Origin of the sequence: Acinetobacter minutum, assembly GCF_035916735.1 — a bacterium.
In the GTDB taxonomy this organism is placed as follows: domain Bacteria; phylum Pseudomonadota; class Gammaproteobacteria; order Pseudomonadales; family Moraxellaceae; genus Acinetobacter.
In genome coordinates this window covers 1-57,671 of the sequence record NZ_JAQIHG010000001.1, presented here as the reverse complement: position 1 = coordinate 57,671, position 57,671 = coordinate 1, and the positions used below count along the sequence as shown (strand labels likewise).

General features: G+C 43.7%; 54 protein-coding genes (1 of these 54 running past the window's edge). 29 read left to right on the top strand and 25 right to left on the bottom strand.

Annotation, left to right across the window (positions count from 1 at the left end; all coding sequences use genetic code 11):
- The 3 genes in view from pgi to galU are tightly spaced (at most 15 nt apart) and all read right to left on the bottom strand, a layout consistent with a single transcriptional unit that may run on beyond the window.
- On the bottom strand, positions 1-535 hold the start of the coding sequence (gene pgi, locus PAE54_RS00270) for a glucose-6-phosphate isomerase (protein WP_326517981.1). The gene continues 1,139 nt to the left of window position 1, outside the view; only the first 535 of its 1,674 coding nucleotides appear in the window; the start codon lies at positions 533-535; its stop codon lies off the left edge, out of view.
- Positions 532-1,794, bottom strand: a complete 1,263-nt coding sequence (locus PAE54_RS00265; protein WP_326517980.1) for a UDP binding domain-containing protein — start codon at positions 1,792-1,794, stop codon at positions 532-534. The genes pgi and PAE54_RS00265 overlap by 4 nt, the downstream gene beginning before the upstream one ends.
- A 15-nt stretch (positions 1,795-1,809) precedes the next feature.
- Entirely contained in the window at positions 1,810-2,685 is an 876-nt protein-coding gene (gene galU / locus PAE54_RS00260; protein ID WP_326518078.1) for a UTP--glucose-1-phosphate uridylyltransferase GalU, read from the bottom strand.
- Positions 2,686-2,875: 190 nt separating this feature from the next.
- On the opposite strand from galU, the gene PAE54_RS00255 reads away from it, so the two are divergent.
- From PAE54_RS00255 to PAE54_RS00240, 4 genes are read left to right on the top strand one after another with little or no spacing between them, the layout of a single operon-like run.
- Positions 2,876-3,517, top strand: coding sequence for a sugar transferase (locus PAE54_RS00255; protein ID WP_326517979.1), 642 nt, complete (start codon positions 2,876-2,878; stop codon positions 3,515-3,517).
- A 51-nt stretch (positions 3,518-3,568) separates the two neighbouring features.
- Positions 3,569-4,996 (top strand): mannose-1-phosphate guanylyltransferase/mannose-6-phosphate isomerase, encoded by a 1,428-nt coding sequence (locus tag PAE54_RS00250; RefSeq protein WP_326517978.1) that lies wholly within the window; start codon positions 3,569-3,571, stop codon positions 4,994-4,996.
- Between the two features lie 60 nt (positions 4,997-5,056).
- Positions 5,057-6,205 carry a glycosyltransferase family 4 protein gene (locus tag PAE54_RS00245; protein ID WP_326517977.1) on the top strand — a complete coding sequence of 383 codons (1,149 nt, stop codon included), beginning with the start codon at positions 5,057-5,059 and terminating at the stop codon, positions 6,203-6,205.
- 52 nt (positions 6,206-6,257) lie between these two features.
- The gene (locus PAE54_RS00240) at positions 6,258-7,253 is read left to right on the top strand and encodes a glycosyltransferase family 4 protein (RefSeq protein ID WP_326517976.1); all 996 of its coding nucleotides are present in this window, start codon (positions 6,258-6,260) and stop codon (positions 7,251-7,253) included.
- A gap of 93 nt (positions 7,254-7,346) precedes the next feature.
- Here PAE54_RS00240 and PAE54_RS00235 read toward each other — a convergent pair whose 3' ends face one another.
- The 16 genes from PAE54_RS00235 to tviB all read right to left on the bottom strand — a co-directional run bounded on the left by PAE54_RS00235 (position 7,347) and on the right by tviB (position 26,288).
- Positions 7,347-8,585 (bottom strand): hypothetical protein, encoded by a 1,239-nt coding sequence (locus PAE54_RS00235; RefSeq protein WP_326517975.1) that lies wholly within the window; start codon positions 8,583-8,585, stop codon positions 7,347-7,349.
- Positions 8,582-9,634: a glycosyltransferase gene (locus PAE54_RS00230; protein ID WP_326517974.1), complete on the bottom strand. Its 1,053-nt coding sequence runs from the start codon at positions 9,632-9,634 to the stop codon at positions 8,582-8,584. The genes PAE54_RS00235 and PAE54_RS00230 overlap by 4 nt, the downstream gene beginning before the upstream one ends.
- Positions 9,627-10,616 (bottom strand): glycosyltransferase family 2 protein, encoded by a 990-nt coding sequence (locus tag PAE54_RS00225; protein WP_326517973.1) that lies wholly within the window; start codon positions 10,614-10,616, stop codon positions 9,627-9,629. Before PAE54_RS00225 ends, PAE54_RS00230 begins: the two co-directional genes overlap by 8 nt.
- Positions 10,609-11,736: a polysaccharide pyruvyl transferase family protein gene (locus PAE54_RS00220; RefSeq protein ID WP_326517972.1), complete on the bottom strand. Its 1,128-nt coding sequence runs from the start codon at positions 11,734-11,736 to the stop codon at positions 10,609-10,611. The genes PAE54_RS00225 and PAE54_RS00220 overlap by 8 nt, the downstream gene beginning before the upstream one ends.
- On the bottom strand, positions 11,733-13,067 hold the full coding sequence (locus PAE54_RS00215; RefSeq protein ID WP_326517971.1) for a Coenzyme F420 hydrogenase/dehydrogenase, beta subunit C-terminal domain: 1,335 nt from the start codon (positions 13,065-13,067) through the stop codon (positions 11,733-11,735). Before PAE54_RS00215 ends, PAE54_RS00220 begins: the two co-directional genes overlap by 4 nt.
- A gap of 7 nt (positions 13,068-13,074) precedes the next feature.
- A complete protein-coding gene (locus PAE54_RS00210; protein ID WP_326517970.1) occupies positions 13,075-14,607 on the bottom strand; it encodes an MATE family efflux transporter in 1,533 nt (510 codons plus the stop codon).
- A 40-nt stretch (positions 14,608-14,647) separates the two neighbouring features.
- Entirely contained in the window at positions 14,648-16,495 is a 1,848-nt protein-coding gene (locus PAE54_RS00205; RefSeq protein ID WP_326517969.1) for a polysaccharide biosynthesis protein, read from the bottom strand.
- 63 nt (positions 16,496-16,558) lie between these two features.
- Positions 16,559-17,728: a DegT/DnrJ/EryC1/StrS family aminotransferase gene (locus PAE54_RS00200; protein WP_326517968.1), complete on the bottom strand. Its 1,170-nt coding sequence runs from the start codon at positions 17,726-17,728 to the stop codon at positions 16,559-16,561.
- A gap of 26 nt (positions 17,729-17,754) precedes the next feature.
- The gene (locus tag PAE54_RS00195) at positions 17,755-18,408 is read right to left on the bottom strand and encodes an acetyltransferase (protein WP_326517967.1); all 654 of its coding nucleotides are present in this window, start codon (positions 18,406-18,408) and stop codon (positions 17,755-17,757) included.
- Entirely contained in the window at positions 18,401-19,012 is a 612-nt protein-coding gene (locus tag PAE54_RS00190; RefSeq protein ID WP_326517966.1) for a sugar transferase, read from the bottom strand. Before PAE54_RS00190 ends, PAE54_RS00195 begins: the two co-directional genes overlap by 8 nt.
- 4 nt (positions 19,013-19,016) lie before the next feature.
- A complete protein-coding gene (locus PAE54_RS00185) occupies positions 19,017-20,156 on the bottom strand; it encodes a glycosyltransferase family 4 protein (RefSeq protein WP_326517965.1) in 1,140 nt (379 codons plus the stop codon).
- Positions 20,157-21,242 carry a glycosyltransferase gene (locus PAE54_RS00180; RefSeq protein ID WP_326517964.1) on the bottom strand — a complete coding sequence of 362 codons (1,086 nt, stop codon included), beginning with the start codon at positions 21,240-21,242 and terminating at the stop codon, positions 20,157-20,159.
- A gap of 77 nt (positions 21,243-21,319) precedes the next feature.
- Positions 21,320-22,417 carry a glycosyltransferase gene (locus PAE54_RS00175; RefSeq protein WP_326517963.1) on the bottom strand — a complete coding sequence of 366 codons (1,098 nt, stop codon included), beginning with the start codon at positions 22,415-22,417 and terminating at the stop codon, positions 21,320-21,322.
- On the bottom strand, positions 22,418-23,932 hold the full coding sequence (locus PAE54_RS00170; protein WP_326517962.1) for a lipopolysaccharide biosynthesis protein: 1,515 nt from the start codon (positions 23,930-23,932) through the stop codon (positions 22,418-22,420). It abuts the gene before it with no gap.
- Between the two features lie 7 nt (positions 23,933-23,939).
- Positions 23,940-24,971: an NAD-dependent epimerase/dehydratase family protein gene (locus PAE54_RS00165; RefSeq protein ID WP_326517961.1), complete on the bottom strand. Its 1,032-nt coding sequence runs from the start codon at positions 24,969-24,971 to the stop codon at positions 23,940-23,942.
- Positions 24,972-25,010: 39 nt separating this feature from the next.
- Positions 25,011-26,288: a Vi polysaccharide biosynthesis UDP-N-acetylglucosamine C-6 dehydrogenase TviB gene (tviB, locus tag PAE54_RS00160; RefSeq protein ID WP_326518077.1), complete on the bottom strand. Its 1,278-nt coding sequence runs from the start codon at positions 26,286-26,288 to the stop codon at positions 25,011-25,013.
- A 229-nt stretch (positions 26,289-26,517) separates the two neighbouring features.
- Between tviB and PAE54_RS00155 the strand changes: the two genes are divergently transcribed.
- From PAE54_RS00155 to bamJ (PAE54_RS00135), 5 genes are all read left to right on the top strand, one after another.
- A complete protein-coding gene (locus PAE54_RS00155; RefSeq protein ID WP_326517960.1) occupies positions 26,518-27,618 on the top strand; it encodes a polysaccharide biosynthesis/export family protein in 1,101 nt (366 codons plus the stop codon).
- Positions 27,619-28,047, top strand: a complete 429-nt coding sequence (locus tag PAE54_RS00150; RefSeq protein WP_326517959.1) for a low molecular weight protein-tyrosine-phosphatase — start codon at positions 27,619-27,621, stop codon at positions 28,045-28,047.
- Positions 28,048-28,064: 17 nt separating this feature from the next.
- A complete protein-coding gene (locus PAE54_RS00145) occupies positions 28,065-30,254 on the top strand; it encodes a polysaccharide biosynthesis tyrosine autokinase (RefSeq protein WP_326517958.1) in 2,190 nt (729 codons plus the stop codon).
- 178 nt (positions 30,255-30,432) lie between these two features.
- The gene (bamJ, locus tag PAE54_RS00140; RefSeq protein WP_326517957.1) at positions 30,433-31,140 is read left to right on the top strand and encodes a BamJ family beta-barrel-assembly machinery protein; all 708 of its coding nucleotides are present in this window, start codon (positions 30,433-30,435) and stop codon (positions 31,138-31,140) included.
- 47 nt (positions 31,141-31,187) lie between these two features.
- Positions 31,188-31,880: a BamJ family beta-barrel-assembly machinery protein gene (gene bamJ, locus PAE54_RS00135; RefSeq protein WP_326517956.1), complete on the top strand. Its 693-nt coding sequence runs from the start codon at positions 31,188-31,190 to the stop codon at positions 31,878-31,880.
- Between the two features lie 63 nt (positions 31,881-31,943).
- Here the strand turns inward: bamJ (PAE54_RS00135) and murJ are convergent, their stop codons facing one another.
- Together murJ and ampD are read right to left on the bottom strand one after the other, a co-directional pair.
- On the bottom strand, positions 31,944-33,494 hold the full coding sequence (gene murJ, locus PAE54_RS00130) for a murein biosynthesis integral membrane protein MurJ (protein ID WP_326517955.1): 1,551 nt from the start codon (positions 33,492-33,494) through the stop codon (positions 31,944-31,946).
- A 59-nt stretch (positions 33,495-33,553) separates the two neighbouring features.
- Entirely contained in the window at positions 33,554-34,135 is a 582-nt protein-coding gene (gene ampD / locus PAE54_RS00125; protein WP_326517954.1) for a 1,6-anhydro-N-acetylmuramyl-L-alanine amidase AmpD, read from the bottom strand.
- A gap of 168 nt (positions 34,136-34,303) precedes the next feature.
- Here ampD and nadC point away from each other — a divergent pair, with 168 nt between their 5' ends.
- Entirely contained in the window at positions 34,304-35,149 is an 846-nt protein-coding gene (gene nadC / locus PAE54_RS00120) for a carboxylating nicotinate-nucleotide diphosphorylase (protein ID WP_326517953.1), read from the top strand.
- 62 nt (positions 35,150-35,211) lie between these two features.
- Here nadC and rph read toward each other — a convergent pair whose 3' ends face one another.
- On the bottom strand, positions 35,212-35,928 hold the full coding sequence (rph, locus tag PAE54_RS00115) for a ribonuclease PH (protein WP_326517952.1): 717 nt from the start codon (positions 35,926-35,928) through the stop codon (positions 35,212-35,214).
- Positions 35,929-36,108: 180 nt separating this feature from the next.
- Here rph and PAE54_RS00110 point away from each other — a divergent pair, with 180 nt between their 5' ends.
- Entirely contained in the window at positions 36,109-36,762 is a 654-nt protein-coding gene (locus PAE54_RS00110; RefSeq protein WP_326517951.1) for a TetR family transcriptional regulator, read from the top strand.
- Between the two features lie 55 nt (positions 36,763-36,817).
- Here PAE54_RS00110 and PAE54_RS00105 read toward each other — a convergent pair whose 3' ends face one another.
- Complete coding sequence (locus PAE54_RS00105) at positions 36,818-37,435, bottom strand: thiol:disulfide interchange protein DsbA/DsbL (protein ID WP_273777819.1); 618 nt, start codon at positions 37,433-37,435, stop codon at positions 36,818-36,820.
- Positions 37,436-37,615: 180 nt separating this feature from the next.
- Here PAE54_RS00105 and ubiG point away from each other — a divergent pair, with 180 nt between their 5' ends.
- The 14 genes from ubiG to PAE54_RS00035 all read left to right on the top strand — a co-directional run bounded on the left by ubiG (position 37,616) and on the right by PAE54_RS00035 (position 50,480).
- Entirely contained in the window at positions 37,616-38,329 is a 714-nt protein-coding gene (gene ubiG, locus PAE54_RS00100; protein ID WP_273777822.1) for a bifunctional 2-polyprenyl-6-hydroxyphenol methylase/3-demethylubiquinol 3-O-methyltransferase UbiG, read from the top strand.
- Positions 38,330-39,034 carry an HAD family hydrolase gene (locus PAE54_RS00095; protein WP_273777823.1) on the top strand — a complete coding sequence of 235 codons (705 nt, stop codon included), beginning with the start codon at positions 38,330-38,332 and terminating at the stop codon, positions 39,032-39,034. It begins immediately after the preceding gene.
- Positions 39,035-39,054: 20 nt separating this feature from the next.
- Positions 39,055-39,801: a YciK family oxidoreductase gene (locus PAE54_RS00090; RefSeq protein ID WP_273777824.1), complete on the top strand. Its 747-nt coding sequence runs from the start codon at positions 39,055-39,057 to the stop codon at positions 39,799-39,801.
- Between the two features lie 163 nt (positions 39,802-39,964).
- Positions 39,965-40,120 carry a hypothetical protein gene (locus PAE54_RS00085; protein WP_273777826.1) on the top strand — a complete coding sequence of 52 codons (156 nt, stop codon included), beginning with the start codon at positions 39,965-39,967 and terminating at the stop codon, positions 40,118-40,120.
- Between the two features lie 262 nt (positions 40,121-40,382).
- Complete coding sequence (locus PAE54_RS00080; protein WP_326517950.1) at positions 40,383-40,769, top strand: RcnB family protein; 387 nt, start codon at positions 40,383-40,385, stop codon at positions 40,767-40,769.
- Positions 40,770-40,934: 165 nt separating this feature from the next.
- Positions 40,935-42,374, top strand: a complete 1,440-nt coding sequence (locus tag PAE54_RS00075) for a capsule assembly Wzi family protein (protein WP_326517949.1) — start codon at positions 40,935-40,937, stop codon at positions 42,372-42,374.
- Between the two features lie 238 nt (positions 42,375-42,612).
- Positions 42,613-42,948 (top strand): RcnB family protein, encoded by a 336-nt coding sequence (locus PAE54_RS00070; RefSeq protein ID WP_326517948.1) that lies wholly within the window; start codon positions 42,613-42,615, stop codon positions 42,946-42,948.
- Between the two features lie 132 nt (positions 42,949-43,080).
- Positions 43,081-44,433 carry an amino-acid N-acetyltransferase gene (argA, locus tag PAE54_RS00065; protein WP_326517947.1) on the top strand — a complete coding sequence of 451 codons (1,353 nt, stop codon included), beginning with the start codon at positions 43,081-43,083 and terminating at the stop codon, positions 44,431-44,433.
- Positions 44,434-44,764: 331 nt separating this feature from the next.
- Positions 44,765-45,739, top strand: a complete 975-nt coding sequence (locus PAE54_RS00060; protein ID WP_326517946.1) for a sulfonate ABC transporter substrate-binding protein — start codon at positions 44,765-44,767, stop codon at positions 45,737-45,739.
- A gap of 10 nt (positions 45,740-45,749) precedes the next feature.
- The gene (locus PAE54_RS00055) at positions 45,750-46,736 is read left to right on the top strand and encodes an aliphatic sulfonate ABC transporter substrate-binding protein (RefSeq protein ID WP_326517945.1); all 987 of its coding nucleotides are present in this window, start codon (positions 45,750-45,752) and stop codon (positions 46,734-46,736) included.
- Between the two features lie 46 nt (positions 46,737-46,782).
- Positions 46,783-47,958 carry an FMNH2-dependent alkanesulfonate monooxygenase gene (gene ssuD, locus PAE54_RS00050; protein ID WP_326517944.1) on the top strand — a complete coding sequence of 392 codons (1,176 nt, stop codon included), beginning with the start codon at positions 46,783-46,785 and terminating at the stop codon, positions 47,956-47,958.
- Positions 47,958-48,761 carry an aliphatic sulfonate ABC transporter permease SsuC gene (gene ssuC, locus PAE54_RS00045; RefSeq protein ID WP_273777835.1) on the top strand — a complete coding sequence of 268 codons (804 nt, stop codon included), beginning with the start codon at positions 47,958-47,960 and terminating at the stop codon, positions 48,759-48,761. The genes ssuD and ssuC overlap by 1 nt, the downstream gene beginning before the upstream one ends.
- A 16-nt stretch (positions 48,762-48,777) precedes the next feature.
- Positions 48,778-49,578 carry an ABC transporter ATP-binding protein gene (locus PAE54_RS00040; protein ID WP_326517943.1) on the top strand — a complete coding sequence of 267 codons (801 nt, stop codon included), beginning with the start codon at positions 48,778-48,780 and terminating at the stop codon, positions 49,576-49,578.
- A 290-nt stretch (positions 49,579-49,868) separates the two neighbouring features.
- Positions 49,869-50,480, top strand: a complete 612-nt coding sequence (locus PAE54_RS00035; protein ID WP_326517942.1) for a TetR/AcrR family transcriptional regulator — start codon at positions 49,869-49,871, stop codon at positions 50,478-50,480.
- Between the two features lie 154 nt (positions 50,481-50,634).
- Here the strand turns inward: PAE54_RS00035 and PAE54_RS00030 are convergent, their stop codons facing one another.
- Positions 50,635-51,198 carry a 5'-methylthioadenosine/S-adenosylhomocysteine nucleosidase family protein gene (locus tag PAE54_RS00030; RefSeq protein ID WP_326517941.1) on the bottom strand — a complete coding sequence of 188 codons (564 nt, stop codon included), beginning with the start codon at positions 51,196-51,198 and terminating at the stop codon, positions 50,635-50,637.
- 299 nt (positions 51,199-51,497) lie between these two features.
- On the opposite strand from PAE54_RS00030, the gene ribF reads away from it, so the two are divergent.
- The 4 genes from ribF to PAE54_RS00010 all read left to right on the top strand — a co-directional run bounded on the left by ribF (position 51,498) and on the right by PAE54_RS00010 (position 56,412).
- Positions 51,498-52,499: a riboflavin biosynthesis protein RibF gene (gene ribF / locus PAE54_RS00025; protein ID WP_326517940.1), complete on the top strand. Its 1,002-nt coding sequence runs from the start codon at positions 51,498-51,500 to the stop codon at positions 52,497-52,499.
- 61 nt (positions 52,500-52,560) lie between these two features.
- Positions 52,561-55,404, top strand: a complete 2,844-nt coding sequence (gene ileS, locus PAE54_RS00020) for an isoleucine--tRNA ligase (protein ID WP_326517939.1) — start codon at positions 52,561-52,563, stop codon at positions 55,402-55,404.
- The gene (gene lspA / locus PAE54_RS00015) at positions 55,397-55,933 is read left to right on the top strand and encodes a signal peptidase II (protein WP_273777842.1); all 537 of its coding nucleotides are present in this window, start codon (positions 55,397-55,399) and stop codon (positions 55,931-55,933) included. The genes ileS and lspA overlap by 8 nt, the downstream gene beginning before the upstream one ends.
- Positions 55,930-56,412: an FKBP-type peptidyl-prolyl cis-trans isomerase gene (locus PAE54_RS00010; protein WP_326517938.1), complete on the top strand. Its 483-nt coding sequence runs from the start codon at positions 55,930-55,932 to the stop codon at positions 56,410-56,412. The genes lspA and PAE54_RS00010 overlap by 4 nt, the downstream gene beginning before the upstream one ends.
- Before the next feature lie 57 nt (positions 56,413-56,469).
- Here the strand turns inward: PAE54_RS00010 and PAE54_RS00005 are convergent, their stop codons facing one another.
- Entirely contained in the window at positions 56,470-57,093 is a 624-nt protein-coding gene (locus PAE54_RS00005; RefSeq protein ID WP_326517937.1) for a class I SAM-dependent methyltransferase, read from the bottom strand.
- Between the last annotated feature and the right edge of the window lie 578 nt (positions 57,094-57,671).

The following is a 57,671-nucleotide window of genomic DNA, read 5'->3' as shown; positions in this document are numbered from 1 at the left end:
GAGCCGTTTGCACTTTAAAATCACCCAGTGCATAGCTGACCATATGTGGACCGAGATCGGATCCGCCTACGCCAATATTGACCACATCACGAATCACCTCACCGGTGGCACCACGGTATTGGCCTGCATGGATTTTTTCCACCAACTGGTACATGTGCTCTAATTGTTCATGCACCTGCTTGGCCAGTTCCGGATAACCCTGATCATGTTTCGGCAAACGCAAGGCCCAATGCATGGCCGCCCGCTGCTCGGTATAGTTAATCGGCTGCTCGGAAAATAATTTGCTGATCCAGTCGGGCAATTGCTGCTGCCTCGCCAGGGCAAACAGTTGTTGCAACACCTGATCATCCAGACGGTGTTTACTATAATCCAGCAATAACTGTTCAAACCGTACTGAATACTGTTCAAAACGGTTGGAATCTTGCGCAAACAATTCGGTTAAATGCTGCTGTTGCAAGCCTTGTGCGAACTGTTCAAGCTGTTGCCAGACCGTCCCGCACTTGGCCGAGTATGCAAACAATCCGACATGATTCATACGCGCCCTACCCCCTGATAAGCAAAGCCTTGTGCCTTGACATAAGCCGGCTCATAAATATTACGGCCATCCAGAATCAGCGGATGAACCATTAACTGTTTTAAACGTGCATAATCCGGACTATAGAATGCTTTCCATGCAGTTAACACACATAAAGCATCAGCCCCCTCAACCGCCTGATAAGCATCTTCACACAAGATCAGGTCTGAACGTTGGCCATATTGCATTGTAATACTCGCCAAGGCTTGCGGATCATGCAACTTCACTATGACTCCTTGAGCCCATAAGGCCTGGAGCAGGTGATGAATGGGTGAGTTGATGATACTGCTACTATTCGCCTTAAACGCAGCCCCCCAAATGGCTACCGTTTTGCCCGACAAATCACAGCAATAATAATTCCACAGCTTACGGAACAGGATTTCTTTTTGTTGTTCGTTAATCTGCCACACCTGTTGCAGTAAACGACTGCTGACACCGGTATGTGCGACCGTTTCCGACAGGGTTAAAATATCACGGGAAAAATTCTCGCCCCCGAAACCGGCACCGGGATGCAAATAACTGGCACCAATACGACTGTCTGCCCCTAGGCCCAAGCGCACATTCTCAATGTCAATTTTGAGTTTTTCGGCCACCAATGCCAAATCATTCATATAGCTGATGCGGGTCGCCAGCATGCCGGAAATGCTCAGTTTGGTAAATTCGGCATCCAGAATCGGCATCATCAGGTATTGATGCTGCAGGGGGAAAAATGGCCGTAACAGCTCACGTATTTGTGCACGGGCGAATTCATGCGTTTCATCCACACCAATCACCACCTGTTTGGCCCGGCTTACATTCTCCAGTGGATGACCTTCCTGGGTCATATCCGGCAAATAGACCCAGGCATCCTGATCCAGCAGCTGTGCCAACCGGGCGGTGCCATGCAAACCAAAGGTCGAACCATTAATCATCAGTTTAGGATGAATAATCGGTTGATGACGTAACTGCTGCGCCAGCTCAAGGGCCTGCGCCAATTTGGAAGGATTCAAGGCGAAAAAATACACCTCAACATCGCTAGGCAATTGCGAAAAGTCCAGCTGAACCACATGTCCTTGAGACTGCTGTTGGGTCAGCAGCGCCGACAACTGCGGATCGAGATTGAATGCCGCAACATCTTGCGCGTTCAACCCCCGACACCAGAAAACCTGATGCCCGGTTTCGGCCCAGAGTGCCGCCATCACCGTGGCCTGTAAGGTATCTCCCAATACGGCAATTTTCATGGTGTATCCTGATGGTTAGCGTGGCAGTTCTTGAATCAGTTGTTTGAATTGCTGACCCAGTTTTGGATGTTCAACGCCATAATGTAACACGGCCTTGAGATACCCGAGTTTGCTGCCGCAGTCAAAAGTCTGCCCGCTCATGCGGTAGGCTTCAACCGGATCGGTCCGCTGTAACAGGGCAATCGCATCGGTCAGCTGGATTTCATTCCCGGCACCTTTGGGGGTCTGCGCTAACAATTGCATGATTTTTGCAGGCAGCACGTAGCGCCCAACCACCGATAGATTCGATGGAGCCGTTCCTACCGCCGGTTTCTCGACAATACCCTGCATCAGCTGGCTTTCCCCCTCAGCCGGGATATCTGCCACATCGACAATGCCATATTGATCCACCAGATGATCCGGTACAGCTTCCACCATAATCTGGGCTGCGTGCGAAACTTGATAACGCTGGATCATCTGCGCCAGATCATTTTTGGCCTGTGGTGCTTTAACCAGAACATCCGGCAGCAATACCGCAAAATCATCATTACCAATAATGCTTTTGGCACATAGAACTGCATGTCCCAAACCGAGCGGTTGTGGTTGACGTACGCTAACAATGCTGACATGTGCAGGCACAATATCCTTAATCTCGGCCAGCAAATCGAACTTATTTTTCTGTTCTAAGGTGGTTTCCAGTTCAAAGTTACGGTCAAAATAGTTTTCAATCGCGGCTTTAGACGAATGGGTCACCAGAATAATCTGTTCAATACCCGCTTCTACGGCTTCACGAACCACATATTCAATGGCGGGACGATCTACGACGGTGACCATTTCTTTAGGAATGGATTTACTGGCAGGTAAAAAACGGGTACCGAGGCCTGCAACGGGAAGAATGGCTTTTTTGATCATCATCGATGCTAATTTTTGTGAAAATGAATATAAAAACTAAATTATATATCAATATTGGATAAAATATTAATCAATTAATAATTATGCAAAACTTTTAGTCAAACATAGAATCTGTTAACCTTTCGCTAGTTAGAGAATAACTTTCTGTAAGCTAAGATAATCCTTACTTAAGATTCAATATGAGGGAAAAATGAGCAATCACAACATTAAGATCAATAGGTTTTTTTCTAGAATAATAAAACGATTATTTGATATTTTTTTTGCAGTTTTTTTTATCACTATCCTGTCTCCTTTTATGTTGATTTTGTTCTTAATTATTAGATCAGACGGTGGATCTGCATTTTATGCACATGAACGCGTTGGACGGAATGGTAAAATTTTCAAATGCTTAAAATTTAGATCCATGGCTCAAAACTCCAAAGAGCTACTGGAAAAAATCTTACAGAATGATCCGGAAGCAAAGCAAGAATGGGAAACTTCCTATAAATTAAAAAATGATCCCAGGGTTACAAAAGTTGGAAAGTTTATTCGACAAACCAGTTTAGATGAATTACCTCAACTCTTTAATATTCTTAAAGGGGAGATGAGCGTAGTTGGACCGCGCCCTGTTACTTCAGAAGAACTCAGCAAATATAAGAAATCAATTCCCTATTATCTAATAAGTAAACCTGGATTAACAGGTCTTTGGCAAGTGAGTGGTCGAAGCGATGTGGATTATGACACACGTGTCTTATTAGATACCACTTATATTAAAAATTGGTCATTTTTAAAAGATATCATGATCGTAATTAAAACGGTAAAGGTCATTCTTACTAAAAATGGAGCCTATTAATTTCACCTATGAGATTATCATTAATTAACAATTTATAAAATGAGGCGGTCAATGGTTCCCGTAATTCTTTCTGGTGGTTCTGGCACGCGATTATGGCCTTTATCACGCTCAAGCTATCCCAAACAATTTCTAAGTATTACTGAAGATCAAACATTATTTCAACTTACACTTGAACGTATATATAAACTGAATCAATCCCTCAATAATTTTCAAAATCCAATTATTGTTACCAATGAAAATCATCGCTTTATCGTAGCAGAACAGCTTCGTCAGAAGAATATAAATGCTCAAATTTTGCTTGAACCTACAGCAAAAAATACTGCTCCAGCAATTGCAGCAGCAGCTGATTTAGCACTTTCCTATGGTGAAGATCCTGTCTTATTAATTCTGGCAGCCGATCATGTAATACATCAACAAGACGCTTTTAACCGATCTATTGAAATTGGTTTGGCTGCAGCTGAAGCCGGTCAACTGGTCACCTTTGGCGTTGTTCCTACTGCACCTGAAACGGGTTATGGCTATATTAAAGCAGTCGGTACTATCCAAAGAGATCAAGCTACCCAAGCGTACAACATCGAAAAATTTGTTGAAAAACCTGACTTAAATACGGCTCAATCCTATATTGATGAAGGTTCATACCTTTGGAATAGCGGAATGTTTATGTTTAAAGCTTCTGTTTATCTAGCCGAGCTTAAAAAATATCACCCAGCAATTGCTCAGCATGCTAAAGCTTCGGTAGTAAATAGCAAAAACGATTTAGATTTTATACGTTTAGATAAAGATAGTTTTGAGCAATCGCCTGAAGACTCGATTGACTATGCGGTTATGGAAAAGACCGACAAAGCCGTAGTGGTTCCACTATGTGCAGACTGGAATGATGTGGGTGCCTGGAAAAGTGTTTGGGAAATCAGTACCAAAGACGAACAGGGTAACGTCTTACGTGGTGACACGATTGTGGAGAGTACAACCAATACATTGGTCCATGCCGAGCATCGTTTAGTCAGCGTACTTGGGCTAGATGATGTAGTGGTCATTGAAACATCAGATGCTGTTTTGGTTGCCAACAAAAATAAAGTACAAGACATTAAAAAGATTGTGGAACAATTGAAAAAGACGCATCGTTCTGAGGTGGATCAGCATCGTAAAGTGTACCGCCCTTGGGGGAGCTACGATTCAATCAACAATGGCAGTCGCTATCAAGTAAAATGTATTGTAGTCAATCCAGGTCAAAAACTGTCTTTACAGATGCATCATCACCGTGCGGAACACTGGATTGTGGTCAACGGGACAGCCAAAGTTCGTAAAGGCGATGAAACGGTGCTGCTGACTGAAAACCAGTCGATTTATATTCCACTTGGCGAAACTCATGCTCTGGAAAACCCTGGTAAAGTTCCATTAGAACTCATTGAAGTGCAGTCAGGTTCTTACCTGGGTGAGGATGATATTGTTCGTTTTGAAGATGTCTACGGTCGCGTTTAATTTAATCTGCTGTGAGCAAGCTAGGCTTGCTCTATTTAAAGAATTGAGTATTTATATTATATGTCTAAGAGTATTGATACAGCTATAGTAGCTGACTGGCTTGTAACTTACGCTGGCGCTGAACGTGTATTATGTGAAATGCTAAAAACAACTCCAAAAGCAGATCTCTTCGCTATCATTGATTTCATGGATGATGTTTCAAGAGAACAGTATTTCCAAGGTAAAATAGCTCAGACAACATTTATTCAAAATCTCCCTTTATCCGAAAAAAAATATCGCAATTATCTACCACTTATGCCATTTGCAATCGAACAGTTAGATGTATCAAAATATGATGTTGTTATATCTAGTAGCCATGCTGTAGCGAAGGGTATTTTAACTGGCCCAGATCAATTACATATTAGCTATGTCCACTCACCAATCCGTTATGCTTGGGATTTACAGCATCAATATCTGAATGAATTAAAACTAAATAAAGGTCTGAAAAGCTTAATTATACGTTGGCTTTTACATAAAATTAGAATGTGGGATTATAGAACTTCTAATGGTGTAGACCATTTTATTGCGAATTCAAAATTTATTGCCAGAAGAATTAAAAAAGTATATGGTCGTGAAGCAGATGTAATTTATCCACCTGTAAATACTGATATGTTTCAACCTAAAGAAAATAAAGACAATTACTATGTCACAGCATCACGTATGGTGCCTTACAAAAAAATTGACTTAATTGTCGAATCTTTCAGTCATATGAAAGATAAAAAACTCGTTGTTATTGGTGATGGTCCCGATATGGAAAAAATAAAGGCCAAAGCGTCGAGCAATATTGAAATTTTAGGGTATCAAAGCAATGATGTGATGCAAGAATATATGCGTAATGCAAAAGCTTTTGTATTTGCTGCAGAAGAAGATTTTGGTATTACACCTGTTGAAGCTCAAGCATGTGGCACTCCTGTCATTGCTTTCGGTAAAGGTGGTGCCTTAGAAACAGTAATCGGAAATAATATGCAACAGCCAACTGGTGTATTCTTTGAGGAACAAAGTATTGAATCTCTTATAAAGGCTGTGAATTTATTTGAAAATAATCAACATATTTATTCACCTGAAAACTGCAGATTAAATGCAGTAAAATTTTCCACTGATAGATTCAATGAAGAGTTTTCAAAATATATTGAAGACAAGTGGAATTTATTTCAAATCTCTAAAAACTAGTTTAATATCTATCAATATTGTTGTACCTATCATCTTATATTCAAGGTTTATTATGAATAAACAAAATCGCAAAATAATTTTTGATACAAGATGGTTTGGTGAACATGGTATTGGCAGATTCTCTAAAGAAGTATATGATGAAAATATATTCAAACCAATTAAACTAAGAGGTAACCCTGTAAGTATATTTGATGTATTTAAACTAACATTGTATTTGTTATTTCACCGTGATTTTTTTTATTCTCCAGGGTTCAATGCACCTTTGTTTTTTCTAAATCGTACTGCAATTACTTTGCATGACTTAAATCATGTAGATCTAGATGCGAACAGTTCTTTTTTAAAAAGACTGTACTATAATTTAATTTTAAAACGCGCTTGTAGAAAATGTGCATTCATTGTCACTGTCTCAGAGTTTTCTAAAAACAGAATCATAGACTGGAGTGGTGTAAATTCAGATAAAATAAAGGTAATCTATAATGGAGTATCTGAAGCATTTCACCCAAATGTAAAAGCATATGAACCTGGCTTTCCATATATTTTTATTGTAGGTAACCGCAAACTTCATAAAAATGAAGATAGAGCCTTACGTGCATTTGCTCAAGCTAATATTGATAAAAAGATTAAATTACTACTTTCTGGCAATCCATCAGAACAACTTATAAACACAGCAAAAGAATGCAACATCGAAGACCATATTATATTTTTAGGTCGATTAAGTGAAGATCAATTAGCTAGCTTATATAAAGGAGCCATCTGTCTTCTATTCCCATCTCTTTACGAAGGTTTTGGTTTACCTGTAATTGAAGCCAATGCCTGTGGGATACCAGTTATCACATCAAATATTGGTGCATTAAAAGAAATAACTGAGGAAAATTTTAATACATTAGTTAATCCTAAATCTATAATAGAAATCAAAGAAGCTATTGAAAATTTAACAAATAAAAAATCTTTTAACAATAATGCATATATTAAAAATCATCTAAGGAACTTTAACTGGATTCTGGCAAAAAAACAAATAAAGGAACTTACATTATCAAAATTTAGATAATGTAAATATCCCCAACTACACAGAATATTTAACTATCTTTGTAAATTAAATTCAATACACTATCAAAATGGGATAGATAATGATTTATCATCCCTATAATTTATCCATGGAAAATGATTTCTCAACATAAAAACCATAAGCCACAATTAAAGAATACGTAAAATATAAGAAGTACAGGTATATTGGATTCAATGACATGCTTGCAATCCAATATGTAAGAATCAAAAAAAGTAAAATACTATTACGATACAAAATAGATTTTATGAGAAAATATATAGAGGAAATCAAATATCCAAACAACCCAACAACACCAGAAAATCCCATTATAGAGTATATATTAACTTCGGTTGCTTCAGAACCAATTCCTCCAAAACCAAATAGAAAATAAAGCGGATCGAATGTCAAAAATTTAATCATGTAGTCTACTTGATGCATTCTTATAAAATATGATGGATCATCTGAGATATTACCAAAAAATATCGCATTACCTTTTCTATAAACCAACTCGCCAATAATATCAAATTGAGTATAATTTATATATATATAATACAAAACCCCAAAAACAACAGAAAACAAAACCAAAGAAAATAATTTAAATACATGTTTCGATGAATAGAAATATATTAAAAATGTTAAAAACAATAAGGCAAATCCTGTCGTTGTATTTTGAAATAAAATAGTTAATACCAAAATAAAAAAAGCAAATGCTTTATTAATGTTAGAAATATTTGAATATTTTAAAATAATTAACGATAAGCTTAAAAAACAAACATCCAATGTAGGATAACCAATACTTATTCTACCATACCATTTATTACCTAAAATATCGTATAAATTAGGAAAGAGAAAAAATAAAGTAATAGTTAAAACACTATAAATCAAGCTGAATGTAACAATTGATTTCAAAATAATATTTAAAGAAAATTTTTTCTTTTCCTGAAAAAGATAAGTAGCTGTATAAATTAAACAAAGCATACTAAAAAATTTCATCCACCTACCAATACCCTCACCATATAAATAAAATAAAGGCTTAGCAGTATTAGCCCCCCTCATATCTTGAATATACATATGATCTGGATAAAAAAAGAAACTTATAATAAAAGTATAAACAGCAATAAACAAAAAATAACTATATATAATAATCATCTCTCTGCTATATTTAATTTTTTTTAAAAATATAATTAATAAAACTGGAAATAATATAAAAAAATCACGTAAAAAAGAAAATGGGAAATAATTTTGTGTAAACCCACCTCTAACACCATCAAATATTGCAAAAAATATTGAAATAACAAACATACACAATATTAATTTGAATAAATTTATTTTCATTTAATTTCCTTACCTAATATTTCTAAAAATGTGGTATTATCTGAAAATAATTTATTTTTATCTATATAATCTACCATACCATCAACATTACTAGCTATTATATTAATATTCAGTGCTAATGCTTCCAACATGACTAAAGGCACCCCTTCATATCGAGAAGGTATTACAATTAGATCTGCTTTATAAGCTTCATCCCAAGGCTCAGACATCCACCCCCAATAAACAGTTGTTAATTTTTTTATGTTGGAAGCTAGTATCTTAAATTCATCAAGATCAGGGCCATCACCAATAATATTCAACTCAATTTTTCTGATTAAATTTTCATCTAATCTTTTAAGTACCTCTAACAACCTATCATGACCTTTATGAGAGAAGTAGACTCTGCCAATGATGAAAATTTTAAAAATTGATTTATCTTTATCATAATCTTTAATCTTTAATTTAAAAACATCAAGATTTCTAACTTTATTTTTTATAATCTTAACATTTGCTTTGTCATTATATTTCTTAATATCTAGAGCAGCTTTATTATATATAGTTATATAGTTATTACACCATTGATAAGCAAGTGTACCTAAAAAATCTCTTAATGGTGCTAAAAATTTATTTCTAGTCTTTGCAGTGTGGGTATAAGGTATATAAGAAATAATTTTACAATTAATAATATTAGCTGCGTGAGAGTAAATACTACCTAGTTCTATATCACCTTGCACTAAAATAATAGTATCAAATTTTTTATCTATATCTTTTAAAAATTTAATAGCTTTATTTATCAAAAAATAATTAAAATAAGCATGGAATATCTCTAACTTTTGTGTGGAAAATGGAATATCAATGATATCCAAATTTAAATTTAAGAAAATATTTTCAAGACAATTTAGACTCCTATTATAACAGACAGTAACCTTTCCACCACAGCCAATAATATCCTTTATAATTTGAATTGCCATTAATTCATGACCACCAACAATAGTTGATGGAAACATAAATATTGTATTTTTATAAGATAGACTCTCTACAGAATTTTTACCAAAAGTTTCTTTAAACATAAAAAACCTTAAAACTATACCTTTTTTTCATATTTTTACCTAATTTCTGAATTAAATATAATATGAAAAATAGATTTTTACTTGCCAAAAAAAATAATATCTTATGCCTATAAGAAATTTCACTCTTAAGTACATCTAGAGTATTTAACGTATTATATCTCTTCCATAGCTTTGGATCATATAAGTTACCAATATTAATTAAATTAATTATCGAATAAAATCTGGAATATATAAAATATTGGGAAAAATTACTATAAATATAATTCAACTTTTCAACTTCAGATGAAACATACATCTGGTTATGAATTTTCTTAATTGAATTATAAGTTTTTACCAAGCCAGAATCATTTACTCTATAGTAATAAAGACTTTTATTTAAAAATGAAACTTTATTACAATTATTCAGATATCTTAGTGTAAATAAAAAATCCTCCCACATATTTATATCTTTTTCGAACGAAATTAAATTGGAAAAAATAACTTCTACTTTAAATAGCTTATTCCATAAAGCACCATTTATTTTATGCTTTAGTAGCCCAATAATTAATTCTTCTTTACTGCAGATATTATTATGACTATAATTCTCTATACTCCCATCATTAAAAATTTTTTTATAATCGCAGATAACTATATCTGAGTTATCTCTTAAGGCGATTGAATACATATCTTCTAGCATCGACGATTCTAGCCAATCATCACTATCAATTTGTAATAAATATTTCCCTTTAATATATTCGAGACCTTTTTTTCTTACAGCCCCAACACCATTATTTTCCTGCCTTACCAAAGTTAAACGATCATCATGCTTTGCATATTTTTCACATATATTGAAGCTATTATCAGTACTTCCATCATCAATAATGATAACTTCATAATCTTTAAAAGTTTGTGATTTTAATGACTTCAAACACATATGCAAATGTTTCTCGGCATTATATACAGGAATAATTACACTTATGGCTGGCATCAATACATCACTCATTATTACTTAAAGCTAAACGAAGAAATAATAAAGATCTCTCTCTTTCTATTTTCAATAAACTGTTTACTTTCTCAAAATCTATATTTTTATAAATTAATTCTTCAGTAACATCATCTAAAGAAGTCACTAATCTATTTTCTAAATTAAAAATTTTCAATAATGATAAAAATCTTGTCGATCCACGCTCATTATTTGCTATAGAAATAAAAGGCTTATTAAAAATTATTGCAAAAACTGTTCCGTGAAATGAATCAGTCACAATAAATTTTGAATCCCTGAATGAGGCTAACCAGTCTTCTATTTTAGGATAAATATAATCTTCCGGATTTTTTATAAAAAAATCCGTTTTATATATTTTTTTGGGTTGCATACTGAATGTATTTAATTTCAGTTCTTTTTTTAACCTACCTAATAAAAGCTCTTTATCTTTTGAATTATCTAGTATGTATGTAAAGATTCCTTTTTGTTTTTTTTCTATATCTTCAGTTAAATTTATATAATCATTCAAACTTAATAAAAGAGTTGGATCAAGAACATGTTCCACATCTAGATTCAATTTTTCTGAGCATAATTTTACTGCACTATCTTCTCTTACAGATATTGCCTTAAATTTTTTTAATAATTTTTTTATTTCAAATGTCTTTTCATCATTGAATTGCCAAGTATCGATACCAAAAGATGCAGCATAAGCAATTTTTAATGTTGAATCATCCACGAAATTTAAAAAAAAGTTATCAATATTTGGAGAGTAGGCTTTCCGCCACACTTGGTCACTACCCACAATTACTGTGTCATATTGATTATTTTTAAAATTATTAATCAGTTCTTCTTCTGATAATATTATTTCAGAACGCTTTATATATTTTTTTATAAAAGAACTATGATTGGTTTCTCGTATTTCTTTTTCTTTCATAAAAAAAGGGAATTTTTCCTTTCTATTTAAAAGATGACTTTTAATAACTGCTAATATATATCTAGTTATGCTTCGCTGCTTCCATTGATAATCAATTGTTACTACCTCACTACCTAGAGAGGTAACAACCTGCTGCAATGCATAGGCTTGCAGAGTTCCTCCATAGTTTGTATGAAGCGGCTGCGTTAGAATTGCTACTTTTTTCATTTCATACCTAGCTTATTTTTAAATAACTTTATTAACTTCTGTGGCATATGGTGAATTTTAGTGTAAATTTTTAATTTGACAATTAATGGATGCATTAAAGCATTAAATTCAGCAGTATTTTTTGTATTCTTCCAATAGTATAAACTTTGCTCACGTGTCTTCATTCTTTGAGATTGTACTAAATCTAAAAAAATATTTTGTTTTAAAATAAACCTTTTTCTCTTATTAATCATGTCTTTATTAGAAAACCTGTCAATACGATAGTAGAGACCCTTATGTCTATGGTTAAAACTACCAGATTGTGACTGTATCATTCTTTCGAGTGAAATTTCATCCAAAGACAATTCTTTATTTATTAAACCATAATTTACCAATGATTCAGCTAATTGGCTGCGTGTTATTATTACACTATTTCCTCTACCAGATTTATCATATGGATCTATCCAGGCATCACCTAATGAAATATCAGCTAATTCATTCATTACATCATCACAAAAATCACATGCGTTTGATTTGAACAAGCCAGTTCCCCACATATCCCCTAAACTCAACATATCAACCATATGTATTCTGCCATTCTGATTATCTTTGCAAGAAAATTTATAATCCAAAGCAAAACTATCATTTTTCTTTACACGATACTGTACTGATGAATATTCAGCATTACATCCAGCAGACTGTGCTAAAAAATCCGTATAATATTTACTTTTCAATCCACCACAAATGATTCCCACAACGAATGGTATTTTTTCTTTTAATATTGGATGCTTTACTTGCTTTAAACGTATAGCTTTTACAAAGCAGGAAACTCCTGATACAGCTACTTTACCTTCAATATTATCAATTTCTTTGAATAATTTCTCTAAAGTCACTGGCATATAACGTGTTTTAGATATTTTTCTAATATCATCAATGTCACTACATAATTGATATTCAAAACCTTCGCTAGTTTCTTTAACAATAAATAAATGATCCACAACTTTATTATTTATTATTTTTTCAAATATATAAGTTGCTATACCACCTGAGGAAGAAGTTTCTCTATATTTATTACTATATCCTGCATAAAGCCCCTCGTAAAATCCGATTCTATCATTATAGTTTTTACTCGTTTCCTCAAATAATATTTTTCCTAGTTCATCCTCATTTTTTGTATTTGGATTAAAAGGACACACAGTATACATCTCGTCAGTAGTAGATAGTTCAGTCAACTTAGGAACTAGAAAATTTGACTCACTCCATACCATTTTTGAGGTCTTACTTTTATCTTCTGATATACAGACCCCACATCCAGTACAAAGCTCATTTTTTAAAATTCTGTCAATACTCATACCCATCTCAATATTTCAACTTTTTAAATACAATAAATTTTAGTTTTAGCTTATCAGATTCATTTAACCCTATAGTGTATACTAACAACATACTATAAAGGCCAAATGAAATCATGAAACACATAAATTCAAATAACTCATTTGGTATGCCAAAACTATAATTATATAGAAATATACCAATAAACATTAATAGCTGTACAAAAAATACAGGTTTTAATACTTTAATGACATAATTTTTAAAATTATAATTCGTCAATTCAATGAAAAAAAACATTCTGACAAAAAAAGCTATAATAGAAATACATATAGGCGTAATAAATATAATTTTTGATGAGAAACCTAGACAAAAGAAAGCATATGAAATTGGAATATTTAATAAAAGCAGAGTGCCTACTATTAACTGTGTTCCTTTAATATTACCAGTAGCTTGAATAGCTGATATAATTAATATTGAAAATGACTCAACTAAAACTAAGATAAGACCCAATTGAGTAAACTGAACTGCATAGTCAGGTACAATTTTTAACCATAACTTTAAAATATATTCCATACAATAAATTAGAGGAAATGCTACTATCGAAAGACATATCATACAAAATTTTGTGCCATAATCTATCAAGTTAAAATAACTATTAAAATCCCCCTTAGCATAGTTTTTATAAATCTGCGGATTAATAGCATTGGAAACTGAAGATAACAGTGTGGATATGGCTCCCATTACAGTTAAAGATATTGAAAAAGCTGCATTTATCATGAGACCAAAAAAAATATTTAATACTACATTAGCACCTTGATTTCTCATTACAACTGACAAGTTACCTATTAGATTCCAGCTCATAAATTGGAGCATATTTTTCATTAATGATTTTAACTGATTTAATTCAACAAAATTAAAGATCATCACTCTTCTAAAACTAGAATAACAATATAATATATGAATAATAAATATTAAAAAACTTACGAGCGTCAACAAGAATGAATAAAAAACAACCTTGTTAAAATCAAATAAACTTAAAAAATATACAACCAGTAATTTTAGCAAGCCATCTATAATTGCCAAATAAGCAAATGCTTGCATTCTCTCATAAGCTGTAATCAAAGATGAAAATGGAACTTGTAATATAGATATAAAAATACTTAATATAGAAAAATTATAAACAACTAATGCTTCCTTCTTATAAGACTTAATATTTAAAACATTGTCTAAAAGGTAATCTCTTAACAAATATATTAAAGAACAAATAAATAGCGCAGCTATAATATGTATATATATGCTTGAAATAAATGTATTTTTTAGCCTAAAAAGATCATCTTTGCCAATATCAATACTTAAAAATCTTTGCGTTCCTGCAAGTAAAGCACTATTAACAAATGCAAACATTGCTACAATACCAAATACTACAGTGTATAAACCAAATCCTTCTGCCCCAATTATGGACATTACTTCTCTAAGCGTATATAAAGTTACTGAGGTTAAAAATACTGTTCTGCTTAATAAAAAAATTGAATTTTTAACTATTTGCTTATTGTTTGAAACCACTTAAATATCCATTGTTCAAGTTTAAATTAGTCTATCAAAATTATATACGATAACCCTCTACATATTTTTTCAAGTTTTCAAATAAGTTTGGAATTTCCGACTTGTCATGATAATCATTTTTCCATTCATTAAAAACCATTATAATTTCATTATATGGATAAAAAATTTCAAACGATTTTAAAATACGCTCATGATCGGTCTTCTCTACATTCTCCTGATCAATCAACAATTCTTCATACAATTTCTCACCCGGACGCAATCTGGTAAACTGAATCTCGATATCACCCAATCCATTTTCATCAATGGGACGGAAACCACTTAAACGAATCATCTGTTTAGCCAAATCCACAATTTTTACCGACTCTCCCATATCCAGCAAAAATACGTCACCACCCGTACCCATAGCTCCTGCCTGAATCACCAGCTGTGCAGCCTCAGGAATGGTCATAAAGTAGCGTGTCACTTCCGGATGAGTCACCGTGACCGGTCCGCCTTGCGCAATCTGCTTTTTAAACAACGGAACCACGGAACCCGAAGAACCCAATACATTACCAAAACGTACTATACTGATTTGAGTTTTAGGTTGGGTTGACGCCAAACCCTGACAGTACAGTTCCGCCATCCGTTTGGATGCCCCCATGACATTGGTCGGGCGCACGGCTTTATCGGTGGAGATTAAAACGAAGGTTTCCACCCCTTGCTTCACCGCTGCATCGACACTGCGTGCAGTGCCAATCGAGGTATTATAAATGCCTTCAAACGGATTGGCTTCCACCAATGGTACATGTTTGTAGGCTGCGGCATGATAAACCGTTTGTACCTGATACTCGGCAATAATGCGTTCCAATTTGTTCTGATTCAGTACAGACCCCAAGACCGGTAAAATTTTTACACCTGAAGTTTGTAATTCTTTATCAATGCTGTACAAAGCAAATTCTGACAACTCATAAAGAATTAAAAGCTTAGGTTCGTTTTTAATAATCTGACGGCAAAGTTCGGAACCAATCGAACCACCGGCTCCTGTCACCAGTACCACTTTATTTTTAATATTTTTTTCCAGCAATTCCTGTTTGGGTGGCACAGGATCACGACCCAGCAAATCAATAATATCTACTTCGCGAATGTCAGACACCTGGACTTGTCCATCAACCAACTGGGTAACGCCCGGCAATTCCATAATTTTGACATCAGCCAGCTCAAAGGATCCGATGATCTCTTTTTTACGTGCCCGACTGACCGAAGGCATGGCCAACAAAATTTCTTCAATATGAAATTTGCCTAATTTACCCAAGGCTTTTTTCGGCGCATAAATTTTTAAACCGCTGAGGGACTGACCATACAACGAGGCTTTATCATCAATAAAACAAATTGGCAGATAATCATCAGATCGATGCAAGGCAGCCGCAATCTGTTGACCTGCAAGCCCTGCGCCATAAATGGCCACCCGCTTACGGTTCTGTTTTTTGGCAAAAGTGCGCAGCGTGGCATAACGAATCACCGCACGGCTCCACCACATGTAAGAGAACAGCACAAAGCCGTACATGAGTGGAATACTCATGGGAATAAATGCCAGATTGAGTTTTTTTATGGCATATAAACCCACAATCTGGATAAAGGTCGCAATAGATAAACGCAGTAAATAGTCTTCGTTAAAGGAACGGACAATGGCGCTATAAATACCCAATAAGGTAAAAACCAGAATGCCAAAAACGCCCACATAGACATACCAGAAATCAAGCCCCTGCATGACTGCAACGTTTGGCGTTGCCAAACGGAGGGCATAGACCAGCCACATGATCACAGGCAAAATACAGATATCCATCGCCACTAATACGATTTGTTTTTGGCGACGCGGCAAAGATGCTAAATATCGGATGATGTCTTTCACAAAGGGCTCTAAATCGGTAAAAGTCAGAAAACTGAATGGCGCATATTATACGCCCATTCCGCTTTAAATATCTGCCATCACCGTCTGAATTGCAGTCACGGTTTTTTGCATGCTCTGTTCAGACAAGGTGGGGTGTACCAGGAACATCAGGCTGGTTTCTCCCAGCAGCTGGGCATTTGGCAGACGCTGAGCTGGACGCCATGGTGTCTCGTCAAAAGCATGTTCTAAATATACTTCAGAACAGGAACCGCTAAAACACGGTACGCCCAGTGCATTGATTCCCTGCATAATCCGATCGCGTGACCAGCCTTCAGGTAAGGCCTTAGTATTCACCTGCACATAGCATTTATATTGCGCGTGAACATACTCTGTTGAGGGCTGATGCACACTGAAATAAGCACTGTGTGCAAAAGCGGCTAAAATCTGTTCAGCATTTTCAGTACGTTTTGCGGTCCATTCCGGCATCTGTTTCAGCTGGATGCGCCCGATCACCGCCTGCATTTCCATCATGCGCCAGTTGGTGCCAAAGGAATCATGCAACCAGCGGAATCCCGGCGCATGCTGTTTATGATAAACACTGTCGTAATTCTTGCCATGGTCTTTATACGACCACATTTTTTCCCACAGGTTCTCGTCATTGGTAGTGACCATGCCGCCTTCGCCACCGGTGCTCATGATCTTGTCCTGACAGAATGACCATGCGCCAATATGACCGATGGAACCGGCAGATCGACCTTTATACTGAGCGCCATGTGCCTGAGCACAATCTTCAATCACATACAGGCCTTTTTCTGCTGCCAGCTGCATAATCGGGTCCATATCGCACATCCAGCCCGCCAGATGCACACAGATAATCGCTTTGGTGTTCGGGGTCAGCACCGCTTCAATGGTGCGGCGGGAAATGTTTTGCGAATCCAGCTCGACATCGGCAAACACCGGATTGGCCCCTGCGGTCACAATCGAACTGGCCGAAGCCAAAAAGGTGCGCGAGGTAACAATCACATCATCTCCGGCGCCGATGCCCAGGGCTTTCAGCGCAACATCTAGCGCCACTGTGCCATTGGCCAAGGCCACCGCATATTCGGTTCCGGCAAACTCGGCAAATTCTTGTTCAAATTCACGGCATTCTTGCCCGGTCCAGTAATTGACCTTATTTGAAAGTAAAACCTGGGAGACGGCATCCGCTTCTTGCTGGGTAAAGCTTGGCCACGGCTCAAATGCAGTGTTTAACATGATGTTTCCTGATTAAAGACAAAGAATTATTTCTTTAACATACGGGCAGGATTCCCCACCACCGTCATACCCGGCGGTACACTCTTGGTCACCACCGCCCCCATACCGACAATAGCACCTTGACCAATGACCAAAGGCTTGTCAGGAGTCCCCTGTTTAATCACGGCGCCCGCACCAATGTAGGCATGATCTTCAATATGGATATTGCCGTTACATTTTACACCCGGCGCGAAGGTCACGTAATCACCAATCACGCAATCATGTTCAACATAACTGTATAAATTGGCATGAAAACACTGACCGATTTTAATGTTGGAACCGAGTGTGACAAAAGGACTTAAGGCTGCACCCGATGCAATGTCCACCTCATCCATGATGACGGTAGTGTTGGCCTGTACTGACCAGAGCTGAATATTGTCACATTGCAAGCGCTGCGCGATTTTTTCCCGGACTTGGCTGTTGGCAATCGCAATTAAAACAAACTTATTCTCAGCTTGCAGGGCCTTAAACATTTGATAATTCACCGCTGGATGCCCATTAATTTCAGTGGCTTGCGTCAAACTGTCATCAATAAAATAGATGGTGGCCTGAATACCCAAACAGGCCAAATGTTCACGTGCAACCGGCATCAAACTGCGACCACAGCCAGCAGCACCATACACCGCATAGAGATCAGTCATCTGCTTTATCCGTTTTAGTACCGGTAAATTTGCTCATCGTGGCCTCGCCTTCAGCATTGATATCATCCTTGGCGATGACTTTTTGCACGGTTTTCAGCATGATTTTCATATCCAGCCACAGCGACTGATGCTCTACATACCAGGTGTCCAGCCTGAATTTTTCTTCCCAGCTAATGGCATTACGCCCATTGACCTGAGCATAGCCCGTGATTCCCGGACGGACATTATGACGCTTGGCCTGCTCCGCATTGTATAGCGGCAGATATTCCATCAGTAAAGGACGTGGCCCGACAATACTCATCTCACCTTTCAGCACATTCCAGAGTTCAGGTAATTCATCCAGACTGGTGGAACGCAACATTTTACCAAATGGCGTTAAACGTTCACTGTCTGGTAAGGGATGACCCTGAGCATCGACCGCATCTTTCATGGTGCGGAACTTGATCATCTCGAAGGGCTTGCCATCCAAACCCGGGCGCACTTGACGGAACAAGACTGGAGAGCCCAAATTCTTTTTAACTTTATGCGCCACCAGTAACAAAACCGGTGACAGAAGGATCAGTGCAATCGAGGCGATCAGGATATCGAAAAGACGTTTCAGCATCGGGTTACATTCCCATTTCACGTATCATGTGCGCATTGACACGATGCACATCATATTTATTCACTGCGACTGCCCGTGACTGTTGTCCCATGTCCTGTATTAAATCGGGTTGTTGCATAAAATTTTCCATGGCCTGAACCAAAGCCTCAACTGATTTCACCGGCACCAGAAAACCATTTTCCCCATTCACCACCGTTTCCCGGCATCCCGGCGCATCGGTGGTAATAATCGCACGGCCCATCGCCATCGCTTCCAGAACAGTTCGTGGGGTCCCTTCACGATAAGAGGGCAACACATAGATGGAGCTCGCTGCAATTGCAGGTTTTACATCACTGAGCTTACCCCAGAACTGAAGACGGCCATCGGCAATCCAGCTGTCCAGTTCAGCTTGGGCAATTGCGGTCGGATTATCGTCAATCCAGCCCACCAGATGAAATTCTGCTTCAGGATACTGCTGTTTGATCTGCTTGGCTGCTTCAGCATATTCACGCACGCCTTTATCTGTCAACAAACGCGCAATCAATAAGAAGGATGGTTTAGGCTGACCATTTAGCCCTTCAGGTAAAGGCATCACTTCAAATTCTGCGACATTGACCCCTGAACCATTCACCACAACTGTGGGTACGGCGGGGTTCAGCAAATGCATTTTTTGGAACAGGGCTAAATCATCCGGATTCTGAAAAAACACCTTATTCGCATGTTTTAAAGCCTGTGCATAGAGCCCATGCACCAGACGCTGAAAAATACTGCGCTGAGCACCTGCCTCCACATTTTGAAAGGCATAACCTAATCCGGTAATCAGGGCAAAACGTTTTGGCACTTTCGTCAGTGAAGCAGCCAACATGCCATAGATCACCGGTTTAATAGTATAAGCCAGCACGGTATCCGGTTTGATCTGACGCATGAGCTGCAATAAAGCCCACAAGGTTTCCAAATCACGCACGGGATTGGTCCCGGTGCGTTGCATCGGAAGATCATGCAACACATAACCGAGCTGTTGTAGCTTGGCTTTTTCTTCGGCATAACTGTCCATATCCGGGCAAGCGACATGCACCTGAATGTTTTTGGCCGCAATCGCTTCAAGCAGCTTGCCACGAAAATTCAGTACCGATGGCAAATAACTGGCGATAATCAAAAAGCTCATTTAGGCAATGTTCCACACATGCAGATAGTTCTGGCGAATGGCCTGTATTGTAAAATTTTCTTCTACCCGGCTTCTAGCGTTATTTTGCTTTTGTTGTTTTTCTTGCACTGACAGTTCTAGATACTGAAGAATCGAGGCTGCCATCTGTTTAGCATCGCGTGGCGGCACCACATAGCCGGTATCTGCGACAATCAGGCCGGCATCCCCAACATCGGTGGTGATGCAAGGCACGCCTGAGGCCATCGCTTCGACCAGCACGTTGGGAAAACCTTCGGTAATGGATGTCATCAGGAACACATCGAGAGAGGCGTAAAAATTTGGCATATCCTCGACCTGATCCAGCAGTTCCACCTGCGTTAAATCTGCCTGATACTGTTCAAATAAGGCCATCAACTCCGGATTACTGAGGTTGGCCCCCCGGCCCGCAATTTTAAACTGCACCGGATAGCCACGTAATTGTGCAATGGTTTCGACAAGATAAGGATAGCCTTTGGCCGGATGAAAACGACCAGCGAAACCCACCTCTAAGGGTGAATGTTCAGCAAAAGAGTGAAACTGAAAACGCTCGATTTCAATCCCGTTGGGAATCACACATTGCTGCGAATTACGAAAACCAAAGGCCTGATGTTGCTGCAACGCAGACTGTGCACAATAAATAATACCGCTGGCAAAACTGGACAGATAACGGCTGAGTTGCAGTGCAATTTTAGTGCTGCGCGATTCTTCTTTGGGTGAAGCCAAGGAATGATGGATGCCCCAAAAGACCGGTGGTTTGACTTTCAAACCCATGGTACTGAGTGTCGTCAGCACATTGGCATGGTACATCCAGCCCTGGATCACATCCGGTTGAATATCCCGAATGATTCTACGCAACTTGAAAATGCTTTGCAGGGTATTCAGACCATTCCAGTGCAAGGCATAATATGCTGTGCACTGCTGTAAAGCCGTATGATAGGTCTGATTAATTTGCATTAATGCCACCACATAATGCTGGCAATCTGGCTGTGCCTGAATCAGCCGTGACAGCATCATTTCTGCACCACCCACCGCCGCAAAATTGGTAATCACATGCAAGACTTTTTTCACGGCGCAATCTCGTTATGGCACAGCAGGAGCGCAACATTATAAAGCAAAATTCCCAGCCCTATCAGACGACAGGATAATTAATCCAGCAGTTGCTCATACGCTTGAAAAGCACGTTGCTGCTGGAATTGCTCGAATAGCGGCTGAGCATTCACCTGATACTGCTCAGGGTGTTGTAGAACGGCAGTCATCGCTTGCGCCAACGCCTGCACATCATTGACTGGCACCAAGGTGCCATAGGCACCATCATGCAAAATTTCCCGGGGTCCGTGTGGACAGTCGGTACTCACCACCGGCACACCACAGGCCAGCGCTTCAATCAGCACCGTCGGTAAACCTTCACTATGCGAACTCAGCACAAAAACATCGGCCTGAGTCATCCACTGGTAGGGGTTGTCACTAAAGCCCAGCAGGGCAATATCTTCGGCATAATCACTGGCCTGTATGAGCTGTTCCAGTTCGGCACGTTTTTCGCCTTCACCCAGAATCACCAAACGGCAAGGCCGAGTTTTCCTGACTTCAAGAAAGGCCTGGATCAGTAAAGGAAAATTCTTCACATCCACCAGACGTCCAGCACCGAGCACAATCGGAATATCCTGCCCCAACCAGGGATGCTGTAAGGGCTGGATTTTTAACTGCTCGATTCGTTCGAAATTGATCGGATTGTAAATGGTGGTGATCTTGTGCCGGGGCAACGCTATTTGCTGCGCCAGATCATCCGCCACGCCATTGGATACTGCCACCACATGCCGGGCAAAAGGGTACAGCCATTGCATCAGTTTCGGCACCAAACGTGCGCGACCTTGCAGATCCTGACTGGTCGCCCCAAGTGTACCATGCTCGGTAATAATCAGTTTCGGCTTATTTGATCCCATCAACAGGCTGGCCAGAAGGGCAAAAATATTGATGTAGTTCAGTGCAGAAATCACGGTTTCAGGCTGATGATGGTGTAAGTAGCGATAGAAATGCCAGAAACCAAAGGCAGCTCGCTTGGCCTTTAAATCCACAATCTGAATACGCGGATCCAAGTCCTGAATAAACTTGCCTTGAGCATTTACAAAGACAAAATCCACGGCATAACCCGCTTTGGCAAACTGATTGGCCAGTGCAATCATCACACGTTCTGCACCCCCACCTTGCGCCCAGCGCATAAAAAATGCCAGTTTCTGTCCTTTCATTTATTGCCCCAATTTCAGCAAGGTTTTCATTTTTGTGCGGAATGCTGCAATAAAGCAGAGCGCACACAGCAGCACCAGCCCGCCAAAAACGATTAACTGCACCACTTGCAGGAAGGCATTGCCCAGCCAAGGCTGCAACCAGACTATCCCTTCATGCAGCACATAAGAAAAGGCAAAACTGCCCAGCAGAATTTGCAGCACTGACCAGGTCCAACGCAAAGGATGTTCCAGGAATTTACGGTTGATCCACAGGGTCCAGCTAAAAAACCACAGCATATGCAGGCTCATCCAGACATACCCTGCACCGATGCCACCATAATGCTGCGCGGCATAGTACATCAACGGCAGCATCAGACTGACAAACAACAGATTCCCCCAGAAATGGTACTTGACCTGACCAAAGGCATATTGAATGTAGTAGGTAAATGCGTTCAGCGCCAGAAAGGTATTGCCGAGCATATACAGACGTAAAATATCCGCCACATGGCTGCTGAGCTGAGGATTACCCGACCATAAACGGATAATAGTTTCCGCATTCCAAAACACAGTAATCGCGATGGTTCCCACCAGCACGGTGACAAACTGCGCGACCTGTCGGTAAGTCTGATTTAAGCGTTCGATCTGCTGTTCAGCATGTAAGGCTGTCAGACGTGGGAGAATCACATTGCTCACCGGTGTCGACACCATATAAATCACGCTGGCCAGCAAAATCGCAATCGAGAAATAGCCATATTCGGTTAAAGGCAGGATGCCGGATAGCAGCATTTTATCCGACTGCGAGACAAACACCCAGAGCATGCTGCTCGCGCCGGAAAACAACGCAAACTTAATAATTCTGGATAAATAACCCGGTTCATCGACAGCTTGCTGGGTTTTCGTCGCTTGCATCAATTTCAAAATACGCTGATGGGCCAGCAGCAGCACACTAAACTCCAGTATGGCCACCGCTAACTGGTACTTAAAAAACACCAGAATGCTGTATTCAGTGAAATACATCACCGGCAATACCACAATAAAACGCAAGGTATTGAGGATGATATTAAAACTGCTGATCCAGACGATCTTCTCAAAACCCTGCAGCACACCGCGATAAATGCCACCCAGACAACGCAGTCCAATACTGACAAACATTATCTGCAAACAGGTCATCACTTCATCGAGAGGTAAACTGGCTATCTTCAGCCAGGAATGCGCAATCTGTTGCGACATCAGCAACAAGGCACTGACACCCGTAATCGAGAGGGCTAAAAAAATCAGGTGAATACTGCGGTAGAGCTTCTGATAGGTAATTGCCTGCAACTGGCCGCTTTTATAGCGCACGGTTTCGCGAATCAGGGTTTGGCTCAGGCCAATATCCAGCAAATAAAACCAGGACTGTAACAGAGTGAAAAAGGCGATCAGGCCATAAGCCTCACCGCCCAGATAGGCCAGATACAATGGCATCACGACGATGCCGATCAGGCCATTATACAACTGACTAAGATAATTGACCGCGAGGTTGAGCTTGAGCGCCACAAAGTGTTTATCCTAAGTGCTTATGTGCGACATACCACGGCATGGCTTGAGCAATTCCTTCAGCAATCCGGAATTGTGCAGCATATCCCAATAAATGACTGATTTTGCTAACATCTGCCTGAGAATGACGCACATCCCCAGCCCGGAAATCTCGATAAATCGGCTCTTTGTTATAAGCCACGCCATTGTCATTTAATGCGGCTTTAATGGCATTAAACAGGTCATTCAGTGTGGTGCGATCACCGACCGCCACATTATAAACCTGGTTTTTGGCTTCATCATTTTGTGTAGTGGCTGCCAGGATATTAGCCTGTACCGTATTTTCAATAAAACAGAAGTCACGGCTGGTTTCACCATCACCGTTAATAAATACCTCTTCACCCTGAATCATCGCAGCGGTCCATTTTGGAATCACCGCAGCATAGGCACCGTTCGGATCCTGGCGTTTACCAAACACGTTGAAATAGCGCAGGCCAATCGTTTTAAAACCATAGGTTTTAGCAAACACATCGGCATACAGCTCGTTGACGTATTTAGTCACAGCATAAGGTGAAAGTGGTTTACCGATACGGTCTTCCACTTTTGGCAAGCCGGGATGGTCACCATAGGTCGAACTGCTTGCGGCATAGGTAAAACTTTGTACTTGGGCATCACGTGCGGCCACCAGCATGTTTAAAAAACCGGTGATGTTGGCACTGTTGGTGGTGATGGGATCGGCAATGGAACGCGGTACGGAACCGAGTGCAGCTTCATGCAACACATAGTCCACGCCAGCACAAGCCTGCTGACAGGTCTCCAAATCACGGATATCGCCTTCAATAAAATGGAAGTTCTGCCATTGTTCTGCGGTGACTAGGCTCTGCACTTCATCCAGATTGTACTGGTGACCGGTGGCAAAGTTGTCCAGCCCCACCACTTTCTGATCCAGCTTGAGCAGGGTTTCCAGCAAATTAGAGCCAATAAAACCCGCCACACCCGTGATCAGCCAGGTTTTTGGGCTTTGTTGCAATTGTTCGCAGATCGTTTGATATGGGCTCATGACATTCTGACTCTAAATATGGATGGGAGGGCTTGGCAATTATAACCGCAGGTCGGTTTCGGACGCTGCCAACACATACTTCAAGTCATACAGCACATGATTCTGTTTGCCCAAGGCACGAATCTGTGCAGCGCCCATCTGCTTGAACTGTTCATGTGCCACGGCCAATACTACTGCATCATACACGCCTGCATTCAGGCTCTGTACCGGGGTAATGCCATATTCATGCTGTGCCTCAGCCACATCCACCCATGGATCATAGACATCCACATCAATATGGTACTCTTGCAGTTCTTTCACAATATCAATTATTTTGGTATTACGAATATCTGGGCAGTTTTCTTTAAAGCTCAAGCCTAAAACCAGCACTTTCGCGCCTTCTACCTGAATGCGTTTCTTGATCATGCTCTTGACCAGTTGGGTCACCACATAGGCACCCATTGCATCATTCAAACGGCGGCCCGCCAGAATGATTTCCGGATGGTAGCCAATCGCTTGTGCCTTATGGGTCAGGTAATATGGATCGACTCCGATACAGTGACCACCGACCAGGCCTGGACGGAACGGCAGGAAGTTCCATTTGGTGCCAGCAGCCTTGAGGACATCTTCGGTATCAATGCCCATTTTATTAAAGATCAACGCCAATTCATTGATCAAGGCGATATTGACATCACGCTGGGTGTTTTCAATGACTTTTGCTGCTTCAGCGACTTTAATGCTTGGAGCTTTATGTGTACCCGCTTCAATAATCAGCTTATAGACTTGGTCAACAAATTCTGCGACTTCCGGAGTAGAGCCTGAGGTGATTTTCAGGATATTGGTCACGCGGTGCAGTTTGTCGCCCGGGTTGATGCGTTCCGGACTGTAGCCGGCAAAGAAGTCCTGGTTGAACTTCAAGCCAGAGACTTTTTCCAGCACCGGAATACAGGCTTCTTCGGTTGCACCAGGATACACGGTGGATTCATACACCACGATGTCACCCTGTTTCAGCACCTGGCCAATACTGGTGGAGGCCTTGATCAGTGGCGTCAGGTCGGGCTGTTTGTAATCATCGATCGGGGTCGGCACCGTGACGATAAAGAAATTGCAGTCTTTTAAATCATCGAGCTGTGCCGTGTAGCTCAGCTGGGTCGCCTGTTGTAGTTCTTCCGGGCTGACTTCCAGGGTATGGTCCTGACCACGATTCAGTTCATCAATGCGCTTCTGGTAAATGTCAAAGCCCACAACCGGAACCTGCTTGCCAAATTCTACGGCCAAAGGCAGTCCCACATAGCCTAAACCAATGATTGCTATTTTTAAATCGCCAAGCTGTAACATGGAAGGAACCTTCATACCGTGGGTCATCTGCAGAGATGACAGTCTATCTAGAGTGAACGAAAAATTAGGCCGTTTTAACGCGGCTAAATATAACAGAAAAAGCAGGGCTGGTTATAAAGCGCTATAAACAACTTATACAATCCGTTATAATTTTGACGCATTAATCACGTAAACTAGCCACCAAATTTTAAAACCAGCAATTTTTCAAATATAAGACATAGGGTTTCGAGTGAACTATCCACGCTTTTTATGTATTTTGGCCTTCAGCATATCAATAAGCGGATGTGCGGTCACTTCTGGCTTACAAACCTATGATTTACCCCAAGAAGGCATATACCAAACCGAGCTAGGCACCCAGGTGAACGTGGTACGGCTGACGCAGGAAACCCTGCCTGTCGTTCAACCTGCACAAATTCATTATCAAAAAGATTATGCCTTTTTATTTCAAAATAACGTACGGAACTACCGTTTAAATCCGGGCGATATTTTATCGATTCAACTCTGGGCCTATCCAGAAATTACGCCCCCTGCAAACAATATTTCTAACCCGCAATCTGCCCAGGCCAACGGTTACCAGATTGACCAAAGCGGCTATATCCATTTCCCGCTAATCAACCGTTATAAGGCAGCGGGTAAAACCCTGCAACAGATCAACCAGGAACTGCGTGGCCAGCTGGCACGTTATCTGAAAACGCCAGATGTGATCGTGCGGGTACTTGCCTATCAAGGGCAGCGTTATTCGGTTCAGGGCAATGTCAAACAGGGCGGACAATTCTATCTGAATGATCAGCCGGTCAGTGTCTATACCGCGCTGGGTCTGGCGGGTGGGGTCACGGAACAGGGCGATACCACTTCAATTCAGCTGGTTCGCAATGGGGTGACCTATGACCTGAATACCCTTGCCCTGGAAAAAGCCGGTTTTTCTCTGCATCAGCTGCTGATCCAGCCGAATGATACGCTATATGTCAATTCCCGAGAAAACCAGAAAATTTATGTGATGGGTGAGGCTGGCAAGAATCAGGCGCTACCGATGCGCAATCAGGGTATGACTTTAAGTGATGTCTTAGGGGAAAGCCAGGGGATTAATCCGCTGTCTGCCAGTGCCGGCCGGATTTATGTGCTGCGTAACAATCCGAATGACCAGAGCACGGAACTGTATCATCTCAGCCTGAGCAGCCTGGGTGATTTTGGTCTGGCCAACCAGTTTAAAATGCGCAGCAACGATATCGTCTATGTGGATGCCACGGGCCTGACCCGCTGGCAGCGTGTAGTTACCCAGATTATTCCATTCTCCAGCATTGTGAATACAGCAGCGGATTTGGGTAACTAAATGCAGATTCAGCATATCCTGGTGGTCTGTGTGGGCAATATCTGCCGTAGCCCGATGGCGGAATATTTCCTGAAACAGCATTATCCGCATTTACACATTGAATCGGCAGGCATTGCCGCGCTGACCGGTCACGGCGCCGATGACAAGGCCCAAGCCTGCATGCAACGGCATGGCCTGGATCTGCAACCGCATATCGCCAAAAAACTGAATGCCACACAGATCAAGCAGGCCGACCTGATTTTAGTGATGAGCAAAAACCAGCAGAAACATCTGGAACAGACCTGGCCTTTTGCCAAAGGCAAGGTGTTCCGTTTGGGACACTGGCAAGACCAGAATATCCCCGATCCTTACCAGCAGGAGCAGCAGGTTTTTGATGACACCTGTGCCCTGATTCAGCGCTGTATTGCCGACTGGAAAAACTATATTTAAATTTTGATAGCCATATTATGAGCCAGAACACCTCTACCGAAGATACAATTGATTTAAAAGAATTATTTTTCTCCCTGATCGCACAATGGAAATTGATCGCACTGTGCATCATCCTGAGTTTGGTGGCTGCCCTGCTGTATTTACGGGTAACACCGGATACCTATGCGGTGGATGCACTGGTTCAGGTCGAAGACAAGAAAGGGGCCTCTGCTGCCCTGCTCGGTGATCTTTCCGAAATGATCGAGCAGAAATCTCCGGCACAGGCCGAAATCGAGATTTTGAAATCACGGCTCATTCTGGGTTCGGTCATCCATCATCTGAATCTGGATCTCAGCATTGCCAGCAACGAAGATACACTGACCAACCGCCTGTTCCAGCCGCGTACGTATCAAACCGAGTACCAGCCGCAGTATGTGCGTTTCAAAGAAGATGAAAAAAGTTTTGAGATCCGCCAGTTTGAGATCCCGGCATCACTGCTGGACAAAAACCTGGTGCTTAAATTTCAGCAACACAGTTTTAGCCTGACACATCCCGAGACCCAGGAAGTCATCTTACAGGGCACACTCAACCAGCCAATCCAAAGCCATTCTGCACTTGGCTCCTGGAAAGTGGCGATTTTTACCCGTGATCAGCTGACTGCCGATTACGCGATTCAAAAAATGTCCTTACCGGCAGCGGTCAATGCATTGGCGACCAACTACTCGGTAGCAGAAAAAGGCAAGTTGACCGGTATTCTGGGACTGAACTATCAAGGACAGGATAAACAGCACATTACCCAGGTGCTGAATGCCATTTTGGCGGCCTACAGCCAGCAGAATATTGAACGTCGTTCAGCAGAAACCGCACAGACCTTGAAATTCCTGGATGAACAGTTACCAGACCTGAAAAAACAGCTGGATGATGCCGAACGGGCCTTTAACCAGTTCCGTCAACAGTACAATACCGTGGATGTCACCAAAGAATCGGAACTGTACCTGACCCAAAGCATCCAGCTGGAAACCCAAAAGGCTGAGCTGGAACAGAAACAGGCGGAAATGGCCGCCAAATATACCGCCGAACACCCGGCCATGCGTGAAATCAATGCGCAACTGGGCGCCATCAATAGCCAGATTGGCGAGCTGAATGGGACCTTGAAACGTTTGCCCGAACTGCAACGTCAGCACCTGCAGCTGTACCGCGAAGTTGAAGTGAAACAGCAGTTATACACCTCTTTGTTAAACTCCTACCAACAACTGCGTGTTGCCAAAGCCGGTGAAATTGGCAATGTACGGATTGTCGATACTGCAGTAGAACCGATCAAACCAATCAAACCGAAAAAATTAATCGTTCTGGTTCTGGCTTTATTCCTCGGTGGCTTCCTCGGTACGCTGCTGGCCTTGTTGCGCAATATGCTGCGCTCGGGTGTAAAAGATGCCAGCCAGATCGAGAACGAGCTGGATCTGCCGGTTTATGCGGCTGTACCCCACTCTCCAATTCAGGAACGTGGACTTAAGTTGCTGAAAAAGAAAAAGACCTTGCCTTTGCTGGCAATTAAGCACAGTGATGATATTGCTATTGAAAGCTTACGCAGCATGCGGACTGCAGTGCATTTTGCCCTCACTCAAGCCAAAAACAATATTATTATGATTTCAGGCCCTGCTCCTGAGGTAGGTAAGTCTTTTATTTCAAGTAACTTGGCTGCAATTCTGGCCCAAGCCAATAAACGTGTACTGGTGATTGATGCCGACCTGCGTCGCGGTTATTTGCATAAATATTTTCATCGAGACAACCAACCGGGTCTATCTGAATATTTAAATGGTCAAAACTCACTTGAACAGATTATTCAGGCGACAGAGGTTGCCAATTTAGATGTGATGACACGTGGTAAAAGTCCAAGTAATCCTTCTGAATTATTGAGTTCAGAACAGTTTTCTGATCTGTTAAAGCAATTAAGCGGTCGATACGATCATATTCTGCTGGATACACCACCAGTCTTGGCTGTGACAGATGGGATCATCGTATCTCAATACGCAGGTGTCAATTTAGTCGTTGCACGTTATAGCAAGACCCAAATGAAAGAGCTTGAACTCACCCTGAACCGTTTTGAACAAGCTGGCGTTAAAGTGAATGGCTTTATTCTGAATGACATTCAACGTGCTGCGGGCGGATATGGTTACGGCTATGGCTACAACTATGCCTATAGTTATAAAGCCAAAGAAAAAGATTAATCCTCACCTCAAATTTAAGCCAGCGATCGCGCTGGCTTTTTTGTTGGAACATCAAACATGCAACACAAATTCTGCACAGAAAAATCCTGCGTTTTCTGTTATAGAAGGATATGCTTGAGAGCAGTTTCTGCTAAGATCAAAAGCAAATATTTACCATAATACGAATTTGGGAAAACCTATGAGTAAAGCTTTACCCGTTGCAGTTGCAGTGATTTTGGGCGGTGTGGCCCTAATCCCGGTGTATTACGCAACGCAACACCCTGCTACCCCAACCAGCAGCAAAATGAGCAAAGATGCTGCTCCAGTGTCGAAAATCAGTTATGCACTTGGCTATGAAGTGGCACAGCAAACCCCACCAGAACTGGATATCAACAGCTTTGTGACAGGTGTCCGTGAAGGCCATGCCAAACAAAAACCGGCCTATACGGAAGAAGAACTCCAAGCAGCGTACGCCCAGTTCCAGAAAGACATGCAGCAAAAACAAGTACAGCAAGCACAGCAGGCCAAATCAAGCAGCGCAACCTTCCTGACTGAAAATGCCAAACAACCTGGCGTTAAAACGACCGCTTCTGGCTTACAGTACAAAATCATTCGAGAAGGGACGGGTAAACAGCCAAGTGCAACCTCTACAGTCAAAGTGCATTACAAAGGTCAGCTCACTGACGGTAAGGTTTTCGACAGCTCGTATGACCGTGGCCAGCCAATCGAATTCCCGTTAAATCAGGTGATTCCGGGTTGGACTGAAGGTTTGCAGTTAATGAAAGAAGGCAGTAAGGCGACACTTTATATTCCAGCCAAACTCGGTTATGGTGAACAAGGGGTTCCGGGAATGATCCCGCCAAACAGTACCTTGATCTTTGATGTCGAATTGATTCAAGTCAAATAACAACGAAATTCAAGGAGAGCGCAAGCTCTCCTTTTTTGAGAATGCTTATGAAAAAAAGCCTGATTTTTCTTGCTGTTCTGGGGACTATGCCAAGTGCTTTTGCAGCAAGTGTAAACAATAAAAGTACTCAAGCCGAGCAAGCTGGCTACAGCTATGGCTATGTGATGGGGCGCAATAATGCCGACACCTTAAAAAACCTGAATCTGGATGCCTTTTTAGAAGGCTTAAAAGATGGGGTACAAGGCAAAGCTTCGCGTTTAACCGATGAGGAAATGGGCAAGGCGCTGAGTGAATACAAACGCCAGACTGAAGCCAAACAACTGGTCGAATTCCAGCAGCGTGCCGATGAAAATGCCAAACAAGGCACTGCTTTTTTGGCAGAAAATGCGAAAAAATCAGGTGTCATCACCACAAAATCTGGTCTGCAGTATCAGGTGTTACAGGCAGGACAAGGTAAGTCACCACGTGCCAAATCCACGGTCAAAGTTCATTATGAAGGCCGTTTGCTCAATGGCACCGTGTTTGACAGCTCGATTGCGCGCCAACAACCGGTGGAATTCCAGTTGAGTCAAGTCATTGAGGGCTGGACTGAAGGTCTGCAAACCATGAAAGAAGGTGGCAAATCCCGCTTCTTTATCCCGGCCCGTCTCGCCTACGGCGAAATTGGTTCAGGGGATGCCATTGAACCGAATAGCACGCTGATTTTTGATGTGGAACTGATTAAAGTCGTACAACAGTAAAACTGGATCAGAACACCTAAAGCAAAAACACCGCAATGCGGTGTTTTTTACATCTTGAATTGCTTAGTGTTTTAAATGGCGAGGTCTGAACCCTGTGGCCAACAAACCAAGCAGATAAGCCACAACACCTAAGACACAAAGCCCGGTCACTTCAGCTACACGCAGCCATTGTGATACCTCGCCATTATACCAGCTCAGGCCATACCACAAGGCAACGATCATCGTCACATTGGCTATACCATATTGCAGCATCAGCTTTTTCCAGTGGCCGCCAAAACGGAAAATGTGCCGTTTATGCAGATAATAATAGAGTAATCCGGCATTCACTAAGGCTGAACCAGAAGAAGCCAACGCCAATGCCATGTGCTCGGCATGCCAGTCGATCAGTTTAAAGAAACCGAGAAACATCACGTTTAAAATCGCATTCGCCGCAACCGACATCAAACCGACACGTACCGGTGTTTTGGTATCCTGCTGGGCATAGAAGCCTGGAGCAAACACCTTGATCAGCATGAAAGAAATCACCCCGGCACTCATACATTGCAGTGCCAGTGCAGTCATTTCAGTATCCTGAAGGGTAAACTGGCCACGCTGGAACAGGGCCTGGATAATCGGGGTCGATAGCATAAACAGGGCGATACTGGCCGGGATGCCGACCAAAATAATCACCCGTGCGGCCCAGTCCAGCATCGCTCTGAACTTGACCTGATCGTGCTCGGCATGACGTGCCGACAGCGACGGTAAAATCACGGTACCAATCGCCACACCAATCAAACCAAGTGGCAACTCCGTCATCCGCTCGGCACTGTATAACCAGGATACGGAACCATCCTGCATGAAGGATGCCCAAATGGTATTCAGCAACAGATTAATTTGGGTCACTGATACACCGAACAGAGCAGGCAGCATCAATTTTAAAATGCGCTCGACCCCTTCATGTTTAAAATCGACTTTCGGTGGAATCAGCAGATTTTTGCGCCATAACTCCGGAATCTGTAATGCCAGTTGCAGCACACCTGCCGCGACCACTGACCAACCCAGCGCCATAATCGGCTCGGCCATATACGGCGTCAACCACCAGGCACCGGCAATCATCGCAATATTCAGCAACACCGGGGAAAATGCCGGTGTGGTAAAGGAACCATAGCTATTCAGAATACTGCTGGCAAATGCCGTCAGCGACATAAACATCAGATAAGGAATGGTCAGGCGGAACATCTCCACTGCCTGATCAAACTTCTCGGCATCGCCATGGAAACCAGGGGCATAAATATAGACGATAGCGGGCGCGATGATCATCGCGACCAGGGTCAACGTTGACATGACCATGAGCAGGCAACCAAATACCCGGCTAATCAGGATCTGGACTTCAGCATGGGCACGACTGGTCTTATATTCAGTCAGCACCGGAATAAAAGCCTGGGAAAAAGCCCCCTCAGCAAACAGGCGTCGGAAAAAGTTGGGAATGCGGAAAGCGACCACGAAAATATCGAACTCTTTGCCTGCACCAAATACATTCAGCAAGACCACATCGCGGACCAGCCCCATAATTCGGGACAGCATGGTCATTGCACTGACTACCATAGTCGATCGCCACAGCGCCATCGCACCCACCTAAGTTTAAAAATAAGCGCTTATTGTAAAGAAAACTCAGGTGGAATTTCGTTGCTAATTCATTTATGCGTGCTTTTTTTTTGCTGCAACAGCTCACGGAAATAATGCCAGTCGAAATACGGTCCTGGATCGGTTTTGCGTCCCGGGGCAATATCCGAATGACCGGCCAGATGCTGCTGGATTTTAGGATAAGCCTGTTGCAGACTCGCCACTACCTGAGCCAGAACCGCGTACTGCACCGATTCAAACGGCTGGTCGTCACTGCCTTCGAGTTCAATGCCAATCGAATAGTCATTACATTCTTTTTTGCCCAGATAACTGGAACGACCGGCATGCCAGGCCCGGTCATTGAAATTGACAAACTGCAGCACTTCCCCGCTACGTAAAATCAACAGGTGAGCCGAAACCTGCATGCCCTCAATGGTCTGAAAATACGGATGTGCCTGCCAGTCCAGCTGATTCTGAAAAAATTTCTCAATATAGCCGCCGCCAAATTGCGACGGCGGCAAGCTGATATTATGAATGACCACCAGCTGGATCTCGGTGTGTGCAGAGCGGTCATTAAAATTGGGCGAAGGCACAAAGCGGGCACCCAGCAGTTGTCCATTCTTCACCTGAAAATGTGCTGTACTGTGTTGCATGCATTCCCCTATTGTGCGATAGCCTGACCGCTGAGATCGGTAAAAGCCGTGTTTGATGTGCCGCCAAGTGTAACGCGACAAAAAGCAAATTGAAAATCATCCCTTTTTGGCAGCACAGTGCTAATATATTGCACACTTTTTATAGGCCAGAAACAACACGGAAATCCTATGAGCATACCTCAATCTTTGCTTGAGCAATCCATTCAGATCAACATTCAACAAGCATTACAAGAAGATATCGGGGATGGGGATATTACCGCGTTGCTCACGCCTGAAGATGAACAGGCCACTGCCACCATCATTACCCGTGAAGACATGGTGTTAGCCGGTCAGCCTTGGGTCAATGCACTCATTCAAGCCTATGATCCAAACGTGAAAATCGAATGGTTAAAACAGGAAGGTGAACAGGTTCAGGCCAACGAAGCCTTTTTGAAACTGGCCGGTTCAGCACGCAGCCTATTAACCGTTGAACGTCCAGCACTGAATTTTGTGCAAACCTTGTCTGCCGTGGCGACCAAAGTTGCCCACTATGTGAAAGAGCTAGAAGGCTTACAGACCAAACTGCTCGATACCCGCAAAACCATTCCAGGTCTGCGCATTGCACAGAAATATGCGGTAACAGTCGGTGGCGGACAAAATCACCGTTTGGGTCTGTTTGATGCCTTCCTGATCAAGGAAAACCATATCATGGCAGCAGGCGGCATCCCACAAGCGATCGCCAAAGCCCATGAAATTGCACCGGGTAAACCCGTCGAAGTCGAAGTGGAAACCTGGGATGAACTCAATCAGGCACTTGAAGCCGGTGCCGACATTGTCATGCTGGATAATTTCAGCCAGCAGCAAATGATTGATGCAGTGAAGCATGTAGCAGGCCGTTGCAAACTGGAAGCTTCGGGTAACATCACCCTGGCCAATCTACGCGAAGTGGCTTCGACCGGTGTGGATTATATTTCCATGGGTGCATTGACCAAAGATGTCAAAGCGGTGGATTTATCCATGCGTTTTAATGCATAAAATACCCAAAATAAAAAAACCCGCGATTGCGGGTTTTTTTATGGGCGTTTAAATGCTCGTGATTACCAACCCAAAGCTTCTTGCTGTTTTTGCACCAGGGTTTGAATGCCCTGTTCGGCCAAAGCCAACATCTGGTCGGCCTGTTGACGCGTGAACGGCTTGTCTTCTGCCGTACCCTGAATTTCAATAAACTCGCCGGACTGGGTCATCACCACATTCAAGTCGGTTTCACAGTTAGAATCTTCTTCATAACAGAGGTCAAGCAAGACATCACCCTGATACATCCCTACCGATACTGCAGCAACCAGACCAGTTAATGGGTCATGCTTGATTTTTTTCTGGCTCAGCAACACATTCATGGCATCAACCAAAGCCACGGCTCCACCGGTAATTGCTGCGGTACGGGTGCCGCCATCGGCCTGAATCACGTCACAGTCAATGGTAATGGTATTTTCACCGAGTTTTTTCAAATCTACCATGGCACGCAGACTACGGCCAATCAGACGCTGGATTTCTTGAGTACGGCCACTTTGTTTGCCTCGTGCCGCTTCGCGGTCACTGCGGGTATGGGTTGAACGTGGCAACATGCCGTATTCAGCAGTCACCCAACCTTGTCCCTTCCCTTTCAAGAAACGCGGTACGGAGTTATCAATACTGGCGGTACACAACACTTTGGTATAACCGAATTCAACCAGCACAGAACCTTCAGCATAACGGGTATAATTACGCGTGATCTTAATCTCACGAAGTTGGTCAAGTGCTCGTTGGTCAATACGCATAAGGTTTCCTTTATCGCTACAGTTGATTGGAAGGCGTTCTAGTATAACAGATGCATCACTGAATCAGGAGCAAGCCACCATCTTAAAAAAATGTGAAATATTTCACATTTTAAACTCTAGGATTACGCTCTTTTTTAACTTTTTGCTACACTGTGAACATTTCTGATTCAGGGTGTCCTTATGTCGATTCGTGACGCACGCAAGCAACAGAGTCATCAGGCCTTGCTCGATACTGTCCTGCAATTGTGTACCCAGGGACGCTCGTTCAGCAGCCTGAGTTTACGTGAAGTCGCACGTGAAGTTGGTCTGGCACCCACGGCGTTTTATCGTCATTTTCAGGATATGGATCACCTTGGACTGGAGCTGGTTGATCAAGCCTCCTTGCAGCTCAAGAAGGTACTGTATCAGCTCAGCCTGGCTGCCCTGCAGCAACCGCAACACCCTCCGGAACATACCCTCGAGCTTTTTTTTCAAGCTGTAGAAGTCTATCCTCAACCGTGGATTTTTATGATTGCGGAACGTTGGGGGGGCTGTACGCCGGTGCGTGAAGCCATCGAACGGGAAATCAATTTTCTGATTGACGATTGTAGCTATAATCTTGCTCAACATGCCTCGATTCAGGCGCTACAACCTGCCGAACAGCAGGCTTTGGGCCATCTGCTGATCAATCTGGCACAAAGCTGGGCCATGTCCTGGATCAAATTATTACAGCAGAATGATGCGGCAAATTTGCCAGCGCAACGTGAGACTTTATTACAACGTAGCCAGACCCAGCTGCATTTGCTGTTCTGTGGCATTTTGCACTGTGCTGTTTCAGCTGCTGAACCAGCCTGACCATCACATGAGCATAAAAAAACCCGCCATAGCGGGTTGATACACCAATAAAATCTTATTTGGCTTTACGTTCTTTCTCGATCAGGTAATTCACCACTTGGGTGACTTTGGCGTCTTCACCTTGCACCACATATTTACCATTCACCACCACTGCAGGCACACCAGTTAACTGATATTGCTGGGCAAGACGGTTGGACTGAGCCACTTTGGCTGTAATCGCGAAGGAATTAAATAAGCTGTTAAATTTCGCTTCTGGTACGCCATAACGGGTAAAGAATTTTGCTTGTGATGCTTGGTCAAAAATTTGCTGCTTATTGACATGAATCGCATGGAATAATGGCAAGTGACTGCGCTTGCGTACACCCAAAGCCTCTGACACGTAATAACCACGAGCACCCTGTTCCCACACTGGATTCATCGCAGCGGGAGTACGCACAAAACGCACATCTTTTGGCAGTTTTTTCAACCAGGTCTGCATATGCGGTTCAAGCACGAAACAGTGCGGACAGCCATACCAGAAAAACTCACGGACTTCGATTTTACCCGGTACTTCCACTTTGACCGGATTCGCGACCACGCGATAGTCCGTGCCGGCCACAAAATTTGCCGCCATGGTTGTCCCCGAAAAGGCCATCACTGCAGCAGACACCGCACCCAAAATAAACTTTTTCATTGGCTTTATTTTTCCTCATCAATTGTTATGCGTAGCATATGCCGCCAATATAAAACAAATATGCGGAAATGGTTTTGCTTGTGTGAACTTTTTTACGCGATTTATCGCTTTTTCCAGAATTGACGCTACACTAGCAGCACAGAAGATTTCTCAAATAACCAGGTAAATTGAGGTGCCTCCATGTCGCAACCGAATGTTGATCCACAAGAAATTGCTAAATTCGAAGCACTTGCTGCCAAATGGTGGGACCAGCATTCTGAATTCCGTCCACTGCATCAAATCAACCCTTTACGTCTGAACTGGATTGACGAACATGCAGGAGGTCTGACCGGTAAAAAAGTCTTGGACGTGGGTTGTGGCGGCGGTATTCTCGCGGAAAGCATGGCGCGTCGCGGTGCCAATGTCCTCGGCATTGATATGGGCGAAGCCCCTTTGGCTGTGGGTCGTTTACATGCCGAACAGGAAGGGATTCAAAATATTGAATATCGCCAGATTCCAGTCGAAGAACTCGCCAAAGAACAGGCCGGCCAATATGACGTTGTGACCTGTATGGAAATGCTAGAACATGTCCCTAACCCCGCCTCGATTATCCAAGCCTGCCAGACTTTGGTCAAACCGGGCGGCCAAGTCTTCTTCTCGACCATTAACCGTAATCCAAAATCCTACCTGTTTGCGATTATCGGCGCGGAATATGTGCTGCGTATGTTGCCAAAAGGTACGCATGACTATCATAAATTTATCCGTCCATCCGAATTGGCACACGATATCCGTAATGCGGGCCTGCAACTGAAAGAAATGACCGGTTTACATTATAATCCGATCAGCAAACGTTACTGGCTGGCGCCGAACGTCGATGTCAATTACATGGTTTACACGGTCAATGCAGAGGGTTAAATGAAAGCGGTTTTATTTGATCTCGACGGCACGTTAATTGATACAGCAGCCGACTTTGTGCGCATTATTCAGGACATGTGTCGCCATGAAGGTCGCGAGATTGTGGCGGCTGACCTGATCCGCACCCAGGTATCCGAAGGCGCACGTGCCATGGTAAAACTGGTCTATCCGGAACTGGACGTGACCGATCCAGTTTTCTTGGGCCATCGACAACGCTTTCTGGATCTCTACGGTGAAGATATTGCCGTCGAGACCGACCTGTTTGACGGCATGTATCCCTTACTAGAACAGCTGGAAAACCAGCAGATTCCGTGGGGAATTGTCACCAACAAACCTCGTGGCTTGAGCGAAGCGCTGCTCGAGGCGCTGAATCTCACCCAACGCTGTGCCGTACTGGTTTGCCCGGAAGATGTCACGAAAACCAAGCCGGATCCTGAACCGATGTATCTGGCGGCACAACAGCTGGCGATTGACCCGGAACAGATCATTTATGTGGGTGACCATCCCCGTGATATTGATGCCGGACGCAATGCCAACATGTATACCATTCTGGCCGCCTATGGCTATTTGCCTTTACAACACAAAGATGACTTAACAGCCTGGCAAGCCGACTGTATAGTGGAGAATGTCACTCAACTGCATCAGACCCTACAGCAATTATTGACTTTACAACAAACGGGATCTGACAAGCTGGCCATAACATAACAATAGATAGGAGGTCTCTCATGAAATATTCCGAATACCAGCCCCGTCCGGACTTGCTGAAAGACCGCATTATTCTGATCACTGGCGCAGGAGATGGTATTGGTCGTGCTGCTGCGATCAGTTATGCCCTGCACGGCGCAACCGTGGTGTTGCATGGTCGTACACTGAACAAGCTCGAAGTTATTTATGACGAGATTGAAAGCCTGGGTGCGCCACAACCGGCCATTTTACCCTTGCAGCTCTCCAGCGCTTCGACACGCGATTATGAATTGCTGGTTGACACCCTGTCACAGCAGTTTGGTCGTCTCGATGGCATCCTGCATAACGCCGGCATTCTGGGTGAACGGACTGAACTGGCTCATTATCCAGTCGATGTCTGGGATGATGTCATGGCCGTGAACTTGCGTGCACCGTTTGTCATGACCCAGGCCTTATTGCCGTTATTGCAGCAGTCTGAGCACGCCTCTGTGGTCTTTGCCAGTTCCGGCGTAGGCCGTGAAGCACGTGCCCTGTGGGGTGCCTATTCGGTTTCAAAAATTGCCATCGAAGCAGTGAGCAAAATTTTTGCAGCAGAAAACACCTATCCGAATGTGCGTTTTAACTGTATCAATCCCGGTGCCACCCGTACCGCAATGCGTGCCAAGGCCTATCCGGATGAGGATCCAAAGACCCTCCCTTTACCGGAAGCCATTATGCCGGCCTATCTGTATCTCATGGGTGAAGATAGCCTGCATCTGAATGGAAGCAGTATTGATGCACAAGGTTAAACGACTAGGCGATTCGGTAAGCACCCGATAAGGGTGCTTTTTTATAACAGCCAGAAATTAAAATCGGATTATTAAATTAATTTTATAAAATTATTCGTTTTTTAAGATTTAAAAATTCCCGATATAGTCCTCCCTAAGTAATCCATTACACAGAGGAAACCTTATGGCTGACCCAATCCGTAAGGCGGCAATTTTGCGTTCGATTGAAACCTGGCAATTACCTGAAAATTTCATTTCGGCTCTGGAAAATGCCGAACAAGCACATGGGATCGCGGAAACCATTCAACAGCTTGAAGCCTTATACCAACAGTGGAATTAAGAATCGCATCGACAGCAAAATGGGCAAAACCGATTTTCTTGTTACAGCCCATCGAACTACGAAATGGAAGTTAAACACCCGCAACGAGCGCTCAGGCTGCTGCAGAGATTGCTCATTTGTGCAATACGAGCGGATGATCTGACATGCTATGCTTGCCGCGCAATATTTTTAAAAAAACTCTGCGTTGATCTTCATAGTTTCTCTGCATTTGATGCGTAAATTAGCTATAAGGAATCCATACAGTTGTGAATGAGGGTGCAACATGAAAAAGATTTTGACAGTTCTGGCATTATCTTGTGTCACTGTGCTGGCGAGCACAACATCATTCGCAGCACCACCTTTTGCCAAACAGCAACATTTTGAAGCACGGGGTGAGTATTCCGATGCACGTGATTGGCGTGAAGAGCGTGATAATCTGTTTGAACAGCGCCGTTTACGTGAAGAACGTGGGGTTAAGCGCCTAAAACAGCATAAATGGCAAACCGGTTATGTAATGCCCCAGCATTATCGCGGTGAGGGTTATAAGGTGGAATATAAAGACCACAATTTGTCCAAGCCTAGCCGTCATCAGCAATGGTATAAGATCAACAACGACTATATTTTAGTAGATTCAGATAGCAACGGGATCCTGCGTATTGTCAGCGATTAAACCTTTTGATCTAACTAAAGCCCAAGACCTATCCGTTTTGGGCTTTTTTCATTTTCATACCGAGCAGAAAAATCTAGTTTCTGAATTCTTCAAAATATCAGATTGAAAATACGGGTTAAAAATCTTATGGTGAAGCGCATAATTAGACCTGAGAAATAACTCACCATGTTTGTAAAAAGAATTCTTGCACTTTCAGTCATTACTTTATTGTCTTCCACTGCTTGGTCACAAGGCTTAGTATTGAATGATGAAAACTTGCGCACCGATTTAGCTTGGCTAAATCAGCAAGGTGTTATCCAAATTAGTACATCTACATGGCCAATGAGTGGGGATGAAATTCAGCGCGCGTTACGTTTGGCTAAAGTTTCAAATCCTATACAACAACATGTTATCAGTTCTGTTGTGGCCTCATTAAAAGCAAATAATCATATGCTTAAAGCAGGTTTATTTGCCGAGACAGATCCAAAAAATGTCCCGCAAAGCTTTGCAGATAAGCAAAAAGCGCAATATCAAGCCGCACTTGAATTTAATACAGGGGGTACAAACTGGGATGCAAAAATTCGGCTGAATGCTGAAAAAGATCCGCAGATCGATCAAGGTCAAGATGTTAATGTCGAAGGTTCATATATCGCAGGTAAAGTTTGGAATCAATGGTTAATCGCAGGCCAAATACCTACCTACTGGGGGCCAGGGCATGATGGTAGCTTGATTCGTGGTGATGCTAGCCGCCCAGTTTATGGGCTAACTGCTCAACGAGCAGAACAAAAAGCTTTTGAAACAAAATGGTTATCCTGGATTGGACAATGGCAATACCAAGCCTTTGCTGGCCAACTGGATGATTATAATGCTGTGCCAAATGCAAAACTCATCGGATTGCGAATAACTGCTCAACCCACATCATATTTAGAACTAGGTGCATCACGCATAATTCAATGGGGTGGTGAAGGACGACCTGAAAATTTTTCTTCTTTTTGGGATGCACTACGTGGCAATGATAATGTATATGTTGGTGAAACCCCCTCGAACCAAATCGCTGGTTTTGACACACGTTTAAACCTGCAGCCATTATTAAATGCGCCAGTGAGTATTTACGGGCAATATGTAGGAGAAGATGAAGCTGGCTTACTACCATCGAAAAAAATGTATTTAGCTGGTTTAGACTTTTCATCTAGCCTTAAAAATATGCCATACCAACTTTATGCAGAATGGGCAGACACCCGTACTAACGGAGATGTTAAAGGTATTTCTTACAATCATAGTGCTTACACAGATGGTTACTACCAGCATGGTTATCCACTCGGTCATGCAATGGGCGGAGATGGCACAATGTATTCGCTAGGTGGTGATATCCGATTTGATGCTATGAACCGTTTAAGTGGCCGTGTATTGAATGCTAAAGTCAACCAAAGTAATCTTACAATCAATCAGGCTTTCCCCGTGAAAGATGAATTGACAGCTTTAGACCTAACCTGGACACATTATGTAAAACAGGATATCCCATTAAAATTCAATGGTTGGGTAAGTGACTCGGATCTTAACGGTAATGATGCTGGTATATCGCTTGGAGTAGAGTTTCCTCTAGATCAAACTTTATTTGGCCACTAAGTTGCTCTTCATATTTTCTCTATCTCTTTTGTAGGAGTAGGGAGTATTGGAGATCTAAAAGCCCAAGACTTATCTGTTTTGGGCTTTTTTTTCGTGCACATTAAAAGCCCAAATTTGGCGTTACACCGTCTGCCGGATTCCTCCATAACTTTCACAATACACTTAGAAATCTTCACGATTTCTCGCCAATTGTTGATTAATTTATTTCTTATACAACGAAGGAAATAAAGAGGTCTACATGAAAACTTTAGCAACCGTACTCGGCTTATCTTTGTCAGCCTTGCTGACAAGCACTGCAATGGCGGGCACCTATGAACAGCACCGCGATCATGATCGATATCAAGATCACCGCCATTATGATGAACAGCGCCGCTTACATCGTGTTGACCCAAGCCGTGACTGGCGTGTAGGTCAGGTGCTGCCCCGTTACTGGGATCAGTCACGCAATGAAGTGAATTATCGTCATTATAAAGGCTTGAACAAACCTGGTCGTTATCAGCAGTGGTACAAGATCAATGGCGACTTTGTGCTGGTCAATGAGCGTAATAACCGCATTGTGCGCATTATTAATTAATCCCGTACAGCCTTGGGAGTTCCTCCTCCACACCCAAACCCCGGTTTGGGTGTTTTTTTGCCTGTTATATGCCAGCGCTATTTTTTTGTTTAGAATCAGCAGAGATGAATACGCATTCACATTGAGACCGCTATGCCAGCAGAATTTTTCGACCATCACAGCCGTAACACACAACAATATGTGCATTGGTTTCGTCATTCTGCACCGTATATCAACGCCCACCGTAATAAAACCTTTGTGCTGATGTTTGATGGCGAAGCCGTACAGCATCCCAACTTTCAGCACATCATCCATGATATTGCCCTACTGCACTCACTCGGCATCCGGCTGGTACTGGTGCATGGTGCCCGTCCTCAAATCAATCAGAACCTGCAACAGCGCCAGATTGTCACGCCTTTTCATGGCGACCGCCGCGTCACCACACGTGAATCACTCAGTTGCGTGATGCATGCAGTGGGTTCGATCCGCCTGGAAATTGAAGCGCTACTCTCGATGGGACTGGCCAACTCCCCAATGTATGGGGCACGCATTGAAGTAATCTCCGGCAATTTTGTCACGGCCAAACCCTATGGCATCCGTGAGGGTGTGGATTTTCAGCTCACCGGTGAGGTGCGCTCGATTGATAGCGCAGCAATTCACCGGCATTTGGATAACCACAATATTGTGGTGCTTGGCCCAACTGGTTACTCCACCACAGGCGAAGTGTTCAATTTACTGGCCGAAGAAGTGGGTACCAAAACAGCGATTGCCCTGAAAGCAGAGAAATTGATCTTTCTCGGGGAGCGACAAGGCCTCGAAGATGATCAGGGTAAATTGCTACGGGAAATCACTCCAAATCAGTTGGATCAGCACATTGAGCATTATCAGCAGACGCAACCAGAAATTGCCCTACATCTGCAAGGAGCCAAATATGCCTCACAACACGGCGTACGTCGCGTGCACCTACTGTCATATAGTTATGATGGCGCCTTGATCGAAGAGCTGTTCACCCGCGACGGGATTGGCACCATGGTCACCGAGGCACATTATGAAGAAGTGCGTATGGCCAATATTGGTGATGTGGGTGGTCTGATTAATTTACTACGTCCGTTGGAAGAAGAAGGGATTCTGGTCTATCGCTCACGGGAACGTCTGGAAAATGAAATTGACCAGTTTGCGGTGATTGAGCGCGATGGTACGGTTCTGGCCTGTGCAGCGCTTTATCCAATACCGACCAGCGCAGATGAAATCCGCTCGGCAGAAATTGCCTGCGTGGCGGTACATCCAGCCTACCGCAAGTCCAATCGGGGCAGCCAGATTCTGCATTTTCTGGAAGACAAAGCCAAAGCGAACGGAATTCAGCAACTCTTTGTACTCACTACCCGGACTGCGCACTGGTTTCTCGAACATGGTTTCGCCCCTGCCAGCGTCGATGATCTCCCCAATGCCCGTCAGGCGTTATATAACTATCAGCGCAACTCCATGGTGTTTAAAAAATCGATTTGATGCGGTTTTTACGACAGCTGATATAGCTGTATTTTCGATATCGTTATCAATGCGGATGACGATATCTCATGGCTATGTTGATCTAAAAAAATAATGACCCATATCGCCCCATCTGCCATTTAAAATAAAAACAATAAAATCAATTAATTAAGAAAAATAAAAAATCTGTTATAGAAACTCGTTACAGCAGCTTTTCCCATAAGCTTTGCAGCATTTTGGTTATCTCAATTTCGTATGAGTAATGCCTTAATTTTTATTTTTTCCTGCTCAGCAATCGCTTTAGTTTGTGTGCATTCACTGAACTGAGCCATGATTCGGAGCACACATCATCATGAACAACCCTTATAAAACCTCCTGGACCAAGTACGCTATTCTTGCTGCAAGTATTGCGGGCGTCATGATGCTGTCTGCTTGCAGTAAACCGACTGAAACGCAAAATACCACCTTACAGATCGGCTACCAGAAATATGGTGTACTACCGATCTTGAAAGCGCGCGGGACGTTGGAAAGTGCACTGAAAGATCAGGGTGTGCAGGTGAAATGGGTGGAGTTCCCGGCTGGTCCTCAGTTACTGGAAGGCCTAAATGTCGGCAGCGTGGTGTTTGGTGAAGTAGGCGAAGCCCCACCTATTTTCGCTCAGGCCAGCAATCCTAACTTGGTCTATGTGGCCAATCAGCCCGGCGCGCCCACTGCAGAAGCGTTGCTGGTTCCAAAAGATTCCAGCATCCAGCGCATCGAGCAACTCAAAGGCAAACGCGTGGTCTTGAATAAAGGCTCGAATGTGCATTATCTGCTGTTAAAACTGCTCGAAGCGCATCAACTCACCTTAAAAGATATTGAAGTGGTGTACCTGCCACCGGCCGATGCACGGGCTGCCTTTGAACGCGGAGCGGTTGATGCCTGGGTCATCTGGGATCCGTTTTTTGCAGCAGCAGAACAGCAGATCGGTGCACGGGTCTTGGCAACCGGCCAGAATCTGGTGAGCAATTATCAGTTTTATCTCGCCGACCGCAAGTTTGCGCAGCAAAACCCGCAGGTTTTGAAAACCGTGGTGAATGAACTGAACAGCACCACGCAATGGGTGTCACAACATCAGGATGAAGCCGCCAAACTACTAGAAAAGCCAACCGGACTGGACGCCAACATCCTGAAAAGCTCGATTTCCCGCATGAGTTTTGGCGTACAGCCCATCTCGGCACAGGTCGTCCAGCAGCAGCAAGCTGTGGCCGATGCATTCTTTCAGCAAAAACTGATTCCAAAACAAATCAAGATTCAAGATGCCATCTTAAACAACGACATTAAATAAGAGCATACCCATGGCCACCTTAAAACTATTCCCTCTCAGTGCCTTACTCGGACTGGCATTCAGCCTGAGTGGCTGCCAGAAAAGTGAAACGGCGACCACCACTGCAGAGCATCCACCTGCTCAAGCGGAAATCAAAACCCTGACCGTTGGCTTTCAGAAAAGTGCCCTGAATTTACTGGTCGCCAATCAACAGGGTTATTTGGCACAACAGTTTCCACAGAGCAAAATTGCCTGGAAAGAGTTTCCAGCCGGCCCGCAAATGCTGGAAGCCATTGCGATTGGCGCAGTCGATTTTGGCTATGTCGGCAATACTCCGCCTATTTTTGCGCAGGCAGCCAATAAGGAGATTCGCTATCTTGGCTTTGAACCGGTGTCTGCCACCGGTAACGCGCTGGTCGTGCCAAACAAATCCAAGATTCAGCAATTGAGTGAACTGAAAGGCAAACGTATCGCGGTACAAAAAGGTTCCAGTGCGCATGAACTGTTGGCCAAAGTGCTGCAAAAAGCGGGGCTATCCTGGTCAGACATCCAGCCGATCTGGTTGCCGCCTGCCGATGCCCGTGCGGCATTTAGCAAAGGCTCAGTCGATGCCTGGGTAGTTTGGGATCCCTATCTGAGTGCCGCTGAACTGGATGGCAGCGCCAAAGTACTGGTCGATGGTCAGACGTTCCCAGCAACCTATTCTTTTTATGTCGCAAGCCCTGCTTTCTTAAAACAACATCCGCAAAGTGCAGCAAAGTTTCTGCACAGTGTCAATCAGGCGGATCAATGGGTGGTCCAGCATCCTCAGCAGGCAGTTGACGTCTTGGCACAAAGTACCGGCATTGACCCAAAAATTGCTGCAGTAGTGGTGCAGAAGCGACCTAAACCCGCTCCCGTACAGCCGCTCAATCCAGCCGTAATTGCCGAACAGCAACGTATTGCCGACATGTTTGTACAGGTCGGTCTGATTCCGCAAAAAATCCAGGTTCAGCATAACGTCTGGACCGGCCAATAACTCAATTTTTCTGAATTTACCTAAATCAATTTTAAAGGAAGATATAATGAAAATTTTCTGGTTCATTCCTACCCATGGTGACAGCCGTTATGTCGGTACCAGCAAAGGTGCACGTCAGGTCGATCATGCCTACATGAAGCAGATTGCAGTTGCCGCGGACAACCTCGGTTATGAAGGTGTCCTCATCCCAACAGGTCGTTCCTGTGAAGATCCATGGATTACTGCAGCTAGCCTGATCGATGCAACTAAACATTTAAAATTTTTGGTGGCACTACGTCCGGGCGTCACCACACCGGCACTGGCTGCACGCATGGCAGCGACCTTTGACCGGTTATCTGGCGGGCGTGTTTTGCTGAATCTGGTGACTGGAGGCGACGAGCAGGAATTGAAAGGTGATGGACTGTATGAAGACCATGCGACACGCTATCAGACCGCAGCAGAATACACCAAAATCTGGCGTGAAATCCTTACCCGTTCACATACAGGAGAATCCTTTACCTTCCACGGCGATCGCTTAAAAGTCGATGAGGCCAAACTGCTGTATCCGCCTGTGCAGCATCCTCACCCACCTTTATGGTTTGGTGGTTCATCGGAAGCAGCACATGAGCTGGCAGCGGAACAGGTCGATACCTATTTAACTTGGGGGGAACCACCGGCAGCGGTCAAAGAAAAAATCGAAAATATGCGTGCCCGTGCAGCGGCCAAAGGCCGTCAGCTCAATTACGGGATTCGTCTGCATGTGATTGTCCGTGAAACCAATGAAGAAGCCTGGGCTGCTGCAAATGACCTGATCCAGTATCTAAATGATGACACCATTGCGGCAGCACAGAAAAAATTTGCCCAGATGGATTCTGTGGGTCAGCAACGTATGGCTGCCCTACATAATGGCGACCGCAGCAAACTGGAAGTAGCACCTAACCTCTGGGCTGGTGTTGGTCTGGTACGTGGCGGCTGTGGTACCGCTCTAGTGGGTGATCCGGAAACTGTGGCGGCACGTATTCAGGAATATGCGGATCTGGGCATTGGCACATTTATCTTCTCTGGTTATCCACATCTGGAAGAAGCTTACCGTTTTGCCGAACTGGTCTTCCCGTTGTTACCGATCGAAACCCGTCAAAAACTGGCACAGCCCAACCTGACAGGGCCGTTTGGCGAAATCATTGCCAATAACTATATCCCTGAACAGGCGAAGCACAAATCCATCGCCAAGGAGCTGGTCTGATGCGCAACCCTGTTTCCGGGAAAATTGTTTCACGTGGAACAAAACAACTCGGGCAGCGTTTGCTGCCCTGGCTGTTCCCGATTCTACTTCTTCTCATCTGGCAACTCGCCTCAAGTGGCGGATTGCTGGAAAGCCGGATTCTACCGGCACCGAGTGCCGTAGTCAGCGCCTTTTGGCGTCTCTCCCTCAGTGGCGAACTTTGGCAGCATGTCCAGGTCAGTGCTGGACGTGCCCTGCTCGGCCTGTTGGTCGGCGGTGGATTGGGTCTGCTGCTTGGCCTGCTGAATGGCTCGTCCAAAGCCGCTTCGACGTTGCTGGATACCACCTTGCAAATGATCCGCAACATTCCAGCTCTGGCGCTGATTCCCCTAGTGATTTTATGGTTTGGGATTGATGAAACCGCCAAACTGTTTCTGGTGGCAGTGGGGGTATTTTTCCCGGTGTATATCAATACCTACCATGGCATCCGTTCTGTTGATGCACAACTGATCGAGATGGGAAAAAGCTATGGCCTCAAGGGCTGGCAATTGTATAAAGAGATTATTTTACCGGGTGCCATGCCTTCCATTCTGGTCGGTCTACGCTTTTCGCTGGGTCTGGTCTGGGTGTTGCTGATTGTGGCTGAAACCATTTCCGCCCAATCCGGTATCGGCTATATGACCATGAATGCCCGTGAGTTCTTGCAAACTGATGTGGTACTGGTGGGTATTCTGCTCTACGCCCTGCTCGGCAAGCTGGCGGATGTCTTGTCACAAGGCTTGGAACGTTATCTGTTACGTTGGCATGCCGGCTATCAAAAATAATAAGAGGAGCATTCCCATGAACGATTTATCAATTCACTTTTATGCCGATGAGCCAGCACAACCTGAACAGCTGCCAGCCACAACTTCTCAAGCACCCTTAGGTGGTGAAATCCTGATTGAGCAGCTGCATAAATTTTATGGCGAAGTCAAAGTCCTGCAAGACCTCGACCTCAACATCCAGCCGGGTGAATTTGTCGCGATTGTCGGTCGTAGTGGCTGTGGCAAAAGCACCCTGCTACGTCTGATTGCCGGACTGGAACAGGCCAGTTATGGTGAAATCAAGTTTAAGTCTGCACGCCATATCCGCGAAGGCATCACCAGCGACGATATTCGCGTGATGTTCCAGGACCCACGATTATTGCCGTGGAAAACCATTCAGCAGAATGTTCAACTCGGGCTGGACAAAGACCAGCATACACAGGCCTCTGATTTACTGCAAAAAGTGGGACTAAAAGAAAAAGCCGGACTATGGCCGGCACAACTCTCGGGTGGACAGCGTCAGCGTACGGCATTAGCGCGTGCCCTTTCACATACTCCACGGATTTTATTGCTGGATGAACCTTTAGGGGCACTGGATGCCCTGACGCGCCTGGAAATGCAGAAACTGATCGAACAACTCTGGCAAGAGCAAGGCTTTACTGCGGTACTGGTCACCCATGATGTGGCTGAAGCCGTACAGCTCGCCGACCGGATTATTCTGCTGGACAGAGGCCATATCGCCCGGACGTTTAATGTTGAACTGCCTCGCCCACGCAAAAAAAGTATCGCTTTTTCCGAACTCGAACAGCAGGTGCTCGATGCGGTCTTAGCCACCTAAAACAGCTTTGAGTCACGTCACGGCGTGGCTCAAATCAGTGTTCTCCTGCAATCTCATCAGCTTTTAATAATCACTAAAAATATATAATGATTTCATCTTCATCACTGATAAAAATACACCACCTGTTTTGCGCCATATCAGTGCAAAAATCATGTAAATATTGATTAAGATTAAAATTCTAAGATCTTTAACCGAATAAAATAAAGCAAAAAAAAGTTTAGATTCTGCACAAAACAGCCTAATTGGCTTACAATTTGCGATTCCCCTTTATTCATTCTTTTTCAAACAAAATGGAACAAAAGAAGAGTACCCAAAAACGACATCAGTTGTTGAATGCAGCGTTGGATGTGTTTTCTCATTATGGATTCAATGGAGCGAGTCTAGATGAAATTGCCCAATTGGCCGATATGCACAAGTCGAATATTTTTTATTATTATGAAAATAAAGAGGCATTGTATGTAGAGGTGTTGACCAACGTCCTGCAGAAATGGCTTGCACCTTTGCAAACCCTTGAAGTTGAACTCGAACCGACGGAAGCTTTAACCAATTATCTGATGGATAAAATCGAAGTTTCACGCACGCAGCCTAAAGCTTCAAAATTATTTGCTCTGGAAATCATTCAAGGTGCACCGCATATTTCACCGATCCTGAAAGGACCACTGAAAAAGCTGTTCAAACGTAAAGCCAAAGTGATTAGCACCTGGCAAGAACAAGGTAAAATTTCTGCTGCAATTGATCCAGAATTACTGATTTTAAATATCTGGGCGGTGACGCAAAACTATGCCGACTTCAGCAGCCAGATGGAAATGGTGACTGGCAAAACCCTCCGCAACCGCAGCATGCACCAACGCGCGATCGAACATACCGTGCACATGATGCTCTACGGCGTACTACCACGTTAATTCAAGCTTCCCATTTTCGCCGGACACGGGGAAAATCTTGGCAATACGACCATAGAGTTCTATGGTCGCCAAAAGCTTCAAGTCAATTTATCGTCACGCCCTTCATCACTGTCATATTCTAGATCGCCACACGCCATCAAGGTGAACGGTCCGCTTAGAAACTTTGATACAGCGACAATAGTTTTTTAGCCCCAACCAGCAGATTTTCTTCCCAATCCATATGTGCCGTATCATCCGCGCCATCGGTAATGTATTTCACCGACAGTAAACGAACTCCAAGCCGATTGCAGACTTTAGCCAGTGCATAACCTTCCATATCCACCAGATCACAATGTACTTTAGGCAACGCGGTTTCAAAATTATCCCCAGTTCCACAAATGCCCTGCGGTAAATGCTGAAAAAAAGGTTGTAGGTGAATATCCGCAGGTAAATGTTCATCCATTGGGGTGACGCCGACAGGAAAACCCAGCGGCGAAACATCCATATCCCGCTGCACAAAAGTTTTGACTTCTACCAGACTGTGACGTTCAAATTGGGAGCTTCCCGCCGTTCCTAAATTCAGCAAGGTTTTACAACCGGTTTTCTGGATCACCTCAAAGGCTTTAAAGGCTGCATTGACTTTGCCAATGCCACTGTAATGCACATCAATCCCGGCCTGTTCAAACAGACCTTTAGATTCACTCGGCAAAGCCATAATCAAGGCCAAATCAGATTTCATGAAAGTAAATTCCCGGACGTAGGAGGATGAAAAAAATACGGCTACAAAGATATATGCTGCATTATTTTAGCATGCGGCTCGGTAGGCGCGTTGCAAAGTAGCATGATCAAAAATATAAACTGGAAAACCTCAAGGGTTAGACTTCATTCACTTCAAAAGAGCAGCTTTTGAGTCCCGAAGCTTAGTACCGTTTCAGCAGGATCGGTTAAAAAAATCTGAGTAAAAACACAACAACAAGACGAATGCGCGAGAATATGGCAATATATACCACTTTTAAATTTTAAGCTCATTTTAACGCCATGAAGCTGCTCCGTCTGAATGCTTTAGCACCCCATACACAGTTGCCAAAAACCGCAGTGACGATTGGCAATTTTGATGGTGTCCACGTCGGACATCAGGCGATGATTGCCCAGTTAAAAGCCCGGGCTGAAGCCCAGAATTTAAAAACCCTGGTGATGATTTTTGAGCCGCAACCGCTGGAGTTCTTCAAAGGTTACGAGGCTCCGCCCCGCATTACCTCATTACGCGAAAAAGTCGAATATCTCACTGAACTGGGTGTGGACTATATTGCAGTGGCACGCTTTGATCGCGCCTTTCGCCATCTCAGTGCGGAAGAATTTGCTGACATGCTGAAACTGCAGCTGAATGCGCAAAGCCTGGTTTTGGGCGATGACTTCCATTTTGGTAAAAACCGTCAGGGGAATAGCGAATTTTTACGTCGCTATGGCTTTGAGGTGACCAATTTAAATACTGTGGAATTTGGTGGGGAACGTGTCAGTTCCACCCGGATCCGTCAGGTATTACAACAAGGTGATCTGGCTCTCGCAGCGCAATTATTGGGTCGTCCCTATAGCATTACTGGACGCGTCCAATATGGTGATCAGCTTGGCCGCACCCTGGATTTCCCGACCATCAATGTCCGGGTCGGACGGCACAAACCCTGCCTGCAAGGGATTTATGGCGTACAGGTCGAATGGCAACAGGGTGATCTGGCCAAAAATGTACAAAGTCAGAATCCGCAAAAACCCGGCATTCCGGGTTATCTCCCGGGCAGCCTGTTTGGCGCAGGCCATGTTGGTACTCGACCAGCCATCGCGCAAGAACAGCCGGAATGGCGATTAGAAGTTCATTTCCCGGAGGTTTCAGCCCATCTGTATGGCTTGCTAATGAAAGTGACGTTCCTCAACTATTTGCATGGTGAGCTGAACTATCCTTCACTTGAAGCCTTAAAAGCCGGAATCGATGATGATGTGGTAAAATTGCGCGCGTTCCGTGAAAACACGCCGAATTTTCCACTTTAACCTAGAATTTTGATTGTAAAACACGTCAGCGCTCCGCTGATTGAACTGGAAGACAACTTGCATGAGCGATAAGCAAACTCCTGAAAATGCAGTGGACTATAAAGCCACGCTGAACCTGCCGGGCACCGATTTTGCCATGAAAGCAAATCTGGCCGTGCGTGAAGTGAAATGGTTAGAAGAGTGGTACGCCGACGACATTTATCAGCAGATTCGTGCATCGCGCATCGGCAAGAAAAAATACGTCCTGCACGATGGTCCTCCGTATGCCAATGGTCAAATCCACTTGGGCCATGCAGTCAATAAAGTCCTGAAAGACATCATCATCAAAAGCCGTGTGATGGATGGCTATGATGCACCGTATGTACCAGGTTGGGACTGTCACGGTTTGCCAATCGAACTGAAAGTGGAAGAAAAAGTCGGTAAAGTGGGCGTAAAAGTGGATGCCGCAACTTTCCGTAAAGCCTGTCGTGAATACGCGATGAGCCAGGTGGAACTGCAGAAAAAAGACTTCATCCGTATGGGTGTATTCGGCTCATGGGATAATCCTTACCTAACCATGAACTTCAAGCAGGAAGCGGATATCGTTCGTGCACTGGGCGCGATCCAGAAACAGGGCCATATCCAGCCGGGTCTAAAACCGGTGAACTGGTGCCTGGACTGTGGTTCAGCACTGGCTGAAGCCGAAGTTGAATATGAAGATAAAAAGTCTGACGCGATTGATGTTGGCTTTAGCGTGGTCGATTTGGCTGATCTTTCTGCACGTTTGGGTGTACAAGTTCAGGATGCAACGGACATCGTAATCTGGACCACCACACCTTGGACATTGCCAGCCAACCAGGCAGTTGCGCTGCATGCTGAGATCGAATACCAGTTGGTGAAAGCCCGTGGTGAAGAAAAACAGCCACAAAACTTTATCTTGGCTAAAGACCTGGTGGAATCTGCCACTGAACGTTATGGTTTCAACAGCGTTGAAGTGCTGGCTGATTTCGCGGGTGCAAAACTAGAACATCTGGTCCTACAACATCCATTAATTGCGGAACGCCAAGTTCCGGTGATTTTAGGTGAACACGTCATCGCGACTAGCGGTACTGGTGCGGTACATACCGCCCCTGGCCACGGTGTAGACGACTATAAAGTCGGTCTGATTTATAACCTAAAAGTGGACAATCCAGTCGGTGGCAACGGTGTGTATTTACCAACCGCACCGATTTTTGCCGGTGAACATATCTATAAAGCCAACCCGCAAATCATTGCTGCCTTGGCCGAATCTGGCAAACTTTGGGCGCATGTTGCGATCAAGCACAGCTATCCGCACTGCTGGCGCCACAAAACCCCGATTATCTTCCGTGCGACGCCGCAATGGTTCATCAGCATGGATCAAAAAGGCCTGCGTGACAGCGCACTGAAAGCCATCCGTGAAGACATCGAGTTTATCCCGGACTGGGGTCAAAACCGTATGGAGTCCATGGTGGAAGGCCGTCCGGACTGGTGTATTTCGCGTCAGCGTACCTGGGGTGTGCCAATTCCGTTCTTCGTGCATAAAGACACCAATGAACTGCACCCACGCACTGAAGAACTGATCGAAGAAGTGGCAAAGTTGATCGAACAGGAAGGTATTGACGCCTGGTTCAGCCGCGAAGCCAAAGATTTCATCGGTGATGAAGCGGAACAGTACAACTGTGTCCGTGACACCTTGGACGTTTGGTTCGACTCAGGTACAACCCATTATGCCGTATTGCGCGAGCGTGAAGAACTGACCGATCCAGCGGATCTTTATCTAGAAGGTTCAGACCAGCACCGTGGCTGGTTCCAGACTTCGTTGTTGGCTTCAATTGCCATCAATGACCGTGCACCCTACAAAGGCCTGCTCACCCATGGTTTCGTGGTGGATGAGAAAGGCCGAAAGATGTCAAAATCGCTGGGCAACATCATTACCCCGCAAGACATCATCAAGGACATGGGTGCAGATGGCTTGCGCTTCTGGATCGCATCCTCGGATTACCGTTATGAAATGACTGCCGGTAAGGAAATCTTCAGCCGTGCATCAGATGGTTACCGTCGTATCCGTAATACCCTGCGTTTCTTGCTGGCCAACCTGAATGGCTTCAAGCCATCAACCGATGCCCTGCCTGTAGATCAATTGATTGCATTAGATCAATACATCCTGCAACGTGCGGCTGAAGTTCAGGACACCATTAAGAAAGCCTATGAGGATATGAACTTCCATATCGTCTGCAGTTCATTGACCAACTTCTGTATCAATGACCTCGGTGGTTTCTACCTCGACATCATCAAAGACCGTCAGTACACCACCAAGACGGATTCACAGGCACGTCATTCAGCACAAACCGCACTGTATCATCTAGTACAGGCCTTTGTGCGCTGGATGAGCCCTATCCTGAGCTTTACCGCACAGGAAGCTTGGCCATTGATTCCTGAGCAAACTGAAAAATACGTCTTCACCGCAGAATGGTATGACATTCCAGTTTCAACAACAGCTAATCTGTTGTCTGAAGCCGACTGGCAAACCCTGATCAGCGTGAAATCTGCGGTGAACAAGCAGATTGAAGCGGCACGTAATGCCAAGCTGGTCGGTTCAAACCTATCTGCCAAAGTTGAGCTCTGGGCGAATGCTGAATTGAGAAATGTGCTGAACCAGTTAGGTGATGAATTACGTTTTGTCTTGATCACTTCACAGGTTGCGGTCTATGACTTTGCTGAGCAAGGTGAAGCAACGGATCTAGAAGGACTACGCGTCCAGGTGTCGGCAGCAGAGGGTGAGAAATGTGTACGCTGCTGGCATGTACTGCCGGATGTCAATACACATCATGAACATCCAGGCTTGTGTGGTCGTTGTATTATCAACCTTCCATCAGGCCAAGGCGAAGAGAGAAAGTATGCCTAACACCGAGCAGAAAAAGGGCTTATTTCGGTTCTATCCGCATAATCTGTTATGGCTGGGACTTGCAGTCCTGGCCATCGTGCTGGATCAGTGGACCAAATGGATTGCTAGTACTTATCTGAATTATGCAGATCCAGTACCCGTCTTGCCCTTTTTAAATTGGACATTGCTGCATAACTATGGCGCTGCCTTTAGCTTCTTGTCCGATGCAGGAGGATGGCAACGTTATTTCTTTACGTCGCTGGCAGGGATCGTGTCACTGGTTTTTGCATTCTGGCTGTTACGCATGCCAAAAAAATTGGTGATTCTCCCAATGGCAATTGCCCTGATTCTAGGCGGCGCGATTGGTAACCTGATCGACCGGGTAACCCTAGGTTATGTGGTGGATTTTATCCATGTCTATTATCAAAATAGCCATTTCCCTGCTTTTAACATTGCAGATAGTGCCATTACCCTTGGTACGATTCTCCTTTTGATAGATACCTTTTTCCTTGAGAAAAACCGTATCCAAAATGCGGAAGCGCAAAAATGACTGAAATTATTAATCCTAACGAAGAAATTCGTATCGAAGCCGGTTCTAAAGTAGATTTGCATTTTTCGGTTGCCATCGAAAACGGGGTAGAAATTGACAATACCCGTAGCCGTGAAGAACCCGTCAGCCTCGTTATGGGAGATGGCAGCTTGCTACCTGGTTTTGAAAAAGCACTGTTTGGTTTGCGTGCTGGTGACCGTCGTACAGTGCATTTACCGCCTGAAGATGCTTTCGGTCCATGGAACCCGGAAAATGTACAGAAATTTGATACCGTCAAATTTGAACAGACCCCGATTGTAGGCCATATGATCGAATTTGAAGACAAAGCAAAAGCAAGTCTGTTCGGTGTAGTGAAATCAGTTAATGAGGATATTACCGAAGTGGATTTTAACCATCCTTTAGCCGGTAAAAACATTACCTTTGAAGTGGAAATCTTCAAAGTCACCCCTGCGGGTCAGCAGGGCATCAAACTGATGTAATGCTGATTGCAATTAAGCCTCCAGTTATGGAGGCTTTTTTGTAAGGTGGATCGAGCTTTAGGCTTTTACCACTTTAATCATAAATTGAATGACATGGCTTTTGCCATGATGTAATTTTCCTTCATATCGCTCAACATCCCCCACAAAAAAATGCACTAGATGATCCTTATGGAAAACCTGTAAAATCTCTTGAGGATCATACAGGAAATCAAATTTACCTGGCCCACCCGTCTGATAGTTCAGCTGTGTTTTAGAATAGACTTCCCCGATAAAATATCCGCCATTTTTCAATGCCTGACGAATTCCCTGTAATGTCTTCAAGCGGGTATCAGAATCAAAATGACCAAATACACATAGGATATTGTCATATTCATTTTCAGGCCAGCTGACATGTGCCAAATCAACACAGCAAGTTTTCAACTCAATTCCCTGAGTTTGCGCATAAGATTGGGCATTTTCGAGTGCAACTCTCGAATAGTCCCACATCTCAACATCAATCGGTAAATGCTTTTTCTGCGCACTACGGGCAATATAAAGAATATTGCGGCCTTCACCTTCGGCGATAGCTAGAGTATGGCCAGAAATAGGATAGCGCTGATTAATTTCCTGAATAAAGACATTAGGTTCAGCCCCGTACAAATGTTCAGTTTCTTGGTAACGTTTATCCCATACGTCTTGCATATCAACCACCTTTGGAAAGGTACAAATAAAGTCAAATTTAAAACTGTCTTGATTGTATATAATTCAAACAGATTATAAAAATATATTTTATTTGAAGAAGGCTAATTATTCGCTCCTACGCAACGTGAAATTTGTACGCTATAACGTACAGCACAAAACACCATTAACGACTATTCACCTTTTCTCGAATCTTTTATCTTTAACTCAACAAGAGACAGGATGTTTCTTTCATAATAAGAATAAAAAATAAAGACGACAAGGTGGTTAAAGCTGTAACAGGCAAGTTACATGGCATCATAGTGATACGAAAAAGCCCTATCAGGAAGATAGGGCTTTTTCATATGTACATTAATTAATACCATCTAACTTTTAAAAATTTCCCCTCACGTTCTAGTTCAATCTAGTCGTGATGCTCAGGAGGCTAAGGTATGGGTAAAATCTTTTCCATTTTTCACCCGGCAAAGAAAAAACCCCCACCATATTTAATGGCGGGGGTTTTTAGAATAATGAGCTGGCGATGACTTACTCTCACATGGGTAACCCCACACTACCATCAGCGCGAAGAGGTTTCACTTCTG

Coding starts and splice junctions, on each gene's coding strand:
- PAE54_RS00265 (WP_326517980.1), bottom strand. CDS start 1,794: ATGAAAATTGCCGTATTGGGAGATACCTTACAGGCCACGGTGATGGCG.
- galU (WP_326518078.1), bottom strand. CDS start 2,685: ATGATCAAAAAAGCCATTCTTCCCGTTGCAGGCCTCGGTACCCGTTTT.
- PAE54_RS00255 (WP_326517979.1), top strand. CDS start 2,876: ATGAGCAATCACAACATTAAGATCAATAGGTTTTTTTCTAGAATAATA.
- PAE54_RS00250 (WP_326517978.1), top strand. CDS start 3,569: ATGGTTCCCGTAATTCTTTCTGGTGGTTCTGGCACGCGATTATGGCCT.
- PAE54_RS00245 (WP_326517977.1), top strand. CDS start 5,057: ATGTCTAAGAGTATTGATACAGCTATAGTAGCTGACTGGCTTGTAACT.
- PAE54_RS00240 (WP_326517976.1), top strand. CDS start 6,258: ATGAATAAACAAAATCGCAAAATAATTTTTGATACAAGATGGTTTGGT.
- PAE54_RS00235 (WP_326517975.1), bottom strand. CDS start 8,585: ATGAAAATAAATTTATTCAAATTAATATTGTGTATGTTTGTTATTTCA.
- PAE54_RS00230 (WP_326517974.1), bottom strand. CDS start 9,634: ATGTTTAAAGAAACTTTTGGTAAAAATTCTGTAGAGAGTCTATCTTAT.
- PAE54_RS00225 (WP_326517973.1), bottom strand. CDS start 10,616: ATGAGTGATGTATTGATGCCAGCCATAAGTGTAATTATTCCTGTATAT.
- PAE54_RS00220 (WP_326517972.1), bottom strand. CDS start 11,736: ATGAAAAAAGTAGCAATTCTAACGCAGCCGCTTCATACAAACTATGGA.
- PAE54_RS00215 (WP_326517971.1), bottom strand. CDS start 13,067: ATGAGTATTGACAGAATTTTAAAAAATGAGCTTTGTACTGGATGTGGG.
- PAE54_RS00200 (WP_326517968.1), bottom strand. CDS start 17,728: ATGTTAAACACTGCATTTGAGCCGTGGCCAAGCTTTACCCAGCAAGAA.
- PAE54_RS00195 (WP_326517967.1), bottom strand. CDS start 18,408: ATGACTGATCTCTATGCGGTGTATGGTGCTGCTGGCTGTGGTCGCAGT.
- PAE54_RS00190 (WP_326517966.1), bottom strand. CDS start 19,012: ATGCTGAAACGTCTTTTCGATATCCTGATCGCCTCGATTGCACTGATC.
- PAE54_RS00185 (WP_326517965.1), bottom strand. CDS start 20,156: ATGAGCTTTTTGATTATCGCCAGTTATTTGCCATCGGTACTGAATTTT.
- PAE54_RS00175 (WP_326517963.1), bottom strand. CDS start 22,417: ATGAAAGGACAGAAACTGGCATTTTTTATGCGCTGGGCGCAAGGTGGG.
- PAE54_RS00165 (WP_326517961.1), bottom strand. CDS start 24,971: ATGAGCCCATATCAAACGATCTGCGAACAATTGCAACAAAGCCCAAAA.
- tviB (WP_326518077.1), bottom strand. CDS start 26,288: ATGTTACAGCTTGGCGATTTAAAAATAGCAATCATTGGTTTAGGCTAT.
- PAE54_RS00150 (WP_326517959.1), top strand. CDS start 27,619: ATGCAGATTCAGCATATCCTGGTGGTCTGTGTGGGCAATATCTGCCGT.
- PAE54_RS00145 (WP_326517958.1), top strand. CDS start 28,065: ATGAGCCAGAACACCTCTACCGAAGATACAATTGATTTAAAAGAATTA.
- bamJ (WP_326517957.1), top strand. CDS start 30,433: ATGAGTAAAGCTTTACCCGTTGCAGTTGCAGTGATTTTGGGCGGTGTG.
- bamJ (WP_326517956.1), top strand. CDS start 31,188: ATGAAAAAAAGCCTGATTTTTCTTGCTGTTCTGGGGACTATGCCAAGT.
- ampD (WP_326517954.1), bottom strand. CDS start 34,135: ATGCAACACAGTACAGCACATTTTCAGGTGAAGAATGGACAACTGCTG.
- nadC (WP_326517953.1), top strand. CDS start 34,304: ATGAGCATACCTCAATCTTTGCTTGAGCAATCCATTCAGATCAACATT.
- rph (WP_326517952.1), bottom strand. CDS start 35,928: ATGCGTATTGACCAACGAGCACTTGACCAACTTCGTGAGATTAAGATC.
- PAE54_RS00110 (WP_326517951.1), top strand. CDS start 36,109: ATGTCGATTCGTGACGCACGCAAGCAACAGAGTCATCAGGCCTTGCTC.
- PAE54_RS00105 (WP_273777819.1), bottom strand. CDS start 37,435: ATGAAAAAGTTTATTTTGGGTGCGGTGTCTGCTGCAGTGATGGCCTTT.
- ubiG (WP_273777822.1), top strand. CDS start 37,616: ATGTCGCAACCGAATGTTGATCCACAAGAAATTGCTAAATTCGAAGCA.
- PAE54_RS00095 (WP_273777823.1), top strand. CDS start 38,330: ATGAAAGCGGTTTTATTTGATCTCGACGGCACGTTAATTGATACAGCA.
- PAE54_RS00090 (WP_273777824.1), top strand. CDS start 39,055: ATGAAATATTCCGAATACCAGCCCCGTCCGGACTTGCTGAAAGACCGC.
- PAE54_RS00085 (WP_273777826.1), top strand. CDS start 39,965: ATGGCTGACCCAATCCGTAAGGCGGCAATTTTGCGTTCGATTGAAACC.
- PAE54_RS00080 (WP_326517950.1), top strand. CDS start 40,383: ATGAAAAAGATTTTGACAGTTCTGGCATTATCTTGTGTCACTGTGCTG.
- PAE54_RS00075 (WP_326517949.1), top strand. CDS start 40,935: ATGTTTGTAAAAAGAATTCTTGCACTTTCAGTCATTACTTTATTGTCT.
- PAE54_RS00070 (WP_326517948.1), top strand. CDS start 42,613: ATGAAAACTTTAGCAACCGTACTCGGCTTATCTTTGTCAGCCTTGCTG.
- argA (WP_326517947.1), top strand. CDS start 43,081: ATGCCAGCAGAATTTTTCGACCATCACAGCCGTAACACACAACAATAT.
- PAE54_RS00060 (WP_326517946.1), top strand. CDS start 44,765: ATGAACAACCCTTATAAAACCTCCTGGACCAAGTACGCTATTCTTGCT.
- PAE54_RS00055 (WP_326517945.1), top strand. CDS start 45,750: ATGGCCACCTTAAAACTATTCCCTCTCAGTGCCTTACTCGGACTGGCA.
- ssuD (WP_326517944.1), top strand. CDS start 46,783: ATGAAAATTTTCTGGTTCATTCCTACCCATGGTGACAGCCGTTATGTC.
- ssuC (WP_273777835.1), top strand. CDS start 47,958: ATGCGCAACCCTGTTTCCGGGAAAATTGTTTCACGTGGAACAAAACAA.
- PAE54_RS00040 (WP_326517943.1), top strand. CDS start 48,778: ATGAACGATTTATCAATTCACTTTTATGCCGATGAGCCAGCACAACCT.
- PAE54_RS00035 (WP_326517942.1), top strand. CDS start 49,869: ATGGAACAAAAGAAGAGTACCCAAAAACGACATCAGTTGTTGAATGCA.
- PAE54_RS00030 (WP_326517941.1), bottom strand. CDS start 51,198: ATGAAATCTGATTTGGCCTTGATTATGGCTTTGCCGAGTGAATCTAAA.
- ribF (WP_326517940.1), top strand. CDS start 51,498: ATGAAGCTGCTCCGTCTGAATGCTTTAGCACCCCATACACAGTTGCCA.
- ileS (WP_326517939.1), top strand. CDS start 52,561: ATGAGCGATAAGCAAACTCCTGAAAATGCAGTGGACTATAAAGCCACG.
- lspA (WP_273777842.1), top strand. CDS start 55,397: ATGCCTAACACCGAGCAGAAAAAGGGCTTATTTCGGTTCTATCCGCAT.
- PAE54_RS00010 (WP_326517938.1), top strand. CDS start 55,930: ATGACTGAAATTATTAATCCTAACGAAGAAATTCGTATCGAAGCCGGT.
- PAE54_RS00005 (WP_326517937.1), bottom strand. CDS start 57,093: ATGCAAGACGTATGGGATAAACGTTACCAAGAAACTGAACATTTGTAC.